General features: G+C 38.7%; 39 protein-coding genes and 1 tRNA gene (2 of these 40 running past the window's edge). 31 read left to right on the top strand and 9 right to left on the bottom strand.

Translation table 11 applies throughout. The features are described from left to right. Both FHT21_RS00735 and FHT21_RS00740 read right to left on the bottom strand, forming a co-directional pair. Positions 1–794: the 5' portion of a hypothetical protein gene (locus FHT21_RS00735; protein ID WP_167292893.1), read on the bottom strand. The gene continues 82 nt to the left of window position 1, outside the view; the window shows 794 of its 876 coding nt (coding positions 1–794); its start codon is at positions 792–794; its stop codon lies beyond the left edge, outside the window. Positions 795–797: 3 nt separating this feature from the next. Further along, complete coding sequence (locus FHT21_RS00740) at positions 798–2,045, bottom strand: YdcF family protein (protein WP_167292894.1); 1,248 nt, start codon at positions 2,043–2,045, stop codon at positions 798–800. Positions 2,046–2,362: 317 nt separating this feature from the next. Here FHT21_RS00740 and FHT21_RS00745 point away from each other — a divergent pair, with 317 nt between their 5' ends. Both FHT21_RS00745 and FHT21_RS00750 read left to right on the top strand, forming a co-directional pair. Continuing rightward, positions 2,363–5,644: a TonB-dependent receptor gene (locus FHT21_RS00745; protein WP_167292895.1), complete on the top strand. Its 3,282-nt coding sequence runs from the start codon at positions 2,363–2,365 to the stop codon at positions 5,642–5,644. A 10-nt stretch (positions 5,645–5,654) separates the two neighbouring features. Continuing rightward, a complete protein-coding gene (locus FHT21_RS00750; protein WP_167292896.1) occupies positions 5,655–7,184 on the top strand; it encodes a RagB/SusD family nutrient uptake outer membrane protein in 1,530 nt (509 codons plus the stop codon). A 538-nt stretch (positions 7,185–7,722) separates the two neighbouring features. Here the strand turns inward: FHT21_RS00750 and FHT21_RS00755 are convergent. After that, complete coding sequence (locus FHT21_RS00755; protein WP_167292897.1) at positions 7,723–8,376, bottom strand: helix-turn-helix transcriptional regulator; 654 nt, start codon at positions 8,374–8,376, stop codon at positions 7,723–7,725. A 99-nt stretch (positions 8,377–8,475) separates the two neighbouring features. Here FHT21_RS00755 and FHT21_RS00760 point away from each other — a divergent pair, with 99 nt between their 5' ends. Beyond that, positions 8,476–9,642 (top strand): hypothetical protein, encoded by a 1,167-nt coding sequence (locus tag FHT21_RS00760; RefSeq protein WP_167292898.1) that lies wholly within the window; start codon positions 8,476–8,478, stop codon positions 9,640–9,642. Continuing rightward, a complete protein-coding gene (locus FHT21_RS00765) occupies positions 9,617–10,459 on the top strand; it encodes a HEPN domain-containing protein (protein WP_167292899.1) in 843 nt (280 codons plus the stop codon). The genes FHT21_RS00760 and FHT21_RS00765 overlap by 26 nt, the downstream gene beginning before the upstream one ends. Here the strand turns inward: FHT21_RS00765 and FHT21_RS00770 are convergent. Then, complete coding sequence (locus tag FHT21_RS00770; protein WP_167292900.1) at positions 10,456–14,502, bottom strand: two-component regulator propeller domain-containing protein; 4,047 nt, start codon at positions 14,500–14,502, stop codon at positions 10,456–10,458. The genes FHT21_RS00765 and FHT21_RS00770 overlap by 4 nt on opposite strands. A gap of 351 nt (positions 14,503–14,853) precedes the next feature. Here FHT21_RS00770 and FHT21_RS00775 point away from each other — a divergent pair, with 351 nt between their 5' ends. From FHT21_RS00775 to FHT21_RS00810, 8 genes are all read left to right on the top strand, one after another. Then, a complete protein-coding gene (locus FHT21_RS00775) occupies positions 14,854–18,171 on the top strand; it encodes a TonB-dependent receptor (RefSeq protein WP_167292901.1) in 3,318 nt (1,105 codons plus the stop codon). Positions 18,172–18,181: 10 nt separating this feature from the next. Then, a complete protein-coding gene (locus FHT21_RS00780; protein ID WP_167292902.1) occupies positions 18,182–19,942 on the top strand; it encodes a RagB/SusD family nutrient uptake outer membrane protein in 1,761 nt (586 codons plus the stop codon). Positions 19,943–20,141: 199 nt separating this feature from the next. After that, complete coding sequence (locus tag FHT21_RS00785; RefSeq protein ID WP_167292903.1) at positions 20,142–22,436, top strand: glycoside hydrolase family 95-like protein; 2,295 nt, start codon at positions 20,142–20,144, stop codon at positions 22,434–22,436. Between the two features lie 89 nt (positions 22,437–22,525). After that, entirely contained in the window at positions 22,526–24,556 is a 2,031-nt protein-coding gene (locus tag FHT21_RS00790; protein ID WP_167292904.1) for a polysaccharide lyase family 8 super-sandwich domain-containing protein, read from the top strand. 20 nt (positions 24,557–24,576) lie between these two features. After that, positions 24,577–25,761 carry a glycoside hydrolase family 88 protein gene (locus tag FHT21_RS00795; RefSeq protein WP_167292905.1) on the top strand — a complete coding sequence of 395 codons (1,185 nt, stop codon included), beginning with the start codon at positions 24,577–24,579 and terminating at the stop codon, positions 25,759–25,761. A gap of 601 nt (positions 25,762–26,362) precedes the next feature. Further along, a complete protein-coding gene (locus FHT21_RS00800; RefSeq protein ID WP_167292906.1) occupies positions 26,363–27,586 on the top strand; it encodes a DUF2264 domain-containing protein in 1,224 nt (407 codons plus the stop codon). Between the two features lie 86 nt (positions 27,587–27,672). Then, positions 27,673–28,512, top strand: coding sequence for a 5-dehydro-4-deoxy-D-glucuronate isomerase (gene kduI / locus FHT21_RS00805; RefSeq protein WP_167292907.1), 840 nt, complete (start codon positions 27,673–27,675; stop codon positions 28,510–28,512). 83 nt (positions 28,513–28,595) lie between these two features. Beyond that, positions 28,596–29,360, top strand: coding sequence for an SDR family NAD(P)-dependent oxidoreductase (locus FHT21_RS00810; protein ID WP_167292908.1), 765 nt, complete (start codon positions 28,596–28,598; stop codon positions 29,358–29,360). Between the two features lie 129 nt (positions 29,361–29,489). Here the strand turns inward: FHT21_RS00810 and FHT21_RS00815 are convergent, their stop codons facing one another. The 3 genes from FHT21_RS00815 to FHT21_RS00825 form a co-directional block, all read right to left on the bottom strand. Further along, the gene (locus tag FHT21_RS00815) at positions 29,490–30,116 is read right to left on the bottom strand and encodes a carbonic anhydrase (RefSeq protein WP_167292909.1); all 627 of its coding nucleotides are present in this window, start codon (positions 30,114–30,116) and stop codon (positions 29,490–29,492) included. 484 nt (positions 30,117–30,600) lie between these two features. Beyond that, on the bottom strand, positions 30,601–31,209 hold the full coding sequence (locus FHT21_RS00820; protein ID WP_167292910.1) for a hypothetical protein: 609 nt from the start codon (positions 31,207–31,209) through the stop codon (positions 30,601–30,603). 336 nt (positions 31,210–31,545) lie between these two features. Continuing rightward, positions 31,546–32,187 (bottom strand): Crp/Fnr family transcriptional regulator, encoded by a 642-nt coding sequence (locus FHT21_RS00825; protein ID WP_167292911.1) that lies wholly within the window; start codon positions 32,185–32,187, stop codon positions 31,546–31,548. Between the two features lie 78 nt (positions 32,188–32,265). Here FHT21_RS00825 and FHT21_RS00830 point away from each other — a divergent pair, with 78 nt between their 5' ends. The 9 genes from FHT21_RS00830 (at position 32,266) to FHT21_RS00870 (ending at position 38,321) form a co-directional block, all read left to right on the top strand. Beyond that, positions 32,266–32,961 carry an HAD family hydrolase gene (locus FHT21_RS00830; RefSeq protein ID WP_167292912.1) on the top strand — a complete coding sequence of 232 codons (696 nt, stop codon included), beginning with the start codon at positions 32,266–32,268 and terminating at the stop codon, positions 32,959–32,961. Then, entirely contained in the window at positions 32,958–33,602 is a 645-nt protein-coding gene (locus FHT21_RS00835) for a CatA-like O-acetyltransferase (RefSeq protein ID WP_167292913.1), read from the top strand. Before FHT21_RS00830 ends, FHT21_RS00835 begins: the two co-directional genes overlap by 4 nt. Before the next feature lie 71 nt (positions 33,603–33,673). Beyond that, positions 33,674–33,880 carry a hypothetical protein gene (locus FHT21_RS00840; RefSeq protein WP_167292914.1) on the top strand — a complete coding sequence of 69 codons (207 nt, stop codon included), beginning with the start codon at positions 33,674–33,676 and terminating at the stop codon, positions 33,878–33,880. Between the two features lie 121 nt (positions 33,881–34,001). After that, positions 34,002–34,078, top strand: a tRNA-Ala gene (locus tag FHT21_RS00845). 215 nt (positions 34,079–34,293) lie between these two features. Beyond that, positions 34,294–35,205 carry an AraC family transcriptional regulator gene (locus tag FHT21_RS00850; RefSeq protein WP_167292915.1) on the top strand — a complete coding sequence of 304 codons (912 nt, stop codon included), beginning with the start codon at positions 34,294–34,296 and terminating at the stop codon, positions 35,203–35,205. 72 nt (positions 35,206–35,277) lie between these two features. Further along, entirely contained in the window at positions 35,278–35,685 is a 408-nt protein-coding gene (locus FHT21_RS00855) for a VOC family protein (protein ID WP_167292916.1), read from the top strand. 10 nt (positions 35,686–35,695) lie between these two features. Then, positions 35,696–36,319, top strand: coding sequence for a YdeI/OmpD-associated family protein (locus FHT21_RS00860; RefSeq protein WP_167292917.1), 624 nt, complete (start codon positions 35,696–35,698; stop codon positions 36,317–36,319). A gap of 432 nt (positions 36,320–36,751) precedes the next feature. Then, positions 36,752–37,336 (top strand): Crp/Fnr family transcriptional regulator, encoded by a 585-nt coding sequence (locus FHT21_RS00865; RefSeq protein ID WP_167292918.1) that lies wholly within the window; start codon positions 36,752–36,754, stop codon positions 37,334–37,336. 64 nt (positions 37,337–37,400) lie between these two features. Beyond that, the gene (locus FHT21_RS00870; RefSeq protein WP_167292919.1) at positions 37,401–38,321 is read left to right on the top strand and encodes a DUF4267 domain-containing protein; all 921 of its coding nucleotides are present in this window, start codon (positions 37,401–37,403) and stop codon (positions 38,319–38,321) included. Positions 38,322–38,345: 24 nt separating this feature from the next. Here FHT21_RS00870 and FHT21_RS00875 read toward each other — a convergent pair whose 3' ends face one another. Then, positions 38,346–40,298: a glycoside hydrolase family 97 protein gene (locus FHT21_RS00875; RefSeq protein WP_167292920.1), complete on the bottom strand. Its 1,953-nt coding sequence runs from the start codon at positions 40,296–40,298 to the stop codon at positions 38,346–38,348. A 372-nt stretch (positions 40,299–40,670) separates the two neighbouring features. On the opposite strand from FHT21_RS00875, the gene FHT21_RS00880 reads away from it, so the two are divergent. The 5 genes from FHT21_RS00880 to FHT21_RS00900 all read left to right on the top strand — a co-directional run bounded on the left by FHT21_RS00880 (position 40,671) and on the right by FHT21_RS00900 (position 50,940). Next, positions 40,671–41,849 (top strand): FecR family protein, encoded by a 1,179-nt coding sequence (locus FHT21_RS00880; protein ID WP_167292921.1) that lies wholly within the window; start codon positions 40,671–40,673, stop codon positions 41,847–41,849. Positions 41,850–42,243: 394 nt separating this feature from the next. Next, the gene (locus tag FHT21_RS00885; protein WP_167292922.1) at positions 42,244–45,534 is read left to right on the top strand and encodes a TonB-dependent receptor; all 3,291 of its coding nucleotides are present in this window, start codon (positions 42,244–42,246) and stop codon (positions 45,532–45,534) included. A gap of 31 nt (positions 45,535–45,565) precedes the next feature. Next, positions 45,566–47,056 (top strand): RagB/SusD family nutrient uptake outer membrane protein, encoded by a 1,491-nt coding sequence (locus FHT21_RS00890; protein ID WP_223833527.1) that lies wholly within the window; start codon positions 45,566–45,568, stop codon positions 47,054–47,056. Positions 47,057–47,190: 134 nt separating this feature from the next. After that, positions 47,191–48,723, top strand: a complete 1,533-nt coding sequence (locus FHT21_RS00895; protein WP_167292923.1) for a VCBS repeat-containing protein — start codon at positions 47,191–47,193, stop codon at positions 48,721–48,723. Positions 48,724–48,879: 156 nt separating this feature from the next. Continuing rightward, complete coding sequence (locus tag FHT21_RS00900) at positions 48,880–50,940, top strand: RICIN domain-containing protein (protein WP_167292924.1); 2,061 nt, start codon at positions 48,880–48,882, stop codon at positions 50,938–50,940. Between the two features lie 229 nt (positions 50,941–51,169). Here FHT21_RS00900 and FHT21_RS00905 read toward each other — a convergent pair whose 3' ends face one another. Beyond that, positions 51,170–51,526 (bottom strand): helix-turn-helix domain-containing protein, encoded by a 357-nt coding sequence (locus FHT21_RS00905; RefSeq protein WP_167292925.1) that lies wholly within the window; start codon positions 51,524–51,526, stop codon positions 51,170–51,172. A 133-nt stretch (positions 51,527–51,659) separates the two neighbouring features. Between FHT21_RS00905 and FHT21_RS00910 the strand changes: the two genes are divergently transcribed. The 5 genes from FHT21_RS00910 to FHT21_RS00930 all read left to right on the top strand — a co-directional run. Further along, a complete protein-coding gene (locus tag FHT21_RS00910; RefSeq protein WP_167292926.1) occupies positions 51,660–51,809 on the top strand; it encodes a hypothetical protein in 150 nt (49 codons plus the stop codon). A 65-nt stretch (positions 51,810–51,874) separates the two neighbouring features. Then, the gene (locus FHT21_RS00915) at positions 51,875–52,444 is read left to right on the top strand and encodes an isochorismatase family protein (protein WP_167292927.1); all 570 of its coding nucleotides are present in this window, start codon (positions 51,875–51,877) and stop codon (positions 52,442–52,444) included. Between the two features lie 294 nt (positions 52,445–52,738). Then, entirely contained in the window at positions 52,739–53,317 is a 579-nt protein-coding gene (locus FHT21_RS00920) for an RNA polymerase sigma-70 factor (protein WP_167292928.1), read from the top strand. A 100-nt stretch (positions 53,318–53,417) separates the two neighbouring features. Next, positions 53,418–54,593 carry a FecR family protein gene (locus FHT21_RS00925; RefSeq protein WP_167292929.1) on the top strand — a complete coding sequence of 392 codons (1,176 nt, stop codon included), beginning with the start codon at positions 53,418–53,420 and terminating at the stop codon, positions 54,591–54,593. Between the two features lie 153 nt (positions 54,594–54,746). Beyond that, positions 54,747–57,671 carry the 5' portion of a TonB-dependent receptor gene (locus FHT21_RS00930; RefSeq protein WP_167292930.1) on the top strand. It continues 396 nt past the right edge of the window, so 2,925 of the gene's 3,321 nt are visible here — the first part of the coding sequence; the start codon lies at positions 54,747–54,749; its stop codon lies beyond the right edge, outside the window.

Raw genomic sequence — 57,671 nt, forward strand, 5'->3', positions numbered from 1 at the left:
GTAAAGGTAAAACCTTCCAGTTCATCCGGTTTATCGGTGTCTATAACTTTAATAACAGATTCCTGCCCGCTGGCAAGCGATTTTTCCAAATTAAGAAAAGTTAATCTCCATTTACGGCCCTCAATTTGGTTCTGGATTAAAACCAAAATACCTTTATCTGCAATCCAGTGTAGATTTTGGACCCATGGTGAGCAGGTGAATTTTTTAAAGAGAATTCCCTTTTCACTTGTTTTATCAGCTTTTGATAAGGCTATTGGGTTGTATAATCGTACTTCATTGGCTTTATTGCCATAATCGGCCGTTGCTACGAACCACTTCCCTTTATAATTTACATATTCTGGTCGAGTACCCTGGATACAGGCATCATCTTCAATGGATTTTATCAAATTTCCGTCCAATGTTTTCGTCTTTAAAAAACCTTGCCAGTTGATGCAGTTAATTACCGCTTTCCAAGCGGTACCTTCTGCATTTTGTTTTACCGAATTACCCACAAATGTGGGCAAGCCCTTGTGGAAAGCAATGCCGGTGGGATGTTTGATGATATTTTCGCCTTTAACAGTGAATTTGTATTGCTTGTGCTGATAAATCAACGAGTCTTTCCGGAGCTGATATTCGCGCATTACGCCCACTTCTCTGTCGCCGTAAAGAAAATAACGGCCATTTTGGTGAGAAATCCCCTGACAGGCACCTAATGAGTCGATTGTAACTGTTTTCGTGATTTTTCCCTCCGTTTTGCTGTACCTGGCCACAAAAAACATCACGATCAGGACTAAAATTGGGTTTAATGTTTTCATAAACTAAGGATCTAAAGGTTCATCAAAATCAATTTGTAAGGATGTTGTATTTAAGTAGAATTCAGATTCGGAATCACTTAAACGTTTTCCGTTTTTATAAGGATAGTAGCCGAGTTCCTTTTTACAGCGTTCGAGCAAGATATCGGTAATGTAGTAACTTTGCGATTTTACAGTGCAAACCATCCCTGCTTTATCTATTGGCATACCGTACCTGAACATCAGTCTTGCACAATTACGCATATTGGTGGTGGTATGGCGGGCATGTGGCTCCATAATAATGGCACTTTCGGGTATCTGAAGGGTTTCCATTAAAAACTTCTTCATTTCGTATGCTTCACTGAACTTGGTTTTATAAGGGTGAACGCGGCCGCCCGAAACCACGATAAATGGTGCCATGCCTTTATGGTATTGCAAGGCCGCTAACCTGCAACGGATCATTCCGCCAGGGCTGAGCGCAACATCTTTTTCCTCCGGGCCAGCACCTGGAACTAAAATCACACTATAAGGATATTTTTTCCAATCCGTTTTTTTGATCTGGTTAATGGTGGCAAGGTTTACGCCTTTAGCCATCGGTTCGTAATCGGCGGCATCATTGCGTTCGTTCAATTCTAAAGCTTCCAGTGCAAATAACATGGCAGGTTCGAAAAAGAGCTTATTATTGCCCTGCAGGGATAACAATGCACTAGCTGATGTGAGCTCTGCAAACGTTTTATCTGTTAAAGTAAAGCTGATCGAATCTATTTTCGGGTAATTGGGCTTGTTTCCTTCTACGTAAACGCCAATTGCATAATTTACTGCATTGGCATCTTGTTCCCATGCTTTAACTAAAAGGGTTTTGTGCTGTTCTTTGGCAAACATGGCATAGCAGCCTGAGGGGATCAGATGATTTTTTACCAAATCTCCCAATGGATTATTTTCTGTATAAAGCAGCGCCAAACGGTTTCCAATATGGGCTATTTCCTCATCGGTAAATTTTAAGGCTTTAGTGTAACAGCTAATCTCTGTTTTACAGGTTTTCGCCGCTTCATTTACCTGTGCCGTTTTTGATTTATAGATGTTGTTGAACGCCGTATCTGTGCTAAGCATTTTACGCAGTTCGGGCAATTGCTGAAAAAGTGTAAGCAGATAATAATTTTTGTATTGTACTTCGTTCCTGGTCTTAATTAATTGATAAGACTGTTGTGGTGCATCCTGTGCAGCTAAGTCTTTGCAGAACAGGCCGAGCATAAGGAAAGCATAAAGGTATTTCATCGAAAAGTTTTGGAAACAAAATTAAACACCTGCCATTAAAGAAACATTAAGAAGAAGTTATGTTTTGATGGTTGTTAAAACGATTTATCATATATCTAATCGCTTAATATTAATTTAAAGTGCCAGCTCAAAACGGTGTGTAGAGTTAACATAATAAATACATCTTGTTAAAAGTACGCCGCTACTTTTGCCGCTGTAGAACGCTCAAAAATTACTTGTTAACCTTAAAGGATAAGCCTATGTAAATGTGAAAATCTACACTTCTACTTAAAACAAAATCCCAATTATATTTCAAAACCATTACTAAGAACAAAAAGATGACATCATTTTTTTTAACCGCAAGTATAAAAAGTGCTTGCCGGAAATTGCTTTTGCCTATCGGTTTACTGGCCGTCTGTAATTCCAATGCAATAGCGATTAATCATGAAGTAACTGCTTCGGGCATACATAATAAAGTATTTGCCACTGTAAGCGGAACAGTTACCGATCAAAATAAACAACCTTTACCTGGTGTAAGTGTTTTCGAAAAGAAGACAAAAAAAACAACCGTTACCGATTCCAATGGTAAATACTCCATTTCGGTTGAGGAAGGTGCAATTTTAGTATTTTCTTATATTGGTTACGATAACCAGGAAGTTGCCGTTGATGGCCGCCAAAATATTAATGTTACTTTAAAAGAAAGCAGCAATACCCTAAATGAGGTTGTGGCTATCGGTTACCAGAAGATTAGAAAATCGGATGTAACTGGGGCCATCAGCAGTGTTAAGGCCAGTGAGATGAACTTAACTTCTCCTACTGTTGGCCAGGCCCTGGTTGGTAAGGTTGCCGGTGTACAAGTATCGCAAACAAGTGGTGCACCATATTCCGGTACCAAAATCAGGGTGAGGGGCATCGGTTCTATTAATGCCAGTTCCGATCCTTTATACGTGATTGACGGTTATCCGGCAGGAAACAACGTATCCATCAATCCGGAGGACATCGAAACCATCGACATTTTAAAAGATGCGGCTTCTGCAGCCATTTATGGCTCAAGAGCATCGGGTGGGGTGGTGTTAATTACTACCAAAAGAGGTACAGATGGAAAAGGAAAGTTTGAATATGATGTTCAGGGTGGAATTTCTCAATTGGCTAAAAAAGTAAAATTATTGGATGCCAACCAGTTTATACAGCTTTTAATTGACGGACGTAACAATGCCTATAAAGATTTATGGGTAAACTCGGGCAAAACCTGGAATGATGCCATGTTTAGCGATAACAATACTACCCGTATTGCCAATGTGGGTAATGGCAGTAGTGTAAGCATTCCGGCCGATCTTTATAATTTTAGTACACAACAGGCTATCCCTGCTGCCTATAATACCGATTGGCAAGATGAACTTTACCGCAATGCAGCCTTTCAACGCCATAACCTTTCATTTTCTGGCGGTACTAAGGATGTAAAATACTTTTTAAGCGGCGGTTACCAGAACAACGATGGTATTGTAACCAACACCAACCAAAAAGTAACCAATTTTAGGGGTAATATTGATGGCAAAGTGAGTGAGCGTTTACGTGTAGGCGCAAACATTTCGTATACGCAGAACGATAACCGCGAGGTGAGGGAAGGACGTTATGATTTAAGTCCGATGATGTCGGCTTTAATTTACTTGCCTTATCTGCCGGCAAGGGATGCCAATGGAAATCCGATCCAGTTTGGCATGGGGGCTTTAGCCTCTCAATACGGTATCCAAAACCCAGAGAATCCTTTGGCTACAGTTGAACAGGTAAAAATTACCAGAAAAGGGGCGAGAAGCACCTATAATGCCAACGCTACTTATAAAATATTGGAAGGATTAGATTTTAAAGCCAATTTAGGTACACAAACCTATAATGAGAAATATGATTTTTATCTGCCAACCAGTTTAAGTAATGGTAATAATCCGCCTTATTCTACTGCTGCGATAACAGCGGCGAATGCAATTGCGCAAACCCTTAGTCAGGTTGATCAGCTTGGTGAGTTTACCCTAAACTATAATAAAACCTTTGGTAAACATAAAATTGATGTGCTTGGAGGATATTCTGCGCAAAAAACAACCAGTGATCTCATCCGTATTTCTGCGAGTGGTTTCCAGAATGATAATATTGGTGAAATTACAGATAAAGGTGCTGATGCAGGATTTTTAACTTTAATAACCGATGGATCGAATAAAACAGCTAAAGCCACCAATACCTTACTTTCTTATTTCGGCCGTTTCAGTTATAACTATGCCAGCAAATATTTTTTAACCGGTTCATTTCGTCGCGATGGTTCATCAAGGTTTGGTCCGTTGAATAAATATGGTAATTTCCCTTCTATAGCCGCAGGATGGAACCTATCGGAAGAAGATTTCTACAACAATTTTCTTGGCGAACAATCAACTGTTAAGTTAAGGGCAAGCTGGGGTTTAAGTGGAAACAATAATATTCCGAATTACAGGACACAGCAGGAAATGAGTGCGCCAAATGGTGTGGTTTTCGGTAGCGCTATATCTACTGCTATCTGGCCAAATGCGATCCAGGATCCGAAATTAGGCTGGGAATCTACATCCCAGTACAACTTTGGTACCGATATCAGCTTGTTCCGCAACCGTGTATCCATTATCGCCAATTATTATCTGAGTTATTCTTACAACCTGTTGTTCAATCAGCCGGTTTCTGGAATTTCAGGTACCTCATCTATCCTGACCAATCTGGCCGACAGTAAAATCCGCAATAAAGGCTTCGATTTACAGTTGGATGGAAGAATTATCCAAAAACAGGATTTTACCTTGGGCCTAAGCGGAAATATTGCCGTTAACCGGAACAAAGTATTAAATATGGGTGGTGCGAGTACTATTTTAACCAATGGTGCAGAGCGTTCGTATTTAACACACATTACACAAGAAGGTCAGCCTGTAGGGATGTTCTACGGATTTAAGGCGTTGGGTAGAATTACTGCCGATAATCTGGGTAAGGTTGCACCATCTGCATCAGCTACAAACCCTGCAAAAATCGGTGACTTGTACTTTCAGGATACCGATGGGAATGGGATTGTTAACGATGCAGATAAAACCGTTATTGGCACACCATATCCTAAATTTACCTATGGTTTTGCCTTAAACACCTCTTACAAAACGTTTGATTTAAGAGCATCCTTCAACGGATCGTATGGGAACCAGGTTTTAGACGGACAGGATTATTACTTGTATAACTTTGAAGGTTCGGGAAACCAATATGTAGAAGTTGCCGACCGCTACAGAAACGAAGCTAACCCTGGCAGTGGTTTAAACTACCGGGCATCGCGGGCAGGTACACAAAGTAACAGTACCCGTTTATCGTCTTTCTATATTCAGGATGGATCTTACTTTAGATGTACCAATATTACTTTAGGTTATACCTTCCCTAAAATGCTCGCTAATGCCATAAAAGTGAGCAACATCCGCATTTATGCTAGTGTTGATAATGCTTTTACGATTACCGATTACAAGGGTTATAACCCAGAGGTAGATTATAGTGGAGGTTCTAATTTGACTCCGGGTGTAGATTATGGTAACTATCCGCTAGCGAGAACCTATAATCTTGGCATTAAATTAACTTTTTAAAATTCAGAACATGAGAAAAAATATTTATATCGTTTTAGCCCTGGCTGTTGTGATTGGCCTTGGTGCTTGTAAAAAGGATTTTCTGGATCAAAAGAATCCAAATGCAGTAGCGCCTGAAAATTATTTTAAAACAGAAAATGATGTTTTACTGGCAGTAAATGGTGCTTATCAATCGTTGAGAAGCAGCAATACTATGGGTGAGAACAGTGGTTTATTTACCGATGAACGCTCTGACGATACCGGAAGAAATGATAACCAGAGTAATTCGGGTGAACCTTTTCAGTTTAACGATTTTTCCCTGCTGCCAAGTAACTCCTATCTGAAAGCCCATTGGTTAGCCCTTTACAATGCGATAACCAGAAGTAATTTTATTTTATCCAACATTGATAAAGCGAATTTTACCACTCAGGCTAATAAGGCAAATTACGCTGCAGAAGCTAAATTCATAAGGGCCATTATGTATTTCGAACTGGTACGGAAGTGGGGGGCGGTACCGTTGGTAACAAAACAATTATCAACTAATGAAGAGGTGATGCCCTTTGTTTTCCGTGCACCCGAAGCTGATGTTTACAATCAAATTGTAGCCGATTTAAAAGACGGGTTAAACAGTACGTTACCCAACTTTCCGGCAACAGCGAATATTGGAAGAACTTCGAAAGCAGCCATAAATGCCTATCTGGGCAAGGTTTATTTAACCATGGCGGCCACCCTGCCAAACAATAAGGCCGAAAACCTAACGAATGCAAACACTTACCTGTTGGCAGCTTATAATATGAAAGCTTTTGGCAACCTTTCTGAAATTCCCTATACTGATGTTTTCGACGTAACGAAAAAAACAACCTGTAAAGAATTGATTTTCCAGATTTCTAATAAACAGGGCGATATTAATTACAGCTCGAGCATCGCCGCCAATAACCAGGCGAAAGGGGAAACCATTAATTCGTTAAAGGTTTCTACCGGTGTCGGTGGCAATGTAAAGCTAGACCTGATTAATGAATATGAAACAAGTGATTTAAGGAAAGATTTCTCTGTAAAGTTTGCAAATGATGCTACGGTAAAAGATTGGTTTATTACCAAATTCCGCGATGCGAGTGAATCGGCTTCGAAAAACGGTTATGGAGGTAACGACTGGATTTTAATGCGTTATGCCGATGTAATATTAATGCTTGCAGAAGTAAATATGCTGCAGGGCAATGATGCGGTAGCTATTCAATATTTAGATATGGTTAGGGCAAGGGCTGGAATGCCATTATACGCTATAGCTAAAACGGACGCCAATTATGCAGCTAAATTCCCGACTTTAAAGCTTGCTATTTTACACGAGCGTAGGGTAGAGTTTGCTTTCGAACACCAAAGATGGTTTGATTTAATCAGGAATTTTACTGCTGCGGAGTTGGTTACTTACTTAAAAGCGAAACCACAGTCGTCGTATGGAATTGCTAAATTGGCTAACGTAACCTTAAAAGACAGGTATTATCCTATTCCTTTTGATGAGGTGAAATTAGATCCGGTTAAAATGTACCAGAATCCGGGTTACTAAAAAGTTAATATAATATTATAATAAGCAAAGAGCGGGCTGATCATTGATCGGACCGCTTTTTTAGTTTGGAGTTCTGAGTGAGCATTCGTTATGAATCGTTATTATAAAAAGGCTTTTTCAGTCGGTGAAGCAATTTTTATAGTAAAGATCATTAGCATGAAAGATTGCTTCGTCGTTTCTCCTCGCAATGACGATTTTTTTTAGGGAGTCTGTCAATGGTAGCTTGTTGAAGGACATTTTTAAGGTGTTTCGACAGGCTCAACATGACAATATATAGTTGGAAAATTATCGTTTATTTATAAGCAGTTTCCAGTTTCCAAAGTAATTGAAACCGAAATAATCACTTTTGGTTAGATCCTGAAACAAGTTCAGGAGGACGTATGGAGCTGAAATTGATCAGGCGAAATGGTTAGCCATTGATACAGTTTCAGTTGGCAGTTTCCATTTAACAGTTTAATCCATTCTACAATTTAAACATCTGGTAAACATTGCATATACAGTTAACCGATTTAAACAATTAACCAGTTAACCCAAATCATTAAATCACATTCCTCGTAATTTTCCCCTTAATGATGTAAAGTGCCTGGATATTCTTTTTGCTGATTACCGTATCGCCTTTAAAATTTGGATTTGAAGAACGGAGGATGAGTTTGCTATCATCAGCGTGCTGAAAAATTAATTTTATAGTGCGTAAACTGTTACTATCTGCATCCGTCATTACCACATAAGCTTCGCCCCACTGTAGGATTTCGTAATTGGTAATTTCTTTTATGGCTATAATTTCGCCTGCAGCATATTTGGGGTACATGCTATCGCCATAAACCGGCAAGTAGGCCGTACAATCGTTAAAAGGGAGATAATTTACCAGGTATTCTGCCCGTTGCTCTTCTACGATGCGGTCTTTCGCATCCGATAAGCTCATATCAAAGTAAGGTACGCCCTCCTTGCTTTCGCCAACGGCTGGCTTCTTTTTAAAGAAAGGTTCGCCAATTCCATCTTCAAGCCAGGTTAAATTTACGTCGAATTTCATTTCTAGCTTATCTTTAATGGCGTTAGAAACTCTTAAGCCATCTTTTCCTCTCATTATATCAGATAGGGAACCAGCTTGAATGTTCAACGCATCAGCAAAAGCTTTTTGAGTTTTAAAATTCAATAAATCCATTAAAACTTTTAGTCTTTGATTTTCAGTCATTTGCATTTTATTGTAGAAGAAATTCTGTTTTTCGTTAGAAATTCTTCTGTGTTTTTGCTAAATTCGTTAGCTAATATAATCATTTAAAAAATATACGCTATGGAAGAAAACCTGAATTTTAAAAAAGAAACAATGGCATTTATTGGTGCGATTGAAAGCTTCTTTTCAACAAATGGTGTAAGCTATCATTTGAATTTTTTAAAGAACTGGTTAATCCCTCCACAGAACGAATTCGATTTTTCGCCACAAAAGCACCCGGCACAGCTGTTGGTTTTTTACGAAAAATTAGTGCCACTTTTCGATTATTCGGATTTAATTTTTAACCACATTGAAGCCGATACCGCATTTGTGAAAGCGATTGAGGCTGACGAATGTGGTGTGGAACGCGAAACGGTACTGCTTGATTACTGTCCGAAATTGTTAAGCCACGGAGAAATGCAAAATCCAAAACTTACCTTTCTTGATATTTTCCTGTTTTTTCAATCAGATACCTATAAGCTGGTTTACAAAGAATGGCTGTTGGCGGCATTAGAAAATAACCTCGATCTGGACTGGGATCAGTATGTTGCGGCGTTTTACGAAAACACCAAAAAAATGCTGGAGGCTTGCTGGCTCATCCACGAAAGGATTATTACCAGAAATAGTTTTAAAAGTATCGATCGCTATTATCATATGGCCATATTCGAAAGTACATCGCCTTTGGCTCTTGAACCGGAATTACTTGATGATCCGTTTAAGGTAATTGAATTTTTCTTCAGTTTGGATAACCTTACAGGGCATAAAGCTTATTTAAAAAACTGGTATAAAGCTGCCTTGGCAGAAGAGCAGTGTGTGAGCGATGTAGCCGATTATTTTTTCCTCTATAATCAGTTTACGAAACTGTTTAACGCAGGTTATTTGATCACAGCCAAAAATCTAACTTACCAGGGTGTTTCTTTTGGAGGTTTACCTGCTATTACAGATCAATTTGTAAACGGCGATAGCAAAGAACTATGTGAGATAAATACCCTGGGTGCAGCACATATAGCAAATCCTTATCTGTTTGTGAGGTCTTTTTTTATTCCCGAAAAAATTAAACAGCTGCGTTTAGGGCTCTTGGAATGGTTATATGCTGCCTTCAGTATCAAGAGTAGCATTAAACTATTAGATAAGGAATTTTTATTTGAGCAGTATGAAGCCATGATGATGATGATGGAAGCTTTTTTTGTGATGATTAGTAAGCCTGTATTAAGTGAAAGTGATGAAAGGGACTATTATGCGGAGTAAATCTTTAAATCTGGGGCATGTTGCGTTAAAAGATAAAAGGATAGTGCTTTTATTAAAGGGCATTACGGCTGCGGTACCTGTTCAGTATATTTATCTCCATAACAACTTTTTGGCCGGTAAGGCCGTGCAAGAAATGCTGATTATGATTCCGTTTAAACAGGTACGTATTTTAAACGAATTAACGCCATTATTAAATATTGTATTTAACGAGCATACGGAATTGAATTATCGCGTTTTCCATGTACATGAGGTGGAGCAGGCATTGCTGGAGGGTAGTTTGTTTTTTCACTATGCCACCATAGCTGAAAATTGTTTGTTCAGTAAATCTGGAACTTTTTTAAACGGGGGCTCACCTCAGCTTATTGCAGATCAGGTGAGCACCGCGTACCAGAATGGAATTGATAAGGCCAATAAATTTTTATCGGGCGCAACCTTCTATTTTAAACAACAGCATTTCGAATACTGCGCTTTTATGCTTCATCAGGTTTTCGATCTGATGTACCGGGCAATTGAAGTTCTGGTAATGGGAAAGGATAAAAAAACGCACCGCATTAAAGTGCATCAATTGTATATTAAAACTTATGTTAAGCCGCTTTCCGAGCTGTTTAACTACGGCGAAGAAGAGGTTGATCTGTTACATTTGCTTGATGAGGCTTACCTGGCCGTCCGCTACGAAAACAATTACCAGATCGGTGAACCAGCTGTGTTACGCCTGTTTGAGAAGGCAGATTTATTGTATGTGCTTGCAGAACAGGTTTATCAGGGTGTGATGAACAGGCATTTCGATCAACAGGTTAGCAGAATAGGTATGGGTTAAGTGTTGCTGATAAACTCACTCGGTGTTTTTCCGAAATGTTTTTTAAATTCTGAGCTAAAATATTTACGGTCGCTAAAGCCCACGGAGTAGGCAATTTCTGAGATATTACCAACACCTTGTTTTAATAGCTGTGCAGCCCTTTTAATGCGTATCGATTTAATAAAATCGTTAACCGAAAGATCGGTAAGTGCCCTTATTTTTTTGTACAGTACAGGCTGGCTCATGCCGATTTCAGTGGCCAGGGTAGGTACATCAAACTCCGTATCGGCAATCCGGTCTTCGATAATCTGAATAATTTTATTTAAAAAGTTTTGCTCTGTGGTATTGATTACCATGTTTTTCGGTTCGAGCGTAACTACCTGCGCAAATTTTTGTTTAATGGTTTCGCGTGCATTTAAGAGGTTCTGAATGTTCAGCTCCAGTATTTTGAGGTTAAAAGGTTTCATAATATAGGCATCGGCACCATTTTCGAAACCATTTACCTGATGTATATAAGCAGAACGTGCAGTGAGTAATACCACTGGGATATGACTGGTTCGCTCATCTGTTTTAAGTTTTCGGCACAGTTCCAGGCCATCCATAACGGGCATCATTACATCGCTGATAATGAGATCGGGGATGATTTCCAATGCCATTTCCAAACCTGTGGCTCCGTTTTCGCTTTCGTAAATGGTGTAAATATTGCCCAGCGCGTTTTTAATAAATGCCCTTACATCTTCATTATCCTCTACCAGTAAAATACTGTATTTTTTAGCTGCAAGAGATACAACAGCTTCCCTTTCTGTAGCCTGCTGATGTTCTGCGGCAGCCGGGAGTTCATAATTGGTGGCATCATCGTAATACACATAGTCTTTTACAAAATCTGCCGGCTTAAAATGTGTTTTCCCGGTTTTTAAACTTATGGTAAAGCAGGTAGCGCCATGTTGGTTTTCGCTTTGAGGAGTACTTTCGAAGGTAATCTCACCGTGATGCAGCGCTACAATACTTTTCGAAAAAGATAAACCTAAACCCGTACCAATGGTTGTATTGGTATTGGCCTGGTAGAAATTGGTGAATAAATTAGCCTGGTTCTCTAAAGCAATGCCCTTGCCGTTATCGCGGATCTTAATATTAACCAACTGTTTTTCCACTTCTATTTTTAAGCTAATTTTTCCGTTTACAGGGGTAAACTTAAAGGCATTTGAAAGCAGGTTAAACATCACTTTTTCCATTTGAACTTTATCAAAATAAAGTTCAATTTCTGCCTGTTCCGTTTCAAACTGATAATCGATATTTTTAGAAATGGCCATGTTCTGGAAAGCCAAAAATATTTCTCTGCAAAACTTCACTACATCACCAGGACTGATGTGCAACGCCATTTTTCCACTTTCGGCCTTTCTAAAATCGAGCAGCTCGGTAACTAGGTTCATCAGGCGGTCGGCATTGTTTTTAATGGGCTGCAGTTCTCGGTTTAATGCCGGATCGTCTTTAGCATTTTCGATCAGTTTATCCAACGGGCCTACAATAAGGGTTAAAGGCGTGCGGATTTCGTGCGAGATATTGGTGAAAAACTCTAGTTTATGTTCGTTAATCTCTTTTTCTTTTTTAAGTACGGCTTTTATTAATAAATAACGTATAAATACAAAGGAAATGGCTGCAAAAGCGCAAAAGTAAAAGAGATAGGCCCACCAGGTTTTATAAAATGGAGGTAAAATCTTAATATTTAATGTGCTGGTTTTGTTGGTCCAAAGGCCATCATTATTACTTCCCTTCACCATTAGGGTGTAGTTTCCGGGCGAGAGGTTGGTATAACTGGCTGATGGATTATCGACATAATTCCAGTTTTTTTCAAAACCTCCTAGTTTGTAGGCATAATGGTTTTTATCGGATTTTATAAAGTTAAGTAGTGTAAAATCTATTGAAAATACATTCTGGTCTGCTTCGAAGGTAATTGATTTAATGGTGCTGATGTTCTGTTTCAGTAAACCATCTTCGGTGTTCAGCGCTATTGGTTTATTAAACAGTTTTAGTCCGGTAAAAATAACAGGCGGGGTGTTTTTGTTTTCTTTAATCTCGCTAGGGAAAAAGCTGACCATTCCACTTAATCCACCAAAGAAAAACTCGCCTTTGCTATCTTTCAAAAATGATTTGTAATTAAATTCATTGCCAGGCAGTCCATCTTTAATATTGTAGGTTTTAAAAGTTTTCTGCCTGGGGTTGTATTTACATAAACCTTTGTCTGTAGTAATCCACAGGTTATTAAAATCATCTTCAAGTATACCCATGATAGTGTTGCTCGGCAGGCCATCAAGTGTGGTTACCCGCGTATATTGGTGCTTTTCGGGAAGGAGTTTAAACATTCCGTTTCTAGCGGTGCCAATTAACAGGTAACCTGCCTTATCTTCGGTAATGCAACTAATTTCGTTGTATTTTAAAATTTCAGGATTGGCCGCTACACGGTGTGCAAATTTGGTTGCACCGTTTTTTAATTGATAAAGCCCCGTGTTAGTAGCCACCCACAGGGTTTTCTTACTGTCTTCGAAAATGTAAATTACCGCGTCGCTTGAGCCGTTTACCCGGTTGCGGATAAATTTACCAGTAGTACTATTAAAGCTATTTAAGCCACTGTTGGTACCTACCCAAAAGCGGCCATAACTATCTTCGAAAACAGCTGTAATTTCATCGCTGCTAATAGATGAGGTATCGTTTTTGTGCTTGGTATATCTGACAAAAGTTTTGGTATTGGGGTTAAAAAGGTTTAATCCGCCATAATGTGTACCAATCCAAACTTTATTGTTTTTATCACGGATAACTGATTTTACCAGGTTGGCACTTAGGCTTAAAGGGTTATTGGGGTTGTTTTTGTAACGGGTGAACGTATTGTTTTTCCTATCGTAATAATTAATGCCTTCACCTTCAGTAGCAATCCATAGGTTTTGGTGTTGGTCTTCCATTATTGAGCTTACAACATTGCTGCTCAGGCCATTTGGCGTGGCAGTGCTGCGATAAACCTTAAAAGGCGTATAATTGGGATAAACCATGTTGATGGCCCCATAATAAGTACCCACCCAAATAATACCCTGACGGTCCTGAAAGATATCGTATACCGAATTTTGGCTTAAACTGGAAGGATTTTCGGGCTCATTCTGTAAGGTACTGAAACTTTGGGTTGCCGGGTTATAGATGTTGATGCCGTGCAAGGTGCCAATCCATAGTTTACCTTCCTGATCGAGCATGATTTTACGCACATTATTACTGTTGATGCCCTTGGGGTTAAGGCTCGAATATTTATAGTTGATAATGCTTTCGGTACTTAGGTTGAGCTTACTTACACCAGTTTGTTTAGTGCCAAGCCAAAGGTTGTTTTCACGATCTTCTACTATCGTGGTGATATGGTTATCAATGGCTTTGGCAAGCTCATCGCTATAGACCGTAAAATGCTTATAAATAACTCTGTTCCCACTGAAGCGCATATTCATTAAACCATTGCTGGTACTTAGCCACAGGGTGCCATTGTGGTCTTCGGTAATGGTATAAATTTGTAAATCTTGTTTTTTCTGGTATAAAAAATGCTTAAAACGATAGTGGGTAGTATCAGTTAGTAAATTTAATCCATTTGCCGTGCCTACCCAAACCCTGTTTTTTTTATCCTGATAAATGCAGTTGATCGTAGAGTTACTCAGGCTAGAGGGAAGGCTATCATTGTGCTGATAACGGTCAAAATTATCGTCCTTTTCATTGTACTTATTTAGCCCGTTTTGAGTGCCGATTAACAGCGATCCGTTTTTAAGCGATACAATGGAAGAGAGATAGGAAGATGTGCTCAGGCTTTTTTTATTGCCATTTTTATTATTGTAGATTTTAAAAGTTTGAGAATCGTATTTGTTGAGCCCAAAACGGGTTCCGAACCAGAGAAAGCCCCGTGCATCCTGGGCAATTGATAGTACCGAGCTTTGCGAAAGTCCGCTCTCTACGTTTAGGTGTTTAAAGGCGTACTGGTCTTGCGCTTTGCCTGCCATAGCGAAGAGTGTAAATATAAAGAGGAGCAGGACTTTCATATTCATAAAATACAAGGGTGGTTAGCTTAATAGTATTAAATGTACAACTCTATTTTTATTATTAAAATCAAATTGGTTTAGCACTGGCAATTTTAGCACTTTATCTGCTTACCTACCTTGTTTAATGCTGTTTTCTGCCATTATTTAGGATTTTTATACCTATTTGTTTAGGATTTTATCCCCTCAGTTTGCCTCCAAAGCAACAATTTTGAATAGCCAAATATTAAAGCAAAACCAAACTGTTTAAGCCGATATCCTTTTCATAGTAACCAGAATAGTTCTAGCTGGTGGTAGCCGCAGGTTATGCCCATAATTTTTTGCGATTAAAAAAAACAATGTTAATCAACTAAACAAAAAATGGATAAACTTTACAAACATCTCAAAATTGGAGAAGCAAAACTGAGTCGTTTTTACTGCCCGGTAAAACTATTCTCACTAATTATGCTTTTGAGTTTTACGGCATTTACGGCCTTTGCTCAATCTATAAAAATTTCAGGAACAGTAAAAGATACCCAAGGTGGAACAATACCTGGAGTAAGTGTTACGGTAAAAGGTACTTCTACAACAGCGGTAACCGGAGGCGATGGTAAATATACTATTGCTGTGCCATCGGCCCAAAACACATTAGTATTTAGCTATATTGGTTACGATACTAAAGAAGTATTGGCTGGAAAGGCTACAACCTTAAACGTTACGCTGCAAGAGCAAAACAACAGCTTAAATGATGTAGTTGTAGTAGCTTATGGTGTGCAGAAAAAAGTTAATGTAATTGGCTCTGTATCTAGCATTAGTGCCAAATCAATCGAAAACAGACCTGTTACCAACTTATCATCATCTCTTGGTGGCTTAAGCTCGGGTGTATTTGTTCGTCAATCATCTGGCAAGCCAGGTTCGGATGGTGCCACCCTCAGGATCCGTGGTACAGGAACAATAAATAACAATAACCCATTAGTGGTGGTAGATGGGGTTATCGGTAGTATAGATGCCGTTAATCCAAACGATGTTGAAAGTGTTTCGGTTTTAAAAGATGCGGCCGCTTCATCTATCTATGGTTCACTTGCTGCAAACGGAGTTATCTTAATTACTACAAAAAGAGGAAATAGCGGAAAAACGGTAGTAAGTTATGCGGGTTTAGCATCAATTGCAAAACCTGCAAACCTGCCAACTTTTGTAACCGATTATATTACCCACATGAATTTGGTTAATGAAGGTTACCGTAATTTAGGCCAAAGTCCTATTTATACCGATGCTACCATAGCACAATGGGCAGCAGCAAACGCCAATCCTGATGGATTAACCCCGCAAGGTGTACCCAATTATATTGCTTATCCGAATACAGATTGGGGCAAAGCTATATTTGAAAATAATGTTGTGCAACAACATAATATTTCCTTAAATGGTGGATCTGAAAATACAAAATTCTTATTATCTGCATTGTATCTTAACAATCCGGGTACAATGGCAAATACAGGTTCTGATAAATACAATTTACGTATCAACCTAGAATCGAAAGTAGCTAAATTTTTAACCGTAGGTACGCAAACCTTTGCTTCCTATCAAACCTATGGTTTAGCCAATACCGATAATGCATTTAACTTTCTTCGTCAAACTACTCCAGGTGTATATCCGGTTTGGAATGGTAAATACGGTTTTCCGTCTGCTGCAGAAGAATCTTCAACCGCAAATAACATTGTGCAATACCTATATGGTACTGGCGGTGATGATAATGAGACCCGAATCAACACAACTGTTTTTGCAAGATTTGATATTTTAAAAGGTTTAGATTTCGAAACCCGTTTTAACTATCAAACCCGCCAGGAAGAATTTAATAACCATGCCATTACTTTCGAAAAATGGAATTTTGCAACCAATACATTAAAAGTACCTAAAACTACAGCCGACCAGTTAACTACAAATTACGGTTTTAATAAAAATTATGGGATAACCATAGATAACATTTTAAAATATAACACCACTATAGCCAAACACCACGATATTAGTTTGTTGGCAGGTTACAATCAATACTACTATAACTATTATAACATTGGTGCTACCGGAAAAGGCTTGTACGATGAAGCGGTTACAACACTTGGTGCTGCTACTGCAATAACATCGGGAACTGGTGGTGAGTATGATTATGCTATGCGTTCGGCTTATGGTCGTTTAAACTACGCTTACAAAAGTAAATACCTTTTTGAGGGGGTGTTCAGGTATGACGGATCTTCAAAATTTGCGGAAGATTATCGTTGGGGATTTTTTCCTGCTTTCTCTGCAGGGTGGCGAATTTCTCAAGAGCCATTTATGAGTAAATTGAATGATTACATTGGAAATTTAAAACTTCGTGCCTCGTGGGGTAAAACTGGTAACAACATCATGAATACTAACCCGGCTTTAGGTAACTACGATTATCAGGCACTTTACAGTGGTACCAACTATTCATATAATGGTGCACAAGCTAGCGGATTAATATCAACCAAATTTGCCAACCCATTTTTGGTTTGGGAAGCCACCACAACAACCAACCTTGGTTTAGATGGTAATTTATTTCATGGCAAAATGAATTTTGAAATTGATTTGTATAATAAATTCACATCTAAAATTCTATTTATACCAACTATTCCTATAACGGCTGGAACCGCCACTGCAGCAACTCAAAATATTGCAGAAATGTCTAATAAAGGTTTAGAGCTTACTTTAGGTTATAATAATAACATCGGCGATTTTAAATATGGTGTTTCGGGTAATTTTGCCTATAATTTTAACCGTGTAACCAAATACAAAGGTGCTTATCAGGCTGGTTATACAACAGATGCGTTAGGAAACAGGGTTTATACTTCAAATCTGGGCAGTGTTTCAAGCGGAGGTACGAACCGTATTTTAGCTGATCACGAGTTTAATGAATATTACATGCAAACCGTTTATAAAGGTGATGGAAATTATTTTACAGATGGTAAAGTAAATATTAATGGCGGACCTAAAGATGGTATGATCCGTACACCAGCTGATATGGATTGGTTAAATGCGATGATTACAGCAGGGTACTCTTTCCAGCCGGCAGGAGGTGTTGGTAAAACCAAAATTTATTATGGTGATTTAATCTATGCTGATAACAATGGCGATGGACTTTATGGTAATAGTTTTGATGCGCAGTTTCTGAATAAATCATCTACACCAAGGTTTAACTATGGCTTTAGCATGAATTTATCGTATAAAAACATAGATCTTTCTATGCTATGGTCGGGTAGTGCAGGTATGTGGTATTACTGGAATGCTACCGGTTATAACAACTCTGTTGTATCTCTTGGTAATGCAGTAAGTACCTTAATTGCAAACGATCATTATTATTACAACGATGCAAATCCTAACGATCCGGCTAATAATATTAACGCAAAATATCCAAGGCTTAAAAACACTACCGATGTTCAAAACGCATCAGTAGCAAGCGATTTTTATTTATATAATGCTTCTTATCTAAAATTGAAAAACTTACAGATTGGTTATACGCTACCAGAAAAAATTTCTAAAAAAGCAGCTATGAGCAGGGCAAGAATTTTCCTGTCAGGAGAAAACCTGTTTACCATTACCAATTATCCGGGCTTAGATCCTGAAATCGGTGCAGGAGTGTCTTATCCAACTATGCGCCAGTATTCTTTAGGCTTAAATGTTACTTTTTAACGGAAACAAAATGAAAAAGATTTTAACCATATTATTTACAATTGCAGTAGTTACGGGTTGTAAAAAAGATTTATTAACAACTACACCTCCTTCGCAAGTTGCATCAGAAATGATGTGGACAACTGATAACCTAACTGACCAGGGAATGACCGGTGTTTATGCCACTTTAAGATACGGCATGGCATCAGGTGGTGCCTCAGGTTTAGAATTGTATCAAATGGATTGTTTAGGTTTTACCGGACAAACTTCGGGTGCAGAGTCTTTGTTGTCAGGAACAATAACCCCGAGTAATGGCTATTTCAGTGGGCACTGGCAAAACCTTTACGAAGGTATTCAGCGTGCAAATGATGCATTAAAAAACATTGCATTAAAATCGCCTTCTTCTCCTGAGAAAAAAGCAAGGTACATTGCTGAAGCAAAATTTTTAAGGGCTTATTTTTATTTAAGGTTAAATCAATTGTATAAAGGCGTACCCATTTATTTAGAGCCTTATCTTCCTGAAGAAGCATTTAAACCACGTTCTACAGAAGCAGAAGTTTGGGCTCAGGTAATCAGTGATTTAACTGCTGCAATTGCAGAACCAAACCTACCTGATAGATATGCTAGTGGTAATGGAAATTATGGTCATGTTACTAAGGGTGCAGCTTATGCTTTACGTGGCAAAGCCTATATGTATACGCAAAAGTGGGATTTAGCCGCAGCAGATTTTCAAAAAGTTAAAGATGCTGGTTATGGTTTGTTTGCCAATTATAGCGCATTGTTTAAAACTGCTAACGAACAATCTAACGAAATGATTTTCTCTATTCAGAATATTGGAGTTACTGGTTTTGGTTCAACTACACAATTTTATTGCGGTACCCGTTCTTCTTTTGGCTCTTGCTGGAATACTTATCATGTTTCTCCAAACCTGGTAGATTTATATGAAAACGCTGATGGCTCTAAATTTAACTGGGATGCTGTTATACCTGGATATTCGGCACTTTCTGTAGCAGAACGAGAGGTTTACTTTTTAAGAAACAACCTAACAGCAGCCGAAATTGCAGCCGCCACTACAAGAGGGGCAAAAATGAGTTTGTACTTACCAACAGGTAACGAAGCACGTATTATGCAGGCATATGCTAACCGCGATCCTAGATTGGCTGCAAACGTAATTACACCATACTCAACTTATTTGGGGGTATTTGGCGGAGCAAATGCAGTGGTAACCTCAAGATGGCCTTATCGTGCTGAAGGCGCTACGAATGGTGATTTGCGTACAGATACACAAAGCCTATTCTATTATTTATACCGTAAATATGTTTACGAAGGTGCAACAGAAACACCTGGCAGAGATTATGGACCAACAGATTTTGTATTGATTAGATACGCAGATGTGTTGTTAATGTGGGCAGAAGCGCTGAATGAACAAGGTTTAACTTCTGAGGCAATCGCTAAAGTAAATGAAGTAAGAACTCGTGCTGGCGTGGCTTTACTTCAAAACACCAATGCGGTATTGCCAACATTTGTATCTGATCAAACAGATTTAAGAGAAAGAATCCGCAATGAAAGAAGAGTAGAGTTTCCTAATGAAGGTATTAACTTCTTTGATGAAATGAGATGGAAGAGCTGGAAAGACAAAGTTTTTTATGCAGGTAACGGTGTAAAACAGGCTTGGGGCAAGGTTGTATATGCCTACTCATTTAAGGGTGATTATCTTTATAATTGGGCAATTCCAGCTGTAGAGATAGAAAGAAACCCCAGCCTGACTCAAAATGCAGGTTGGATAAATTAGATTGTTGGCAGGATTAGTTCTGGCCGCTATTACGATAGCGGCCAGTTAATGATGAATTTCTATGACTCCAGGCTAATAAACATAAAGAAACATCAGTTCGATCTGGTAAAAAAATGGTTAGTATTGTTAGTTTGGGCCACTTTGCCTAGCTTGGTGGCTTTTTAACTCCCTTATTACCAATTAAAAATAATTGAAAATTATGCAGCGTCATAGCTCATTAAGGTATTGCAGAATAATCATTAATTACAGCCTGTTACTCCTGTTTTCGTTGTTGCCGCGTTGGTGTATGGCACAGGTGCCTGTCGGCGAGGTAAACTGGCCGGTATTTATGGCCCGGCAAAATTTAAAATGGGACCAGCTAGGAAAAGATTACTATAGCGGTATTATCTTGGGCAACGGACTGCTTGGTACCAATATTTACAAAGAAAACGACAGTTTAATCCGTTTCGATATCGGTAGGAGCGATGTGGTTGATCATCGGGAGAAACTAATGCCTCATGCTGGTAAATTATATACCCAATCGCGTTTGCCAATTGGGTATTTTACGCTTAAAACTGAGGGTAAAATAACAGGAGCCAAAATAGAACTCGATATTTACAATGCCGAAGCGAAAGGCAGCATATCTACTACACAAGGAACAATCTCCTTTACCGCTTTTGTTGCGGCCAATCAAAATGTAATTAGTATTTCGTTTAATGCAACACAGCAAGAAAAAGTTTTAGCCTGGAAATGGAACCCTGGTAAAAGTATCAGTCCGAGGTATCTTCAGGCCTATCCGACAGATAAACCTGTAAACTATCAGGAAAATCCTCCTGTAAAAATGACAACAGAAAGTGGTTATACTGTTTGTCATCAACCCTTATTTAATAACGGCGGTTATAGCACAGTTTATCAAATTAATGGCAATGCTAGTTCTGGCAAACTGCGCATAAGTGTGGGCTATGATGGATACAATAATCTTGATGAAACCAAAGAAGCCTTAAATAGCCTTAAAAATTTTAAGTCAGACGAGGAAAGTATTGCAGCACACCGCAATTGGTGGCACAACTATTATCAACAGAGCTTTGTTGCCCTGCCCGATAAACGCATGGAGAATTTTTATTGGATACAACTTTATAAACTCGCCTCTGTTACCCGGGCAGATAAACCTATTGCCGACTTAATGGGGCCTTGGACAGCGGCTACCCCATGGCCAGCCATCTGGTGGAATTTAAATGCCCAGCTTACCTATTCTCCAATTTTTACGGCCAACCATTTAGAACTCGGCGAATCGCTGTTTAAGTCTTTAAATGTTCACCGGCAAAATTTAATCAATAATGTTCCTGCACAATGGCGTAATGATGCTGCGGCTATAGGAAGAAGCTCTTCTTATGATCTGGTAAGTCCGATAACCGAAGCAGAGATAAACAAGGGGACTTTTGAGCCTGCCAACCTTACCTGGATGTTATACTATTATTATCAATATTATAGCTATACCAAAGATGAGCAGACCCTCCGTACTAAAATTTATCCTTTACTGAAAAGATCTGCAAATTTTTTAATCCATCAGCTTAAGCAAGATGAGAAGGGGATTTATCATTTTCCAATGTCTTATTCACCAGAGTACAAAAATGCAGAAGATGCAAATTATACCTTAGCGAGTTTAAGCTGGGCCCTTCAAACTTTAATTAAAGTAAATAAAACGCAACAATTAAAAGATGCAGATGCCAGTAAATGGGATTTGATATTGAAAAACCTAGCACCTTTCCCGGTTGGAGATACTGGTTTTTTAATCGGCAAAGATGTGCCATTAAATAGCTCGCACAGGCATTATTCACATTTACTGATGATTTACCCTTATCGCCTGGTAAATTGGGAACAACCAGAAAATAAGGAGCTGGTCAGCCTGTCTTTAAAAAACTGGCTTTCGTATAAAAATGCGCTTGCAGGATTTTCTTTTAGTGGGGCTGCTTCTATTTATGCAGGTATGGAAAACGGTGATATGGCTTATCAATGGTTAAATGAACTGTTCGATCGTTTTGTGCAGGCCAATACCCTGTACCGCGAATCAGGTCCGGTAATCGAAGCACCTTTGGCAGCAGCAACCTCAATACAAGAAATGCTGATCCAAAGCTGGGGAGATAAAATCAGGATTTTTCCTGCCATTCCATCCAGCTGGAAAAACGTGTCGTTTAAGCAACTTAGGGCAGAAGGTGCTTTTTTAGTCAGTGCTGATATGCAAAACGGGCAGACAAAAAATATTAAAATAAGAAGTTTAAAGGGAGGAGACTTAACGCTGGTAAGCACGCTCGATAAATTTTCCATCAGATCGGATAAGCGGAGCAAAATAGATTTTCAACAGTATAAAGAAGGTGAAAAAATCAAAATTGAAATTAAAAATACCATAATCGGAGAAACCATACAGCTCGTTTCTACTTTCTTTGAAGAAAAAAAAGTGCCAGGCTTCCCTTATAGTGAATACCAGAACTGGTTTTGGGGCTTAAATAAAAAATAAAGATGTTTGCCATAAATAAAAAAACAAACAATAAAATAAAGGTTCACCGAAAAATTAGATTTGGATTTCTGTTGGGCAGTTTAATGCTGATGAGTGTAGCAGCAAAAGCCCAAAAAGAACCCTTTAATACCGTTCTGCAACGTATTAATAACGATTTGCAGGCTTTTGTTAAAGATAAGGTGCTGAGTGATAAAATTGCCAATAATCTTAAAAACCTGAATGCCGATGGCAGTTGGGCCGATATCAATTATAATGATGCACAATACGATCCGCTAAAGCGCATTAAAGATATGGTAACAGCCTATATCCGTCCGTCCAATAAGCTCTATCAAAATACCCAACTCTATGGTTCAATTGTTAAATCCCTCCAAAACTGGTTGGATAAGAACCCAAAGAACAAGAATTGGTGGTATAATGACATTTTTTATCCGCAAGCTATTGGAGAGACCTTAATATTAATGCGGAATGCCAAAACACAGCTTCCTGCCGAGTTGGAAAATGCATTGATCAAAAGAATGATCAGGCGTTTAAAAACGGGTGATGGGGCGAATACTTCAGATGAAGCTTTACATTATCTCTATAGGGCATGTTTAACACAGAACAAAGCAACTTTAGATTCTGCCGCGAAATACCTGTTCGAGCCTATAGCCATTGCCGATGGAAAAGAAGGTGTCCAGATAGATGGGAGTTATTACCAGCATGGAAAACAACAGGCCATTGCCAGTTATGGAAGGGTGTTTGCCGGAAATTCGGTTAATGCAGCTTTCTATTTACGTGGAACCGAATACGCCTTGCCTAAAGATCAGCTAGCAATTTTGGTTAATTATCTTAAAAATACTTTCCTGAAGACGGTGAGAGGATCATTTTATGATTTCAATGTGCGCGGCCGTGGAATTAGCCGTAAAGACTCCTTAAGTAGTGGTATTGGAAGTATGGTAAGCAAGATTAAACTGTTCGATCCTGAAAATGCTGCCTATTGGGATGCTTCGCTAATGCGAACATCAGACAAAAAAGCAGTTGACTATGGTATTACTGCTTCCCATAGCCAATATTGGAAAAGTGGGTATACCCTTCACCTGCGTAAGGCTTATACTTTTAGCGTGCAGACTGCATCGACCAGGACTTTGCGAACTGAGCGGGGCAACAACGAAAATATACTGGGGAAATTTCTCTCTGATGGGGCAACTAATATTCAGCGTAGCGGATCAGAATACGCCAACCTGATGCCGGTTTGGGAATGGGATAAAATTCCAGGAACTACCAGTAGGGATTATCCGGATGATAATGGTGCAACTATTAAAAGTGATTGGGGAATACCTGGTACAACCCAATTTGTGGGTGGCGTTAGCGATGGTATTTATGGCGTTTCTTGTTACGATTTAAATTACGACAGCGTTCAGGCAAAAAAGGCCTGGTTCTTTTTCGATAAGGAAGTGGTGTGCCTGGGTGCTGGAATTAAGAGCAGCACAAAAGAAAATATTACCACAACAATTAATCAGACCTGGTTAAGGGGCCGCGTGTTTTCTTCAAATGGAGCACAGAAAAATGATAAAGGCGAGATTTGGGCAATCCACGATAGTATTGGGTATGTTTTTCCTCAAGGCGGAGATTTAGAAATCAGCAACAAAGTACAAACCGGAAACTGGTACCGCATTAATCATTTTCAAAGTAAAACCGAACTAAAACATGATGTATTTAAAATTTGGTTAAATCACGGTGTAAATCCCCAAAATGCCTGTTATCAATACATTGTTGTGCCTGGTGTTGATGCTGCGGGCTTAAAAAAATACAACCGATCGATGATACAGATATTAAAAAATACGGAAGAACTGCAGGCTGTAAAACATACCGGGCTAAACATGTTACAGGCTGTATTTTATAAAGCGGGAACACTGGCGGCCGATGGTCTTTCGCTTCAGGTAGATCAGCCGTGTACGGTTTACATTAAAGATTTAAGCAGTAAAAACCCTATGCTATATATTGCAGATCCAGCACAGGCCAATACAAACATCAAGGTGCTTTTAAAGTTGTCGGCCATGTCAAAAACCCAAAATATAAATTGTAACCTACCTGCCGGAGCACTTTCGGGAGCTACGGCAAACTTTAAAATCAAAGAATAATATACACGTACTATTACATTATGAAAAAAATCAACCTCGCTGTCGCATTACTGATATTAGGCAGTTCAATTTCATCTGCCCAAACCACCAAGAAGCCAATGGCGCAGTTAATTAACGATGAATTTAAATTCGCGGCCGACCAATATAAAATACTTGCTAAAAATATCCCTGAAGGTAAAACACCTCAAAGTTTCGAAAAAGGTAAATCTATCAACTACGATATTAAGTGGTGGTGCAGTGGCTTTTATTCGGGCAGTTTGTGGTACATATACGAGCAAACTAAAGATCAGAATATTAAAAAAGAGGCAGAAGCAGCCTTAAAAGTAATAGAACCGAACCAAACCTATACCGGAAACCACGATTTGGGTTTTATGATGTACTGCAGCTTTGGCAATGCTTACCGTTTAACCGGTAAGCCAGAATATAAGGCTGTGATTCAGCGTTCGGCAGAATCTTTAGCAACGCGCTATCGCCCGGTTGTAAAATCAATCCAATCGTGGAACAAAAGCAAAATGTGGGAGTGCCCGGTAATTATTGATAATATGATGAATCTTGAAATGATGAACTGGGCAAGCGATAATGGAGGAGATAAAAAATATAAAGAAATTGCTGTTACACATGCCAACACTACTTTAAAAAACCATTTCCGCCCCGATTTTAGTTCTTTTCATGTGGTAGATTATAATCCGCAGACGGGTGAGGTGATTAAAAAAGCTACCTGGCAGGGCGCCGCAAATTGCTCTGCATGGGCACGTGGGCAGGGTTGGGCTTTGTACGGTTACACCATGATGTACCGTTTTACCAAAGATGAAAGCTATTTAAAACAAGCCAAAGGTATTGCACACTTTATATTGAACCATCCAAATTTACCGGCCGATAAAATACCATTCTGGGATTTCGATGCCCAGGGGATTCCATTTGCAAAACGGGATGCTTCTGCAGGTGCGTTAATGGCTTCGGCATTATTAGAGCTTGGCCAGTACACATCTGGAAGTGAAAAAACAGAATTCAAATCTGCAGCCGAAACCATGATCTATTCGCTTTCGAGCAATGCCTATCATGCAAAATTAGGTGAGAATGGAGGCTTTTTATTGATGCACAGCACAGGTGCTTACCCATTAAACAGCGAAATAGATGTACCATTAATTTATGCCGATTATTATTATTTGGAAGCATTGGCCAGGTATAAAAAATGGTATTTATAGAAATTATTAAATTGGAAATGAGGGTTCTTAGTGTTTGAGAAACAGCAGTCCCCTTATCCGTTTTATCCGGATAGAAAAAAATGGGATGCATGCTACTACCGGGTTTATGAACAGTGGTTTGTGCAAAGACTGCCAAAAATTAATGTTGTTGCTTAGGCACCCAGCCATTAATATTAAGATATGGCGTGCCAGCTAGACCCGATTGAAGTGGACATCCTGATCCTTCATCAGGATAAAACGGAAAGCGGGAAGAAACCTGAATCGTAGTACAGAAACCTGCTCTCCAAATAATTAAAAATAACTTGAGTTTTGGTGTAAACTCGCATCATAAAGAAAATGAAATATAAACCTTTGTTTATTCTGGAAATGAACGTTCAGTGATGCTTCGGAAACCGTAGCCCCGTTATTCGCTATAGCTCCGATGAACTATCGGAGGCTGCCGCTACTACCGGGTTTATGAACAACTGTTTGTGCAAAAGAATACAGATCGCCAATCTGGTAAAATAGGAACAGAAGAAACCTGAATTGTAGTACAGAAACCTGCGCTCCAAATAATTTAGAATAACCAGAGTTAGCTATTACACTCACATATAGAATGAAAATGAAATATAAACTGATTTTTTCTGCACTGCTAATTTTCTCGCACCTTGCAAATGCGCAAAAGAAACCAACAACTGGTACTGAAGACCGTGCTTTTTGGGTAAAAACGCTTAATCGGATTGCTTATCCTGTAATCCATAATTTAGCCAACGAAACGTTGAAAAAGAATATGCCGGTAGAAAAAGCACCTGGTTATGGCTTAAATGTAGCTAAAGTTACCTATCTCGAAGCATTGGGACGTACCATTGCAGGTGTTGCACCATGGTTGGCTTTGCCAGATGACGAGACAGCAGAAGGAAAGCTTAGAAAAAACATGCGTACCGAACTTTTAAAAGCTTTGGCCAATTCAGTAAATCCCGAGAGTCCGGATTATATTAGTTATCGTTCAGAAAGCCAGCCCATTGTTGATGCCGCTTATGTTGCCCACGCTTTTCTTCGGGCACCAAAAGCACTATGGGAACCGCTTGATGAAGTAACGAAAAAAAGGTTTATTGAAGAATTTAAATCGCTGCGCACCCGTAGCGGTGCTTATAATAACTGGCTTTTGTTTTCTGGTTTAACTGAAGGTTTTCTGTTAAGCATAGGCGAACAATATGATCCTGCCCGTGTTCAGTTCTCAATTAATAAAATGAAAGAATGGTATGTAGGCGATAGCTGGTATAGTGATGGCGAAAAATTTAGTATGGATTATTATAACTCTTACGTCATTCACCCCATGTTGGTTGATCTTTTAAAAGTACTAGTTGAACAGAAAAAAGCATCACAGGCCGATTATGACATCGCCTTGAAAAGAATGGTACGTTATTCTGAATATTTGGAAAGGATCATTTCACCAGAGGGTACTTACCCTGCCTATGGGCGCTCGATCACTTACCGTACTGCCGCCTTTCAGGCCTTGGCTCAAACGGCTTTAATGGAAAAACTACCAGAATATGTGAAACCGGCACAGGTTCGTGGCGGCTTAACCGCGGTAATGCATAAACTGTACGATGGAAAACAGAATTTTGATAATAATGGATGGTTGGTACTGGGTTTTAATGGTCACCAGCCCGAAGTGGCTGATACCTATACATCTACCGGAAGTTTATACATGGCCACACTTGGCTTTTTAACCTTAGGCTTGCCTGCCGATCATAAATTTTGGGTAGATGCACCAGCACCCTGGACCAGTTTAAAGGCCTGGAGTGGAGAAGCCATAAAAAAGGATTATAAAGTTGAGTATTAATACAAATAATAAGTATCGTATAAATATATTTGCGGATAAGATCTGGTATCAGTTCAGATCTTATCGCAAAACTCAATTTTTAACCAATGAACAAATTCGAAAGCCGTTACGCTCAAAGCCCTAAAGAAGTTAAACACATGGATACCGCAGCTTTGCGGGAAAATTTCTTGATCGAAAACGTATTTGAGGCAAACCAGGTAAACCTAACCTTATCTCATTTTGACAGATATATTGTTGGGGGTGCAATGCCTGTTGATCAGAAAATAGCACTTCCTAACCCTCATGATTTAAAAGCAACCTATTTTTTAGAACGTAGGGAACTGGGCATTATTAATGTCGGCGGAAAAGCTATTGTTACTGCTGATGGCGAAAAATACGAGCTGGATTATAAAGAGGCTTTGTATATTGGTAAAGGTACTCAGGAAGTATTTTTTGAATCTGCAAGTCCTGGCGAAGCCGCAAAATTATACATCAATTCAGCTCCTGCACACCATAGCTATCCAAACAAAAAGGTAAGTAAGGCCGAAGCTGAAATTGTAGAGTTGGGTACGCCTGAAACCGCTAATCATAGGATAATCAATAAACTGCTGGTGAATAGTGTTTTACCAACCTGCCAGTTGCAGATGGGTATGACCGAGTTAAAATCGGGTAGTGTTTGGAATACCATGCCTGCACATACGCACGATAGAAGGATGGAAGCATATTTCTATTTCGAAGTTCCGAAAGGACAGAGTGTTTGCCACTTTATGGGCCAACCACAAGAAACCCGTCATATTTGGATGCAGAGCGATCAGGCGGTAATTTCTCCAAACTGGTCTATCCATTCGGGAGCAGGTACAAGCAACTATACTTTTATTTGGGGTATGGCCGGCGAAAACTTAGATTATGGCGATATGGATCACTGTGCAATTAACGAATTGAAATAAATTTACGCTTATCATCTCTACTGGAGCAGGGTCCCGAACATTCGGGAGCGTGCTCTTTTTTAAATGATCAATTGAATAAAAACATGTCTAACATATTTAATTTAGCAGGTAAAACTGCATTAGTTACTGGCTGTAAAAGAGGAATAGGAAAAGCGATGGCTTTAGCCTTGGCCGAAGCAGGTGCCGATATTATTGGCGTTTCTGCAAGTCTCGAACTTCAGGGCAGTACGGTAGAAAAAGAAGTTTTAGCACTAGGCAGAAAGTTTTATGCTTACCAGTGTGATTTTGGTAAACGCGAAAATACCCTGGCTTTTGCCGCTCAGGTAAAAGCCGATCATCCTGTTATAGATATTTTGGTAAATAATGCAGGAACGATTTTACGTCAGCCAATTGCAGAGCACTCTGATGAATATTGGGATGAAGTAATTGCGGTAAACCAAACGGCACCGTTTATTTTAACGCGCGAAATTGGTAGAGAAATGATTGCAAGAGGAAGTGGAAAAGTAATTTTCACTGCATCATTACTATCATTTCAAGGTGGTATTACCGTTCCCGGTTATGCAGCGAGTAAAGGGGCAATTGCATCTTTAACAAAAGCTTTTGCCAACGAGTGGGCATCAAAAGGCGTAAATGTGAATGCAATTGCACCTGGTTATATCGCAACCGATAATACTTCTGCTTTACGCGAAGATCAGGATAGAAGTACTTCTATATTATCGCGTATACCAGCCGGAAGATGGGGAACGCCGGAAGATTTTAAGGGACCAACAATATTCCTGGCCTCAACAGCCAGTGATTATGTTCATGGAACAATCTTAACCGTTGATGGCGGTTGGATGGGAAGGTAAGTTAGTCCTTAGTCTGGAGTCTTTAGTGCTGAGTTGATAATTCAGGAATTATAAAACCTCGCAGGTTTTTAAAATTTGCGAGGTTTTTTATGTTATTACGAGTAAAAACTTTGGATTTATGACTGTGGACTAATAAAGGTTATAAATCTCCTTAATATCCTTCAAAATCTTTTCGAAATCGATTTTTAGGTCGATTAACCTACCTGTATGGATGTCAAATACCCAACCATGAACGGTTAAACCTCGTTTTGCAATTGCTTCTTGCACTGCTGCGGTTTTTAATAGGTTAACGCATTGCTCCTGAACATTCAGTTCTACCAGTCTGTTGTAGCGTGCGCCTTCATCTTCAATGGCATTTAACTCATCTTTGTGGATACGGTATACATCGCGGATATTTCTTAACCAAGGATTTAATATACCTAAATCTGCAGGTTGCATGGCTGCTTTAACACCGCCACAATTATAGTGGCCACAAACCACAATATGGTTTACTTTTAAGTGGCGTACAGCATAATTTAAAACGGTCATTACGTTTAAATCCACATTGTTTACCAGGTTGGCCACATTCCGGTGTACAAAAGCCTGACCTGGTTGTATGCCCATTAAATCTTCTGCAGTAACACGGCTATCAGAACACCCGATGTACAAAAACTCAGGGCTTTGACCTTTCGATAATTCAGTGAAATAATCAGGATTAATGGCCAATTTCTCGGCAATCCATTTTTCGTTGTTCTTAAAAACTTCTTCTACATTCATGCTTTTGCTTTAAATAGAATTCTGGGATATATAATTATAATGAGCACTAAACAAGGTATTCACATTGTCGTAAAACTAAAAAAAGATTTCCTGATTTTGACAAGTTATTCGTGTTTCCTCTTGTTTACTTAACTAACAAGTTTTGCCCTTAAATGTTTAGTGATCCGACAGATATTGAGGAAGGAAACTCAATTCGGGAATTGTTAATAGGTGTTGTGTAGGTTTTAATATTAGAGCCGTCACCCTGAATTTATTTCATGGTCTATTGTAGAAAGATGCTAACCACGAAGCAGCTACAGGGCAATTGAAAACACTGCTACTTGTAAAATAAATTTAGCATGACGATCGTGTTAAGACAAAAGCACTAAAATCTATAATGAATATAAATATTAGCACCCTAGCTGTTAAAGTAATGATCACCAAAATTAAAGCCAATATCAATTACCCTATGCTTAGAAGGTTTTGATATTGGCTTTATTAACTTTTAACTCGCAACCGCAACCGCATTTTTGTTAATGTGGTTTGGCAGTTCTTCAAGTGTGTATAAGTTAACCAGCGATTCTCTTAATACGTTTTTTGCATCGTACCAAGCGTTTTGTTGAGTGAAATGACAAACGCCATTGGTCAGCTCGGTAATAATTGCACCAATTAAGGTTGCAAAATGATTTTCGAAAACATCTCCGGAATGGTACTTTAAAGAAAATACTTTGCTGTAGTTTTGAAGCTGGGCCTCAACCTCTGCGCTCAACTTTACAGGTTTTGCAACCTTTCTTTTTTTCTTTTTGAATAAACCCAGTATCTTTTGTACGAAACTCTGTTTGATGATTTTTTCTTTAAAAAGTTTTTTCTTGTATTCTTTCAGATCGAATGATTTAAGAGACACGCTAAAATTTAGTTTTAGGTTATTCTCATTAAATATTTCCAAGCTAGGTTTGTCCCATTTAAAAACAATCGCTAGGTTTCCGTTTGGGTTTCGAAATGAAAAAGACGAATTAATATCCAGAACATTTTCATGTTCATTTAAACGTTTTAAAATTGTTGGGATAAGATCGTCTGTTAAGGAATTGGTGTAGATGTTTATATAAGCACTCATGTTTAATTAAGATTAGCTGAAATCAATTATCGCAAATGGGCATGCCATAAGCTTTATTTATTGATAATTAAGGATATCACAATATTGCAGGGTGACCTATTTTAATAGATAACACTCCTTAATATCGATTAACTTGGAAATCTTAATGTGGATTGACGGTTGTAGTTTTTCATTTATATGTGTGTTTGTGTGTGTAATATTGATTTTGAGAGAAAGACATAGATTAATTAATTTCTTTTTTTAAATTTTTAACCTAAACGGACCAAATAGCAGAAACGTTACAGTTAATTTTAAAAATACTCTGTGAGCAATAATTATACCATAAAATAGCTGCTATTATTTTAATCGTTCCAATAGTTTTTTCATGTTGCTTAGCTGTAAGATGTTTTTAAATTCAGGTGTGTCAAAATCCTCTTTATTTATAACCTGCTTTAAGCTTCTGTTAAAGCTTCTTACAGAAATACCCAGGTAGGCAGCCATGTCTTCTTTTGATATCGAAATGTGCTCGTCGGCCTGCAGTTTGAGCAATTTTAAAAGTGCATATTCTAAAGTGTATAGCTGTTGAAAAGACGCGCGTGTACTAGTTTGTATAATTCTGGTAGATAATTCCTGGAGTAAGATTGTAGTAAATTCACTACTCTTGTTTATCAACGAAAGGAAAAGATGGTTAGGAATAACATAGGTGGTAACATCACTTATCGCGGCTACATTGCAGAGGCAATCAATCTTTTTTAAAGCTTCTAATTCGCCCACCACTTCGCCCTTACCTAAAAATTCGATAATAAAATCTTTCCCGTTTTCTTCAGAAATAAAACATTTGCTGATCCCATCCTTAATGATGTAGATATTGCTGATTTTTTCGCCCTGTTCAATAAATCGATACCCTGCTTTAAAGTTTTTAACTGTAATGGCTTCTCCTTCATTTTCGGCACAAAAACGTTCAATAAAAGATAAGAAAGTAAGGTTGGTACGTAGCATATTTAATTAGTCGAGACAAATGTCCTTTTTTAAAGGAAGTTGTTACTTTACTTTTGTGGCACTAAAGTAAGCATATCCATGAAAAATCAAATTACTGTAATTGCTTTTGATGCTGATGATACCCTTTGGGTAAACGAGCCCTATTTCCGTGAAACTGAAGAGCAATTTGCAGGTCTTTTAGAAGATTTTATGCCTCATCATAGCATTTTGACAGAGCTTTATAAAACTGAGATTGCTAATTTGCCACTCTATGGTTATGGAATTAAAGGTTTTATGCTGAGTATGATCGAAACTGCATTGAGGATCACTTCGGGTAAAATAGATCCTATCATTATGAATAGAGCGATTGAACTTGGACAGGGAATGCTCAATAAACCAGTTGTATTGCTTGATGGGGTAGAAGAAGTACTTAAAGCCCTGTATGGAAAATACAGATTAGTGGTTGCGACTAAAGGCGACCTGCTCGATCAACAGCGTAAGCTCACCAAATCAGGACTGGATCATTATTTTCACCATATTGAAATTATGAGCGATAAACAGGAAAAAGATTATCAAAAACTGATTAAACACCTGGATTGTAAACCTGAAGAGTTTTTAATGTTGGGTAATTCCTTGAAATCGGATGTTTTACCTGTATTGAATATTGGTGCACATGCCGTTCACATTCCTTTCCATACCACGTGGGTGCATGAGCATATCGATCATACCATTGAACATGCAAATTTTTATCAGATGGAAAGTCTATCTGAAGTTTTACCAAAATTAATTGAATGAAAGAAAAAATAGATATAAACACCTGGATCAGAAAAGATCATTTTAAATTTTTTAGCGCCTTTGAAGAACCTTTTTTCGGCGTAACCGTAGAGGTAGATTGTACTGCCACCTACGAAGAAGCAAAAGAATATAACGTTTCTTTTTTTCTGCTTTATCTGCACAAATCACTGGTAGCCGCCAATCAGATAGAACCTTTTAGATACCGCATTATTGATGGCGAAGTTTGGAAGTACAGTAGCGTGAATGCCACAGCTACCATTAACAGGCCAAATGGTACCTTTGGATTTGGATACATGGATTTCTACAATTATTTTGAAGATTTTAGAACAGCAGCCAATAAGGAGATTGAAAAAGTACAGACCAGCACAGGTTTAATCCCTTCTTTATCGGGCGAAAATGTAATTCATTATTCGGCACTGCCCTGGTTAAATTTCACTTCTTTATCACACGCCCGAAATTATGCTTATCAGGACAGCTGTCCTAAAATATCTTTTGGCAAGCTTAGAGATGAAAACGAAAGAAAAATAATGTCGGTTTCCATACATGTAAACCACGCCTTGATGGATGGCTTTAACGTTGCCCAGTTTGTAGATCGCTATCAGGAGCTATTAAGCAACAAGGAAGTTAACGCGTATGTTTAACCTAAACCTTTAAGGAATAAAACCTAAAGGATATTTAATGTTCGGTTAATATTAGGAATTTATTTTCGGTGATGTTTATAGCTGCCGTTATTATTCCTTTTTACCTTTTGGCTGTTGTAGCCATGTGTTATATGGATACTGCTTTTAAGGCGATTATGTTTTTTGTACTGTTACTTATTGCCACATTTATACTTTTTCTGTTCATCAATTATCCCATGCAATCGGTTTTTGCGGTAATCTGTTTAATGGCCATGTTCGCTTTTAAACCTAAAGATTAATTAAAAATTGAATTATGATTTGCATTCGAGAAAGTATTTGCTATTTTTGCTGCTCAAGCCGGAAGCTTGTTTCCATTACCGAATGATTATTTAATTTTTTGGTTATTGAATATTTAAAATTGGGGGATTAGCTCATTTGGCTAGAGCGCTTCGCTGGCAGTGAAGAGGTGATCGGTTCGAATCCGATATTCTCCACCATTAAAGGCCGATTTATTAAGTTAGATCGGCTTTTTTATTTTCAAAAAAACAAGGATTATGTTAAATAGCCTGCATTATCCCCATCTTTCCTGATCTGTATAATCACTTGTACCAAGGACCTACAGCTTGGGTTTTGGTGTGTTGTAATAGGGTAATGTAAGATTGTATCGATTTCAAAATCTTTGTACTATTTTTAGCCAAATCTTTTTATAGCGATGAGGAAAACCACCGGCATACTTCCTTACTATACCGAAATTAATGATTTTTTGGCCTCCATTCCATGGCCTGAGCGGACAACAAACCCAGATTTTTACTGTCTTAGGTTGAAACCGATTGAAGGTGGTCAGATGCCGGTTTACAGGCCTCCTTTTAAGCGATCGTTTTACTTTTTTGCGCTGCTTTTCAACTCTGGTGAAATCAAAGTGGAATACGGGGAGCAGACCATTCAAGACGCTGACTCCTATTTGGTATTCCATTCACCAAACCTGATTTATAGCTTTACCCATAATAATGCGCTGGAGGGATACGTGGTTTATTTTAAGCCCGACGCTTTTTCTTTTTTTAAGCCAGGGTTCCATCGTCAGTTCACACTGTTCGATCCCCATCGCACCAACCTGTTTAAGTTTGATCACGGGATGTTTAGGCAGCTGGCCCCACATTTTGAGTCTGTTTTTGCCGCTTACGAACATTCCGGGAAAGATGCCCACCTGGAAGCACGATTGAAATTACTGGGGCTGTTATGTCATCTGCAGAATTGTGCACTGGAAAGTAAACAGAATGAGGGGCCAAACAGTAGGCCGGAACTATTGATGCGTGATTTTCTACAGTTGATTGAAAACAATTATATCCATAAACGAAGTATCAAAGAATATGCTGCCCTGCTTTCAGTGACTCCAAATTATCTTTCACGGTCTGTTAAGCAGGTTTCCGGGCGTAATGCATTGGCTTTTATTACAGAACGTTTGGTTTCTGAAGCCAAATCGCTTGTCCGCTACACTGATCTGGAGATTTCCACGATTGCCTACCAGTTGGATTTTTCTGACCCGGCTAATTTTGGTAAATTCTTTAAAAAGCACACAAAGTTTTCTCCTTCTGCCTTCCGCAGTCAGCATAAGGGATTAAATTGACCTGTAAAACCAAGATTTAAACCTATCTTTTCAATCCGCTTCTGCCGTTATTTGCTGTAAAAATTTGAATTTATGCCAAGCAAAATATTTATCAATCTGCCGGTAAAAGACCTGGGCAGATCCGTTGAGTTTTTTACAAAACTGGGTTTCTCCTTCAGTGCGCAGTTCAGCGATGAGAAGGCCGGCTGTATGGTCATCAGTGAGCGCATCTTTGTGATGCTGTTGACCGAAACTTATTTCAGCTCATTTATTGATACCGAAATCTGCGATGCTAACCACCAAACCGAAATGCTCATCGCGCTCGATGCCAGCTCAGTAGATGAGGTAAAAGAATTTATCAGCAAAGCGGAATCCCTTGGTGCCAGGATTTATGCAGAGCCCAAAGACCACGGATTTATGTACCAGCATAGCTTCGCTGACCTGGATGGACACAAGTGGGAGTTGGTATTTATGGACATGAATCAGTTTGGACAATCTTAATAACCTGGAAATGGAAAAATTAAAATATGACCCCGCTATTGATGCCTACATTGCCAACGCCGCAGATTTTGCCCGGCCCATTCTCGAACATTGGCGCCGGCTCGTACACGAGAACTGTCCGGGTGTGGATGAGGCAATCAAATGGGGAATTCCTCATTTCGATTACAAGGGAGACCACATGTGTGTGATGGCTTCGCACAAGGCGCACTGCTCTTTCACTTTTATAAAGGGTGAACTGATGAGAGATGCAAGGTTGAAAGCTGCAAAAGACCTAAAAGCCACTAGCCGGTTCCTTGGTAAAATAACAAAGATTAACGAGCTGCCTTCCGATCAGGAATTTATCGACATGATAAAGGAAGCGGCACAATTGAATGAACAAGGCGTGAAGATAAAGCGCGAAAAAACAGAAGATAACAAACCTAAAGTACTTGATACACCTGGTTATTTCCAGGATGCATTGGATAACGAGCCAAAAGCCAAAGCAGTTTATCTGAGCAAATCAAATTCATTCCGTAAAGAATATATTGTATGGATTAGCAGCGCGAAGACCGATGAAACCCGGCAAAAACGAATACAAGAAGCATTGGCTTGGATAGCCGAAGGAAAAGGCAGATTTTGGAAACACCAAAAGTAATTCTGTGACTGGAACTCCGAACCAGTCTTTGCGGTCCCGTTCCAACCTTAGTCATTCCATTATTCTGCTAAGAAAAACCTAGGGAGATTGTGTGATTTGAAAATGATGCAGTCTCCCTGCAAATCCCTCTAAGAAAACGATACCTTTTAGTTTTTTTTACATCATAGGTTAACCCGTTTTCAATCCTAAGAATCAGTGTTTTTTCATTGCCCGCATAAAGCCAATGCCCATTATAGGTAGGAATGGATGATGAAGCAGTTTATACGAAATCTCCAGGCTAATATGTTAAGTCATTAATACACTTTTGCCTTTTTGCAAAAATATTATGAATTTGACTTTAAATCAGGGTAAAACTTACTTGTGGAATATGTTAAAGGAGCGATTAGGGCATAAAATTTTTTACGACCTTTAAAGAACCAATTTGGGGATATTATGATGGATATATTGTTGCAGACGATTGAAAAAGCAGTAAATGTAGACCAGAATGAAAAAGAACTCATTGCAAGGCTTTTCCGTGAAAAAAAGTATGCGAAGGGTGATTATTTTCTGGAGGAAGGTGATATATGTCGAAATGTTGGATTTATGATAAGCGGCGTAATGCGATATTATATTAACGATGATGGAGAGGAGAAGACTTATGGATTTGCCAAAGAATCTGATTTTGTCTGCAATAATGAAAGTTTTCTGCCTCAACAGCCATCCCGGCAAATTATCCAGGCACTGGAGGATTGTACTTTATTGGTTATCGGATACAGTGATCTTCAAAAATTTTATACTTCAATCAAAAGCGGCGAACGTTTCGGGCGGCTTGTTATCGAGCAGGTTTTTGTCAAAACCTTACAGGGACTCAATTCTTTCTATACGGATTCACCAGAGCTCCGTTATGAGAAATTTGTAAAAGAATATCCTGATCTGCTACAGCGTATACCGCAGTATTATATTGCTTCCTATGTGGGCGTTAAACCACAATCGCTAAGCCGTATCCGGAGCAGAAATACGCGCAGAGAGAATTGTTAACTCAGGTGCATGAAACGTGAAAAGGATGCAGATAACTTTGTTGTCAACTTAAAAAATAAATATTATGACAACAAGAATTTGTTACCGCATTGCATTTTTGACCGGCTTAGGGTTGCTATTTATAGGTCTAAGATTTTTGATTTCACCGGTTAAAGCTGAATTCGATTATGGTATCTTCACTAATACCAATGAGGATTATTCTTTTCACTACATCAAAGGTATCAGAGATCTATTTTCCGGCATTCTCCTGCTGCTTTTAGTATTAACAAAGGAAAGAAAGGCTCTGGGCATAGCACTACTCTCAGCAACTGTTGTGCCGTTGGGAGATTTCATGATTGTAATGGGCAAAAATGGAAGCGATTGGCAGCATGCGATAGCTCATTTGGTCGCCATAGCAATCTGCTTTATTATTGGCCCGCTACTTTTATTGCAAAAAACCAAAAAAAGTAGTTCCGACAAACAAGCATCCTTCAATTTAATTCGCTCAGCGGCCGATGGTGGGCCTACAGTAGCGGAGTGTGATCTGCTCCCCGGCGCAAAAACTCCCTGGCATTACCATACTTTATTTTCGGAAAAGTTTGAAATCCTGGAAGGCGAACTGGAAGTTGGAAAGGCCGATAAACGTTATCAACTCAAGTCTGGGGACGAGATCGTTATATTGGCCAACGAGACGCATCTTTTTTACAACAGATCGGAGAGCGTGTGCCGGATACGGACAACCATAGACCCTGGAAATATTCCATTTGAGCAGGCCTCGTTAATTTTATTGGGGCTCGCAAAGGATGGTTTTACTAACAGGAACGGGATACCAAAAAAGCTTTCAGACTTAGCTTTGTTTATTTATTTGAATAACTCCAAGATGACAGGCGCAATGAAAATCGCTGAGCTATTTTTAAGTCTTGTTGCGAAAATTGCTATAAATACGGGCAGATTGAAGGTTCTTGAGGATGCCTATTGTAAACCTGCCCGCCGGATAATTTCATAATCTTCACCCCCGGGGGGAGTTATTTTATTTTGCCACGATTACATTTGCCCCGCCTGGTAAAAGTTTTACTTTCAATTGTTTTGCCTTATTTAATTTCAGTTGTTTTATTTGTGGTGAACGATCGCCGGCATCTGAGTATAAGGTAACATCAGTGCCCGATAACATAGGGAGCGAAATGTCGATCGTTTTCTCTGTGGTTTCAGCATTTATGGCTGCAATATACCAGGTATCGCCATGGCGACGTGCCAGTACACAATATTTCCCAGGATATCCATCAACAAAAACAGTGTTGTCCCATGTAGTAGGTACATTTTTCATAAAATCGATCACATGGGGCGCAACATCGGTGAGGTTATTAGGAGTGATGCCAAAATTCTGCACCGGATTCTGGAAAAGGATAGCGGTTGCCAATTGGAATGTTTCTGTTGTTTTTCTAGTTGTACCTCCGTCATTTTTCCTGTTGTGGCGCTTATTTAAAAGAACTGGCCCGAAATCCATTGCGCCTACAGCATTCCGGATAAATGGATGAAGGCTGGCACTGATGGCTTCGTTATCATTTGCATGTTGGGTGAATATCAGGTTCTCTGATGCCAATACTGCCTCACTTCCAACATAGTTGGGGTACATTCTTTCCCAGCCTCTGGGTATTGTACAGCCATGGAAGATTACGGTTAAGCCAAAGGTGTTGGCATCAGCTAAAATATCCTCATAAAGTTTCATGGTTTCCTGCTTATCGCCACCAAAGAAATCTACCTTAATCCCTTTTATACCAATCTGCTGCATCCATGCCATTTCCTGTTTTCTAGCCGAGGCTGTATTCATTTTATATTTAGGTCCTTGTGGAGCATCGTTCCAAAAACCATTGGAGTTATACCATAAGGAAATACCAACTTTTTTCTCTTTTCCGTAGGCAACCAGTTCCTCGATTTTTTTCCGTCCGATCCTGCTGTCCCACCAGTTATCGATCAATACAAACTCATAGCCCATTGCGGCAGAAAGGTCGATGAATTTTTTCTGATCTTCGAAATTAATGCTTTCATCTTGCCATAACAGCCAACTCCAGGTAGATCGGCCAAAAGCATAGTCTTTTGATGCGGTATATTGTGGTGCCACAACATCGAACGGCACAGTAGTTTCAACAATTGGTTTAAGTGTACGTCCAACGGTAATGGTGCGCCAAGGGGTATTGCCAGGCAATGATATGGTTGGATTTGCACTGCCGATACCATTATTTTCTCCCTTCTCCGGGAAAGCAATTTTGTAATGACCATCTTTAGTACCTTCGCTTAGCTTGGAACCACAGTAGAGGGAATTTACACCAGTTTCTGAAAGCAATACCCAGCCTTCATTCCCCAAATGGAAGAGGGCGGGAAAAGTATAACCTAAACCATATTTTGAAGGGACGCCCATCGCTTGATCGGGCGTGTATTCTTCTTCGTAGCTTGGCTTGGTTTTCATCCAGCCAATCATGGGGGTGGCCTGCGGTGTTAAAAATGTAGTGGTATTTGCCGGGAATTTGTATCCGCTCAATTCTTCTTCAATGACAAAGGTCGCTGCCTCACCGGTTTGGGGAATCTGATATTTAAAGGCAATGTCGTTATTACTTACGCGGAATACGACTTCGAGCTGATTCTTTTTGGCATTTTCAAACTTGCAGATGAGCTCATTTGCCTGATAATTTACACTACTGATCTTGATTTTTGGTTCATTGTAACGCTCATCTATTCGCCGTAATTGCTTACCCGTTAGTTTGAGACCAGATGATAAATCCATTTGGCTTCCACGAAGCCCCAGGGGGGATTGCTCAATCATTTCTTTACCCTGTAATACCACATTGTAATAAAGTTTACCTTCGTTTAAATATAGTTTAACCATCAATTTCTGATCTGGGCTTGTAACGTTCAGGTCTTGGGCAAAAGATATAACGTGGCTAGCAACTAGTATCGTTACCAGTAAAATGCCTTTAAAATAATTCATAGCTAAAGATTTGTAGCATAATTTTGGGATATTCATCACAACGGAATAAGCTTATTTGGTTTAGATTTATCAGATCAGTCTTGAAAACTGAAAATTAGGAAATATTTTTAAATGTTATGATAACGTTTATTGTTTTTTTCTATTGTACCCATAGTTAAATAGAACTGGTACTGCTAAGATATCCTCTGTCAAGATATTATTGGTGTTATTAAATTTTGAGTAACTATACCTTAAAAGCTTCTCTTTGAATAACAATATTTTAGTCGATGCATGTAAAGGCGACAACTGTTGTTAACAAAATCTAAAAAAAAATAAAATATCGAGCATAGAGTTTTCTATTTATAAGCGTATAGTTATTAAAAGTGGCATAAAATGGGACAAATAAGAAAACTTTATGTTAAATACTTACAAGGCAATAGTTCTGCGGAGGAGCTAGCTGAACTGATGAGGCATTTTGAAAAATATGGAGAAAAGTCCCCTCTTATGGATCTGATTGAAAAGGAACTGTTGCAGGAGCCACCCAATACTGAAGATTCAGAAGCGGTAAAGGAGGGATTGAGTAGGAATTATGCAGTTCTCAATGCCAAATTAACAACTAAAGATGCTAAAAAAACACTACGGTTGTGGTGGCTATCGGCTGCAGCTTGTTTATTAATAACCATAGGCGCAATCTGGGTATCTTATTTTTCTAAGGGAGGAAATATTAAAGAACTTTCTACATCCAAAAAGTATTATACACATGATTTACCCGCTGCATCAAATAAAGCGATATTAACTCTAGAAAACGGTAAGGAAATTAGTCTCAACGATAGTAGTGAGGGCGTACTGGCGCAGAACAATGGGATAAGTATTCAAAAAAACAAAGATGGCCAGGTTACCTTCGTTTTAAAAGGAACAGCTGCAAATAATCAGCAAACGGCATATAATGTTATTTCTACCCCCAAAGGAGGTAAATATGATATCGTTTTGTCTGACGGTACTAAGATTTATCTAAATGCATCATCCAGTTTAAAGTTCCCCAACAGTTTTAAAGGAAATGAACGTGCTGTAATATTGACTGGGGAGGCATTTTTTGAAGTTTCAAAAAATAAAAGAATGCCTTTTATTGTAAATGCCAGTAATATGAAAATAAAGGTTCTTGGTACTCATTTTAACGTGATGGCGTATGAGGATGAAAAAAGTGTTCAAACAACACTTGTTGAAGGAGCGGTAGAGTTAAAGGGAAAAAATGACAAGGTCTTATTAAAGCCTGGGGAGCAAGGTTCATTTTCCGATCAGGATAAGAGAATAAATGTTGCTTCGGTAGATGTTAGCATAGCCACAGCCTGGAAAGACGGCTATTTTGTTTTCAATAATTCGAGCCTGCAGGAAGTAATGCGACAGCTTGCCCGGTGGTATGATCTAAAAATCGTTTACGATGGGCAAGTGCCCGAAAGCGAATTTAACGGGAGAATTAAGAGGAATTCATCACTTAAAAAGGTCTTACAGGTTTTGCAGAGCAGTAATGTAGACTTTAGTTTAACTGGAAACACGCTGACTATAAAGCCATAAATTAAACAAAATCAAAACAACCAAACCAAAACAAATATTAACCCTAACCAAATTACATATGAAGAAAAAATACTAACCAAAAACAAAAATTAGTCACAGTTAAGCATTAAAAAAACCAGAGCTGACAGGTCAGCCTGGTCTATCTTGATTCAATGGCGTTGAATCAAGCATGCTTTGGCTAATTGAACTATTCGAAATAAACCAATCTTCAACCAAAACGTACAAAAGTATGCAATTAAATCTATGTAGGGAAATTTCGCCTATGCGCAAGTTTTTCCTATCCAAAATTATCCTGATGATGAAATTGATTATAATTTTATTAACAGTTACCTGTTTATCAGTGTCTGCAAAGGTTTTCTCCCAAAAAATTACTCTATCGGAAAAAAATGTCCCATTGATAACAATTATTAAAAAAATAGAGAGCAAGAGTGGTTACCAGTCATTCTACAATTCGACGCTGTTGAAAAATGCAGGTACGGTAACTGTAGATTTGAAGGACGCTACATTAGAACAGGCCCTTGAACAGGTTTTAAAAAATAAACCATTGGGGTTCGAAATAATAGATGATATTTTTATAATTAAAAGAAAAAAGAACGACCGGTTAGCCGTTCCATTATTCGTGTTCGATCAGGTAATCGGAAAGGTGCTGGACGAAAAAGGATTGCCCATTCCTGGTGCTAGCATAAAGGTCAAGAATAAAAGCATCGGAACTGTTACAGATAACGAAGGTAAATTTCAATTAAATGTTAGTAAAGGCGATGTCCTTTTGATCAGTTACGTGGGCTACGCAGTAAAGGAGATTACTTATACCGGACAGAAAGCTATCGAAGTTTCTTTGGTTGTTGTAAGTAACCAGATGACAGATGTGGTTGTAATTGGATATGGTACGGTGAAACGTAAAAACGTAACGGGTGCAATATCTTCTGTAAAAACAGAAGATTTAAACACATCGACCTCAACCAATATCGGTCAGGCACTTGCAGGGCGTGCATCTGGTGTGGCTGCATTACAGACAAGCGGGCAGCCAGGGGCAGGGGTAACTTTACAGATCCGGAGTAATCCGTCATTTGCTTCTGCTGGTGCCTTATATGTAATAGATGGAGTAGTGGTTAATGATAATTCATCAGAACCTATGTCGGGTACCCGTTATGGTGCGGCAGGTGTAGATCGTTCACCTTTGAATTTTATTAACCCTAATGATATTGAATCAATAGATTTCTTAAAGGATGCAAGTGCTACTTCCATTTATGGTGCCAGAGCGGGCGGAGGTGTTGTATTGATTACTACAAAAAAAGGAAAGGGTGGAAAACCTAGCCTTGATTATAGTGGGAGCCATGCTTTCCAAAAAGCATTTGATTTTTATGATATATTATCAACTAAAGAGTACATGGTGGAACGCAATAAGATCCTGCAAGAAAAATGGATGCTGGATAACCGTATTGCGCCTTATGGAAACGTTCCTGCTTCATCTGTAACCCCATTTGTTCCAAAGTTTACGCAACAACAGATCGATAATCAACAGGAATATCCAAGTGCTCTTGATGCAATAACCAGAAAAGGCTTTACGGATCAGCATAACTTATCTTTATCGGGATCCGCTAACGATGGAAAAACCAAGTATTTTGCTTCTGGCAATTATTTGAATCAGCAAGGAGTTCTGGCGCATTCAGATCTAAAAAGATATAATGGAAGATTGAATTTAGAACAGGCGATAGGCGACAAATTTAAAATAGGTGCCAATATCATCAGTTCAAATTCAAATGCTAATAATGCTAATGTGGGTACAGGTGCTAACGAATATTCAGGCATGATTTTGTCTGCCTTTTATTATCCGGCAAACCTTCCATTGACTGATGCGGCCGGAAATTATATCATCAATCCTGATTACCAAAACTCGCCTAACCCAGCTTCTTTTCTTGATGTGACAGATTATACCAAAAGTGCTAGATTATTAACCAGTGGTTTTGCAGAGTGGAATATTATAAAAGGGCTTTCGGCAAGGGCAAATTTTAGCTACGACCAATCTACGGCAAAAAGGTATTCTTATTTACCGAAAACATTTTTGTATGGTGCAAGGGCAGGCGGACAAGCAACGATTACCGAAAGAAACTCCACATCCAAGTTGATGGAATATGTATTGAACTATTCTCATAATTTTGGAGAAAAAAATAAGATTACAGCCTTAGCCGGACATTCTTATCAAGTGAGCGATTTTGAAGGCTTTAACGCTGCAAACGATCATTTTGCTACTGATAATTTTCTCTTTAATAATTTAGGTTTTGGTACAGCTCCAAGGCCAACTGTCGGATCATATCGTAATCCAACTAAAATATGGAAATCTTATTTTGCAAGGTTAATATATGAGCTTAATGACAGATATATTTTAACGGCAAGTATCAGGAGAGACGGTGCCTCTAATTTTGCCGAAAATAAAAAATATGGTACATTTCCGGGTATTTCTGCTGCATGGATAATATCGGAGGAACCATTTTTTAAGGAAAAAACACCGCTGTTTGATCAACTAAAGCTTAGAGCAGGTTATGGTTCAACCGGAAACAGTGAACTTGAGGGAAGTGCTTTTCAATACTACTCGCCCGATTTAAACTATGTATTTGGAGGTGTTACCTATCCAGGCGTTGTTTTGAGTCAGATCAGTAACCCTAATTTAACCTGGGAAACGCAAAGAGATATAAACGTAGGTCTGGACTTTGGTGTTTTAAAAAATAGAATTTCAGGATCATTCGATTATTTTAACAGAACAGTTAGTAATCTGCTCACATACATTCCTTTAGCTACAGACTTTCCTGTTAAGCAGGCTGCTTTCAATTCAGGAAAAACGAGGAGTAAAGGTTGGGACTTTAACTTAACTACGAAAAATTTTATTAGCAGCTCTAATGGTTTTACTTGGACATCTACTTTCAATCTTTCCCATTATTATGATTCATGGGTAGAGAGAGATCCATCAGTATTGAAAACTCTCGATAAATTTATAGACCCGCATGGTCCATTTAATGGAATTTATGGTTATGTTTCTGATGGGATCTACAATGGTAATGGGGCAGCGCCATCCTGGATGCCAGGCATATTACCTGGTGGTATTGTTTTAAAGGATCTAAACGGATTTGATGCAGCTGGAAACCTAACCGGTGTACCAGATGGAAAGATCACCTCAGCGGATAAAGTATTGTTAGGCGTAAATGGGCCTAGATATAGTTTCGGTTTTAGCAACACCTTCTCTTATAAAAATTTCGACTTGTCTGTTTATATGTATGGCTTTATTCAAAAGAAACTGAATTCGGATTATTCTTCTGCATTTGCAACCTATGCACAGCTTGGTCAGTTTGGTTGGAATGTGTTAAGTATTGCCAAAGACAGGTGGTCGCCTACCAATCCTAATGCAACATTACCTACAGGCCTGCCTGATCCATATGCATCCTATGCTGCTACCTCAGATTACTGGTTGGAAAATGCAAATTTTATCAGATGTAGAGATATCACTTTAGGTTACAGGGTAGATAACAAGTTAATTTCAAAGCAGAATGTCATTAAGAGTTTAAAGCTATCGCTGAACGTACAAAATCCTTTTATCATTACAAAATATAGAGGCATTGATCCTGAACTTCAGAACTACCTTGCATACCCAATGACAAAATCCTTTACAATCGGAGTAAATGCTGGTTTTTAACAAACAATATTTAAGATAAAATAAATAAGTTATGAAATTATTAAGCTTTTTTAGAAATATACTATTGCCAGTATTCGCACTTTCCGTGCTATGTCTGTCTTGCGAAAAAGCCATCGTTGAAAAGACATATGATAAGTATTCTTCAACAAGTTTTTTTCAAAATGCCGAGGATGCAAAATCGGCTGTTACCGCTATGTATTCGGGAATGACGGAGGATGGTACGTATGGTGGCGGTTATGGAGCGGCAAATGAGGGTTGGCTGGTACAATCTAGTTTTACCAGTGACGAACTGATTTGTTCGTGGGGCTGGGATGGATGGCCAAAATTAAATCAGATCAATTTTTCGGAAGATTTTTCACAGTTATTAAACCACTATAACTCGTTAATACCCAAAGTATCACAGATATCAATAAACATAGAGAAGATTCAGCCGATTGTAATGGATAGCAAGCTCAAGATCAGATATACTGCTGAACTTAAAGCACTGAGGGGCCATTACAGCTGGATGCTTTATAACCTTTATGGCCCTGTTCCGATCAGGCTAAGTGCGAGCGAAGCTTCTGATCCCAATACAAAGTCGATTCCAAGACCTACAAAAGAATGGATGGTAACACAGATCATTAAGGATTATAATGAAGCGATACCTGATTTGCCTAAATGTAGTGAGCTTGCCGGATCTGATTACGGACGTATGACTAAAGATGCTTGTTATATGGGCTTAATGAAGTTATACATGCACGAAAAAAGATGGACTGATGCTATTGCCGCAGGAAGGCAGCTACAACAGCTAGGGCACAGTTTACAGCCAAATTATAAGGATATATTTACCTATGCCAACAATGGCAGCAGTCAGGAAATAATTCTTGCTATTCCATGCCGTACTGACGCAACTAATACCAATTTATGGCTTGCCCATTCGTTACCAGGTAACTACGTCGATCCAAATGGCTTAAACCTGACACAATGGGGTGGTTATAAAATGCCATGGAAGACCTATGATAAATTTGCTTCTTCAGATAAACGTTTAAGTGTGTTGTTAGCAAAATGGACAACAACAGGTGGGGCTACCTTTGATGCAAGGGCCAATAATTATATTGGTGCAATACCGATGAAATATGGTCCAGATCCAACTGCTATTAGTGAGCAACAGGGAACAAATATTGTGGTATGGAGATATGCAGATGCGCTTTTGCTTCTTGCTGAAGCCATTAACGAAACACAGGGCCCTGTACAGGAAGCTTATGATTTAATTAATCAGGTAAGAACCCGTGCCGGTGTTGTAAATTACACACCTGGCCAATTTAATCAGCTACAGTTTAGAAATAAACTAATGGATGAACGTCTTTTCGAACTTTGGTGCGAAGGCAGTAGACGAGAAGATATGATTAGATGGGGAACTTATATTCAGCATGCGAAAGATGAAGGTTCCGTATTTGCAAAACCAGAATTTGTACTTTATCCAATTCCGAGAAAGGCAATAACGGAAAGCAATGGCATAATAGTACAGAACCCGGGATACTAATTCGTTGTAAATTGATTTTTGCCCCGTAATAGGAATCGCATTAACCAGTAAAGCACATTGGGTGGTTATAAAGCCACTCAATGATGCATTCATCTTGTTCCGTTGGATCCGAATGTCTACTCTCAATTAATCAAATGAAGAAAAGGTATATAATAGGCATTTTTGCAATAGCTTGTCTGATAACGTTATATAGCAGCTGTAATCGGTCAACAACTGATCTATCTGGAAAACAGTTATCGAAAATTTATTGTATTTCTTGTCATACCTATCCAGAGCCAGCACTTTTACCAAAATACATCTGGGATAAAAAAGTTTTGCCGGTAATGGGAGCTTTTGCTGATTTATATAAAGATAAGAATGGTGTATATAAGAAAATTCCGAAAGAGTACCTCAACTTAAGAGATCCGGTAATTGACCCTGTTCATGCTAACATTCCCACTGAATCATGGAATAAGATAGTGGAGTTCTATTTGGATCAGGCGCCGGTAAAACTGGTAAACCCAGTTACAGCAATCGATACCAATGATAATTTTGCCGTTTTAGAAGCACCAAAAAAGAGCGCAAAGTCATTCACAACCTGCGTTTATTTTGATACTTCATCAAAATTGCTGTTTCAATCGAACTATGCAGGTAAGGTACTTAATATCTTTGATGAAAAACTAAAATTCAAAACTAGTTTACCTTTCTGTGAAGGTGTTGTAAATGTATCTCCGATTGGTAATCAGAAAGATGGAGATCATTTTCTAATTACCCATATAGGCAGTTTACAGCCTAATGGTGGAACTGCCAACGGATTTGTGGAAGACGTTATAATTAAAAAAAGCAAAATTGTTGGTCGTGTAAAACTTTGCGACAGCCTTTACAGGCCCATACAAACTTTGCTTTGTGATGTTGACAAAGATGGTAGGAAAGATATAATTGTTTGCGAATTTGGTTTTATGAAAGGGCAATTGAGCTTTTTTAAAAATATCGGGATTAACCAGTATAAAAAAATTACCCTTTCAAATATTGTCGGAGCCGAAAAAATGTACATAGATGACATTAACAATGACGGTATGCCCGATCTATGGGTTCTTTTTGCCCATGATATAGAAGGCATATATCAATTTATAAACAAGGGCAATGGTAAGTTCGTTCAGAAACCGGTAATTAATTTTCCACCTTCTTATGGCTCGAGCAGTTTTGACATTATTGATATGGATAATGATGGTAAAAAAGACATTATATATACCAGTGGAGACAATGCAGATTTTTCTCCGGTTTTAAAGCCCTATCATGGCATTTATATTTATAAAAACATGGGTAGAGATTTTAAACAGAAATTCTTTCTCCATCTGAATGGCTGTTATAAGGCAATGCCTGCTGATTTTAATGGTGATGGTAGAATGGATTTAGCAGCTATCAGTTTTTCTGCTGATTTTGAGAATAATCCTAAGGAAGGCTTTGTCTGGCTTTTAAATCATGGAAATAATGACTTTAAAACTTTTACGGATAGCAGAACTATTGGTTTAGGCAGATGGATCTGTATGGATGTTGCTGATATTAACCGGGATGGCAGGCCTGATGTTATTTTAGGGAATATGGCCGCTATTGCCAATAACAATAGGAAATTAATGCAAAAATGGCTGAAAGGACCAGAGCTTATCGTATTAAAAACCAAGCCATAAACTAAAAACCAAGATTACCTATTTCATTTAATCGTAAAAATACGATCGAGAAACGATCTCGTTTCCCTATGTAAAAAAATGGGCTTATACATTTTAATCGCTCGTTAACAAACATTAAACTTTAATTAACTATTTATAAACCTTTTATTTTAAATCATGAAAACAAACTATTGGTTAAAACTTTACGTTGCCTTATTGGCAATCTTGATGCTTTCGTGCAAAAGGGAAACTCCTGTGGATAAAGGGGTTGGTGCGAATGCAAGGGCGGTTACTGCTATCCGTACTTTTTATGTCTCATCATCAACCGGGAACGACAATAATACGGGGAGAACACCAGATGACCCTTTTAAATCAGTCAAAAAAATTTCAGGCATGACTTTTTCTCCTGGTGATGCCATTTTATTTAAAGCTGGCGATACCTGGAGCGGTGATACAGTACTCCTGAGGCCCAAAGGCTCGGGAACTGTAAGCAATCCGATCGTTATTGACAGGTATGGAACCGGCCCGGCCCCTATATTAAGCATTACCCAATTTCAAAACACTACGGGGGGTGTTTTTGGGGTTGTAATGTTAAGCAATCAATCAAATTGGCAAATTAACAACCTATCAATAATCGCTAATAACGCCAATCCGTTAAGCTATAGTGGTGATAATACAAGCCATGCATCAATTTCTGGTATTTATGTTAAAAACAGCCCTTCTTCAGCTATGCAATCCAATATTTCTATTACGCACTGTGCTGTGAAGAGTTTTAGAAATAACAATAATATTTATACACAGGCAGTATTGGGGATTGGGTTTGAAGGTTCCTTTACCAATATTGTTGTTGATAGCAATACAATTGATAGCTGTTTGGCAGGTATCCACTCAAATACACATCTACATTTTATAAACCCATCCAATCCTAATTATGCATCTACAAATATAACCTTTAAAAACAACCTATTGAGGGATGTATGGGGAAATGGGATCGTAATTGGTAGTATAACCAACGGCCTGATTGAAAGAAACAGGGTAATTAGAACTTCATGGGGTAATGGTGCTTGTATATGGCTAACACATAGTACTAACTCAATAGTACAATATAATGAAGTAAGTGATCAATCGGGTGGAAGCCAGGACGGAACAGCCTTTGACGATGATGATGACGAAGGTGCTTCAAATGGAGATATTTTCCAGTATAATTATTCACATAACAATGCACATGGCTTTATGTTATTAATGCCAGCTGCAAATAATGTTACTGTACGTTATAATATTAGTGTAAACGATGGTGGCAGTAGCGGTGTTACGAAACGGTTATTTGCGTTATCACCTAGCAATAATAACGGGCTTAAAATATATAATAACATCTTCTACATTGGCCAGGGCATTTCAACACGGATCTTGGGTTCTTACGGAGGCTCTTCTTCTGGTTGGGCAATAAAATTCTATAACAATATATTCTTTTTGGATGGGGGATCGCTAACCGCATTTAGTGAAGCACCAATTAGTCAGTCGAGTGAATTTAAAAACAATTGCTTCTATCCGGCTGCGAGTTTTTCTTCCGCTACCAATTATTTTTCTCCACAGGTTAATGCAATTACATCAAATCCACTTTTTGCTGCAGGAAGCAACTTTGGGGCTACATTATTAAATGCAGCCGGTAATAATGTTGATTTTGCCGCTGCAATAGCCGCTTTCAAATTGCAGGCCGCTTCGCCTTGTATCAATAATGGATTTTCATTTGCTAATAATGCAACCCTTGATTTTGCCAATACCAATATAACCGGCCAAACCCCAACCGTTGGGGCGATCTGGCCTGTTGGCGTTACCGCTCCTAGTTATTACGTTATTATTAACAGGAATACAGGGAAACTGATTAATCTTCAAAACAACACGGGTAAAGTAGAATGTACCCAAATTAGTGCTGATTCTACATCCGCGCAATGGTCTCAGGAACTGCATAATGGTTACACCCGTTTTAAAAACCGTAAAACAGGAAAATACATGGAAGAGGAGAACAAACTAGGATATGAAGAATACAATGTTCTGGTTGCCCCTGATCAATGGAGCTGCGATTTTTCTTTAGTTGCAAATGGTAGCTACACCCGGTTACAAAATCGCTATACCGGTAAACTTCTAAATACCCAGCAGAATTTAGGATATGTGGAGACTACAGCTTCATTGCCAACTGGTTATTGGAGTGCAGATTGGAGTATCGTTAAACGCCCATAATCTGCAAGTGGTTGTTTATATTTCTTAGAACTAACCGTGCTTCAAGCAATTGAAGCATGGTTATGTTTTATCATTTAAGTATCTAACCACTTGCCTACATCGCGGTGTAATTGTCTGTGGAGTGCTGTTGAGGGGAATTACACAATTGGAAATGAGTAAGACGAGTACAGACAGGGAAAATAAGGAGCGTAATGTGAGAGCTAATTTTCCGAAACAGTAATGAGGGCTTTTACGATCTAAAAATTGTCTCTCTATAATGAATTCCCCATTTTGCCATTTCTGTAACTATTTTATTTAGGCTTTTTCCATATTCGGTAAGTTCATATTCAACTGTGATGGGCATAGTGTCCAAAACAGTTCGTTTAACAAGCTGATTTGCCTCTAAGTCTTTTAATTCTTTAGATAAAACTTTTGGCGCAATGTCTTCTATATGACGAACTAAATCCATGAACCGTATTTTGGGATTGTAAAATAAGGCAACTACGATAACTTTTTTCCATTTTCCACTTAATAGGTCTTGCGTATCCTTAACACCCTGGATCTGTAAACGGCAGTAATCTGAAATCTCTATTTTCTGTTTTTTCATATAACCAATTTACAAATTAATTACTAAACCGCCTACTGCTTACTTAATGGTAACCGCTTACCAAAAGGTAAAAATCATTATTAACATGATGTAATCCCTTATTTTTGTATAAATAAATTTAAATGCAGATCAAGTGAAAATAGCAATAATAGGATCAACAGGCTTTGTTGGTTTAGCCTTCACTGAGGAATTGGTCAATCGTAGTCAGAATATCATCGGTATTTCACGGGATATAGAAAATTCAGGCAAAAATAATCTGATTGATGTGCAGATGGCTATATAGTAAGCTTGGCTCATGTTCACTATTTTCTAGAAAAAAAACATTTACTCTTTTTCAATATATTTCAAATGAATAACGTAAAAAAAATAGATCTAGACAATGTTATCATTGTTTTGGCAGATTTGCAGCCTGAAATCATTCTTGCTGCCAATAAAACAATCGCTGAGGAAAGTCTCCGGAAAGCGGTATCAGTATTAATTGAAGGAGCGGATATTCTTAATATTCCTGTTTTCCTGTCAGGTGTTGCACTTAAGGCAGGTGTTTCTCCAAGTCCCATCGAGGAATTGAGTAAGTATACAATGGTAGTCCGCTCAACTGCAGGCATTTTTGAAGATGACTCAAATCTAAAAGTTATAAAAAAGTACAAAAGATCTTCAATTGTACTAGGTGGCGTGGCAACAGAATTGGCGGTAATTCAGGCCGCTCTTGGTGCGCTAAGAAACAGCTACAATGTATTTTTATTAACAGATGTTTGTGGTGGCTTGAGTGACAGGACTGAACAGGCAGCATTTCGTCAACTTGAAAAAGAAGGCGTAATACTTTCAAGCGTGCCCGCATTTTTAAGTAGCCTGATGCCTCAAATTAACGATGTGCAAACTAAATCACTCTTTGCCACGCTTGCTCGATTTTTAGGTTAAAGAGATCAATGCTTATTGGAATAGTAAAATTATTTGGCTTGATTCGAGAAAATGTTCCACTTTCTTAATCATCACTCCAGTAAAGAAAGGATATTGATGGCAATTACGAGGTTTAAACCAGAGTGATCAACGGTTTAATTGAATTTTTGAGAACTTCAGGATGCTTTGTAAAGAAGATATTAAATAAGTCGGCTATTGTATCTGAATAATCATTTTAAACTGTTATGTGGGTGAATTAAAAAAAATATCCACGAAATAACTGTAAAAAAATGTTAGTTTCGTTTTTCAGTACAAATGTCGATTTACCAAATATCGGGTCAAGATGAGCTAATCTCAAGATTAAGAGATGGGGATGAGCTGGCATTTAGTGAAATCTACAATCTATATTGGAAACAGCTTTACCGAACAGCTTTTACTATTCTGCGCGATGAAGAAGGTGCATCTGATGCATTACAGGAAATGTTCCTGCATTTATGGCGACGTAGAAAGGAATTGAATATTGTATCCTTAAAGGCATATCTCCACCAATCAGTTAGGCTAACAGTATTAAAGGCTATCCGTTCACAAAAGGTAGATGCCGGTTTTTATAAACGGCTGGCAGAGATTACTACAGAAATTATAGAAGAAGACCCTATGATTTTTAAAGACCACTTGCATTTGCTACAGCGATTGATAGATAGTTTACCCGCCGATTGCAGGCAGATTTTTCTGATGAGTAGAGAAGAGCAGATGTCATACAAGCAGATTGCAGGCAGGCTGGAGATTTCAGTAAAAACGGTTGAGAAAAAAATGTCGAAATCGTTAAAACTCATCCGTGAAGGTTTAAGCATAGAAATGTGCGTTTGTATAATCGTTTCCTATACCTTTATTTAGATTTTATCGTATTGTATATCAGGTTTTTATGATTTTCTTTTAAAGAAAAGTCATTTTGCCATAGGGTCGCGTGTCTTTTTTGGAACATAATATTAAGACCATGGAAAAAAAACAATTCTTATCTCTTATCGATACTTATATAAACGGCGAAGCAAGCGAAAATGAAAAGCGCCTGGTTGAAGCGTACTATTCCAGATTAAGCAAGCCTGCTATTGAAAGCATTGAAACGCAAGATGAAGAACTTTTTAAAAATGTTTTGTTAAACCGGCTCTTAACGCAGATAAGAGCAGAGTCTGAGACAGAACAAACAGCCAGCCTAAGGCTTAAGAAACACATTAATTTATGGTGGATAAGTGTCGCTGCTATATTACTCATCTGTTTCAGCTTAGGGATATTGTTTTTTAGGGACGGGAAGAGCATCAGTAAGGGATCTGTTGATTATGCGCAACTGATTGAGCCAGGAGGAAATAAGGCAGTTTTAACATTAAGTAACGGATCAAAAGTTGTTTTAGACGATAAGTCCAATACTGATATTGCAGAAAAAAATGGTATAAAAATCAAAAAGAAAGAAAACGGGCTTTTGGAATATGTTCAGCTAAGCGCTCCCGTTACCGATAATCAATACTCAGCCCTATTTAACACTATTGAAACCCCAAAAGGCGGCCAATACCGGATTGTTCTTAATGATGGCACTATTGTGTGGCTTAATGCTGCTTCCTATTTACGCTATCCTTTGCAGTTTAATGGTGCAGAGCGAAAGGTAGAGTTGGCTGGCGAAGGATATTTTGAAGTTGCGCATAATGCAGCTAAACCATTTATCGTGGTAACTGCTAAGCAGGAGGTTCAGGTGCTGGGTACACATTTCAATATTAGTGCCTATACCGATGAAAGTGTGATTAAAACCACCCTACTTGATGGCAGCGTAAAAGTAATCAACAAACAAGGGAAAAAAGAAACTGGGCAGAAGTATCTGAAACCCGGAGAACAATCTGTTCTAATGGACGGTTCCTGGTCGGTAAGGGAGGTAGATGCGGCCGCCCAGATAGACTGGAAAAATGGGCGTTTTATTTTTAAAGATGAAGATCTAAAAAGTGTGATGCGTAAGTTGGCCCGCTGGTACGATATTGAAGTGGATTATGCCGGTTCAATGGAAAACCTGAGCTTTAGCGGGAAGATTTCTAGATCAAAAACCCTTAAAGAAGTTTTAAGGATATTAACACGTACCAATGATGTAACCTTTAAAGTAAAAGAAAGGAGGATTACAGTTATGCCATAATTTTACATGGGATAGGCTGTATAAAGCCGGAAGTGCTGGAGACACTCCCGGAGATCATTCAGTTTGCCTGCTCAACAACATTTTTCAAAATAATATCAACCAAACACGATGGTCCGGCAGCGGAGCATTTAACAACCTAAACTATTCAAATGTATGAAATTTTATGATTTTAAATCGTACAGGATTCCCTGTGCGAAAAATAAAGTCCTGCTAACCATGAAACTTACCGTTTTCCTACTCTTTGCCCTGGTTTTCCAGGTATGTGCAGCTGGCTTTGCACAGAATAAGATTACCCTTTCAGAAAAGAATATTTCTTTGGAGCAAGTATTAGACAAAATTAGTCAACAAAGCGGCTTAGATATTTTTTATAATGCTAACCGGATAAAAAAGATAAACAATATTACCATTAATGTTAAAGATGCCCCCTTATCTACCGTTTTAGACAAATGTTTTGCCAATCAGCCCTTAACTTACAGCATCGAGGCTTCTACTATTGTAATAACAGACCGTAATGAGGCCAAACCCAACAACGTTAAGCATTTGTTTGCCGATATTCGGGGGCGTGTTGTAGATGAGGCCGGAGCAGGGCTTCCGGGAGCAACTATTAAGGTAAAAGGTACTACAACCGTAACATTGAGTGGCGATAACGGAGATTTTCTGCTTAAAAATGTTCAGGATGGAGCTATTTTACAGGTTTCATTTGTCAGTTATCAAACCCAGGAAATTAAGGCCAACCTAAAAGCAGAAATGCTAATCCAGCTAATTGCAGAGGCTGGGAGCTTAAATGAGGTAGTAGTTTCTGGTTTTGGCCAGACACAGAAAAAGGTTAGTGTAACTGCGGCAATATCTACCGTTCAGACAAAGGAGCTTAAGCAGAGCCCTGTTTCCAATTTGAGCAATGCGCTGGCGGGCCGTTTACCAGGGCTTACCACAATTCAATCGTCAGGTGTTCCAGGAGGAGATGCTTCAACCATCTATATTCGAGGTATTGGTACCTATGGAGCAAGCAAAAGTCCTTTAATTGTTATTGATGGACTAACCAGGGGAGACGTCAACTTTGGAGATATCGATGTAAATGAGGTGGCTTCTATTAGTATCTTAAAAGATGCTGCTGCAACATCATTATATGGCATACAAGGTGCAAATGGGGTGATTTTAGTTACAACTAAACGCGGAAAGATTGGGAAGACAAATATCCAGTTTAACGGACAATATGGTATCCAAACACCACAGCGCATCCCAGAGCGCTTCAGCAGCTTTCAAAAAGCTACTTTGGATAACCAAGGGTCTGCTAATGACGGAAGCAATCCAATATGGACCCCCAAGGAAATAGAACTGTTCGGAAACCAATCAGATCCATATACCTATCCCGATGTTAATTGGTATGATGTAATTTTTGAGCGCAATACCCCGCAACAACAATATAATGCCAATATGAGTGGTGGGAATAGCAGTGTGAAATATTTTGTCTCTTTAGGATACCTAAATCAAGGAACATTGTTTAAAGGGGCAAAAGACAATAAATATGGCATCTCGCAGAAATATGATCGCTATAATTTTAGGTCAAATATTGACATTACTGCAACTGATATGATGACTGTCCGTTTAGACCTTGCTTCAAGAATTGAACAAAGGACAGGCCCGGGACCTGGCTATGAATCAATTTTTAGCGATGTAGCCCTGATGCAGAATTATACAACACCGATATATAATCCAAACGGTACTTTCGGCGCAGGCCGTATAAACTCAGTTTCCGTAAGAAATCCTCTGGGCTCCCTGTTACAGAGTGGCTATTATGACAATTTTTGGAACAGTACCAATGGCACGATAGAGGTAAACCATAAGCTGGAGTTTATTATCAAAGGATTGAATATTAAAGGATTGTATACCTTCGAGAATTTTGGTGCGATTAACTATGGACAGGATCAAAAATTTACGGCCTTCCGTTACCGTAAAGATCCGGTAAGTGGTGTAGAAACCTACACACCATTTTCTACAGAAACGTCCCTTACAAAATCTTCAAGTACTTCTGCTACACGTTATTATTCATATAATGTACAGTTAAATTATGACCGGTCATTCGGCAGTCATGCTGTCTCCGGTCTGGCATTATTTAACAGAAATTATACCTCGGTTACTGGTGACCTGCCAAGGGCCTATGAAGGTTTTGTTGGACGGGTATCTTATAATTATGATTCCAGATATTTTGCAGACTTCAATGTGGGGTATAATGGATCAGAAAATTTCCCTAAAGGTAAACGTTATGGCTTTTTCCCTGCCGTATCTGCAGGCTGGGTAATTTCAAGCGAACCATGGTACAACAGTAAAGCTATGAATTACTTAAAACTCCGCGGATCATTCGGCTATGTGGGTAACGATAATATTGGTGGTTCCAGATGGTTATTTATATCAGATTATAGCAGGGGTGGAGGTTTTGATTTCGGCTCTCCAAGTCCAAATACAGCTGGAGGATATAATGTGAACCGCACAGGTAACCCAAACATTACCTGGGAGAAGGCACAAAAATCCAATATTGGTTTAGAAACCGGATTTTTTAATAATGCGATTAAGTTAGATGTTGACGTTTTTAGAGAAAACAGGACTAACATTCTTACCACACCACAGACTATTCCTACCTATCTTGGTATTGCGGGTTTAGCGGCAATCAATGTGGGCAAGGTATTGAACCAGGGTTTTGAAGCATCATTAAATTTTAATACCCATGTTAACAAAGTTAATCTTTTTGGCTACATCAACTGGACTTACAATAAAAACAAGATCATTGCCCGCGATGAGCCGAATCTGGCATACCCTTATCAGGCTTTAACCGGGCTTCCTGTAGGTTACCAGTTGGGTTATATTGCAGAAGGCTTATTTAAAGATCAGACGGAAATAGATGCTGCTCCAAAGCAAAATTTTGCCGGAAGGGTAATTCCTGGCGATATCCGTTACCGTGATATGAATGGAGACCGTATCGTCAATGAGAACGACAGGGTAGCGATACAGGTAAGCAACTTTCCCAACAATACTTTTGGAGCTTCTCTTGGCGCATCATGGAAGGGGATTGATTTGAGTATA

The organism is Pedobacter sp. SG908, from assembly GCF_011759615.1.
GTDB lineage: Bacteria > Bacteroidota > Bacteroidia > Sphingobacteriales > Sphingobacteriaceae > Pedobacter > Pedobacter riviphilus.

Coding starts and splice junctions, on each gene's coding strand:
- FHT21_RS00870 (WP_167292919.1), top strand. CDS start 37,401: ATGACAACAAGAATTTGTTACCGCATTGCATTTTTGACCGGCTTAGGG.
- FHT21_RS00755 (WP_167292897.1), bottom strand. CDS start 8,376: ATGACTGAAAATCAAAGACTAAAAGTTTTAATGGATTTATTGAATTTT.
- FHT21_RS00795 (WP_167292905.1), top strand. CDS start 24,577: ATGAAAAAAATCAACCTCGCTGTCGCATTACTGATATTAGGCAGTTCA.
- FHT21_RS00900 (WP_167292924.1), top strand. CDS start 48,880: ATGAAAACAAACTATTGGTTAAAACTTTACGTTGCCTTATTGGCAATC.
- FHT21_RS00890 (WP_223833527.1), top strand. CDS start 45,566: ATGAAATTATTAAGCTTTTTTAGAAATATACTATTGCCAGTATTCGCA.
- FHT21_RS00790 (WP_167292904.1), top strand. CDS start 22,526: ATGAGTGTAGCAGCAAAAGCCCAAAAAGAACCCTTTAATACCGTTCTG.
- FHT21_RS00765 (WP_167292899.1), top strand. CDS start 9,617: ATGAAAGGGACTATTATGCGGAGTAAATCTTTAAATCTGGGGCATGTT.
- FHT21_RS00815 (WP_167292909.1), bottom strand. CDS start 30,116: ATGAATGTAGAAGAAGTTTTTAAGAACAACGAAAAATGGATTGCCGAG.
- FHT21_RS00925 (WP_167292929.1), top strand. CDS start 53,418: ATGGAAAAAAAACAATTCTTATCTCTTATCGATACTTATATAAACGGC.
- FHT21_RS00740 (WP_167292894.1), bottom strand. CDS start 2,045: ATGAAATACCTTTATGCTTTCCTTATGCTCGGCCTGTTCTGCAAAGAC.
- FHT21_RS00855 (WP_167292916.1), top strand. CDS start 35,278: ATGCCAAGCAAAATATTTATCAATCTGCCGGTAAAAGACCTGGGCAGA.
- FHT21_RS00880 (WP_167292921.1), top strand. CDS start 40,671: ATGGGACAAATAAGAAAACTTTATGTTAAATACTTACAAGGCAATAGT.
- FHT21_RS00785 (WP_167292903.1), top strand. CDS start 20,142: ATGCAGCGTCATAGCTCATTAAGGTATTGCAGAATAATCATTAATTAC.
- kduI (WP_167292907.1), top strand. CDS start 27,673: ATGAACAAATTCGAAAGCCGTTACGCTCAAAGCCCTAAAGAAGTTAAA.
- FHT21_RS00760 (WP_167292898.1), top strand. CDS start 8,476: ATGGAAGAAAACCTGAATTTTAAAAAAGAAACAATGGCATTTATTGGT.
- FHT21_RS00800 (WP_167292906.1), top strand. CDS start 26,363: ATGAAATATAAACTGATTTTTTCTGCACTGCTAATTTTCTCGCACCTT.
- FHT21_RS00830 (WP_167292912.1), top strand. CDS start 32,266: ATGAAAAATCAAATTACTGTAATTGCTTTTGATGCTGATGATACCCTT.
- FHT21_RS00835 (WP_167292913.1), top strand. CDS start 32,958: ATGAAAGAAAAAATAGATATAAACACCTGGATCAGAAAAGATCATTTT.
- FHT21_RS00905 (WP_167292925.1), bottom strand. CDS start 51,526: ATGAAAAAACAGAAAATAGAGATTTCAGATTACTGCCGTTTACAGATC.
- FHT21_RS00860 (WP_167292917.1), top strand. CDS start 35,696: ATGGAAAAATTAAAATATGACCCCGCTATTGATGCCTACATTGCCAAC.
- FHT21_RS00770 (WP_167292900.1), bottom strand. CDS start 14,502: ATGAATATGAAAGTCCTGCTCCTCTTTATATTTACACTCTTCGCTATG.
- FHT21_RS00915 (WP_167292927.1), top strand. CDS start 51,875: ATGAATAACGTAAAAAAAATAGATCTAGACAATGTTATCATTGTTTTG.
- FHT21_RS00750 (WP_167292896.1), top strand. CDS start 5,655: ATGAGAAAAAATATTTATATCGTTTTAGCCCTGGCTGTTGTGATTGGC.
- FHT21_RS00850 (WP_167292915.1), top strand. CDS start 34,294: ATGAGGAAAACCACCGGCATACTTCCTTACTATACCGAAATTAATGAT.
- FHT21_RS00810 (WP_167292908.1), top strand. CDS start 28,596: ATGTCTAACATATTTAATTTAGCAGGTAAAACTGCATTAGTTACTGGC.
- FHT21_RS00780 (WP_167292902.1), top strand. CDS start 18,182: ATGAAAAAGATTTTAACCATATTATTTACAATTGCAGTAGTTACGGGT.
- FHT21_RS00920 (WP_167292928.1), top strand. CDS start 52,739: ATGTCGATTTACCAAATATCGGGTCAAGATGAGCTAATCTCAAGATTA.
- FHT21_RS00865 (WP_167292918.1), top strand. CDS start 36,752: ATGATGGATATATTGTTGCAGACGATTGAAAAAGCAGTAAATGTAGAC.
- FHT21_RS00820 (WP_167292910.1), bottom strand. CDS start 31,209: ATGAGTGCTTATATAAACATCTACACCAATTCCTTAACAGACGATCTT.
- FHT21_RS00875 (WP_167292920.1), bottom strand. CDS start 40,298: ATGAATTATTTTAAAGGCATTTTACTGGTAACGATACTAGTTGCTAGC.
- FHT21_RS00840 (WP_167292914.1), top strand. CDS start 33,674: ATGTTTATAGCTGCCGTTATTATTCCTTTTTACCTTTTGGCTGTTGTA.
- FHT21_RS00745 (WP_167292895.1), top strand. CDS start 2,363: ATGACATCATTTTTTTTAACCGCAAGTATAAAAAGTGCTTGCCGGAAA.
- FHT21_RS00775 (WP_167292901.1), top strand. CDS start 14,854: ATGGATAAACTTTACAAACATCTCAAAATTGGAGAAGCAAAACTGAGT.
- FHT21_RS00825 (WP_167292911.1), bottom strand. CDS start 32,187: ATGCTACGTACCAACCTTACTTTCTTATCTTTTATTGAACGTTTTTGT.
- FHT21_RS00895 (WP_167292923.1), top strand. CDS start 47,191: ATGAAGAAAAGGTATATAATAGGCATTTTTGCAATAGCTTGTCTGATA.